This is a genomic window from Mesorhizobium sp. M0244 (assembly GCF_040321795.1).
In the GTDB taxonomy this organism is placed as follows: Bacteria; Pseudomonadota; Alphaproteobacteria; order Rhizobiales; family Rhizobiaceae; genus Mesorhizobium.
The window spans coordinates 1-40,796 of the sequence record NZ_JAMYSE010000059.1 but is presented as its reverse complement, the minus strand read 5'-3'; the positions used below and the strand labels follow the sequence as shown (position 1 = coordinate 40,796).

The 40,796-nt window shown below is 62.8% G+C and carries 39 protein-coding genes and 2 pseudogenes; 22 read left to right on the top strand and 19 right to left on the bottom strand.

Features of this window, described 5'->3' with window-relative positions; genetic code table 11:
• The first annotated feature begins 265 nt into the window (after positions 1 to 265).
• Positions 266 to 1,312, top strand: a complete 1,047-nt coding sequence (holA, locus tag NKJ08_RS26985) for a DNA polymerase III subunit delta (RefSeq protein ID WP_352529936.1) — start codon at positions 266 to 268, stop codon at positions 1,310 to 1,312.
• A gap of 277 nt (positions 1,313 to 1,589) precedes the next feature.
• Here the strand turns inward: holA and NKJ08_RS26980 are convergent, their stop codons facing one another.
• The 5 genes from NKJ08_RS26980 to mnmE form a co-directional block, all read right to left on the bottom strand.
• On the bottom strand, positions 1,590 to 2,471 hold the full coding sequence (locus NKJ08_RS26980; protein WP_352529938.1) for a ParB/RepB/Spo0J family partition protein: 882 nt from the start codon (positions 2,469 to 2,471) through the stop codon (positions 1,590 to 1,592).
• Positions 2,472 to 2,521: 50 nt separating this feature from the next.
• Entirely contained in the window at positions 2,522 to 3,322 is an 801-nt protein-coding gene (locus tag NKJ08_RS26975) for a ParA family protein (protein WP_084642633.1), read from the bottom strand.
• 35 nt (positions 3,323 to 3,357) lie between these two features.
• Positions 3,358 to 3,999, bottom strand: coding sequence for a 16S rRNA (guanine(527)-N(7))-methyltransferase RsmG (rsmG, locus tag NKJ08_RS26970; protein WP_352784199.1), 642 nt, complete (start codon positions 3,997 to 3,999; stop codon positions 3,358 to 3,360).
• Complete coding sequence (mnmG, locus tag NKJ08_RS26965; protein WP_352784196.1) at positions 3,996 to 5,870, bottom strand: tRNA uridine-5-carboxymethylaminomethyl(34) synthesis enzyme MnmG; 1,875 nt, start codon at positions 5,868 to 5,870, stop codon at positions 3,996 to 3,998. Before mnmG ends, rsmG begins: the two co-directional genes overlap by 4 nt.
• A gap of 379 nt (positions 5,871 to 6,249) precedes the next feature.
• A complete protein-coding gene (gene mnmE / locus NKJ08_RS26960; RefSeq protein WP_352529944.1) occupies positions 6,250 to 7,578 on the bottom strand; it encodes a tRNA uridine-5-carboxymethylaminomethyl(34) synthesis GTPase MnmE in 1,329 nt (442 codons plus the stop codon).
• Positions 7,579 to 7,638: 60 nt separating this feature from the next.
• On the opposite strand from mnmE, the gene NKJ08_RS26955 reads away from it, so the two are divergent.
• Complete coding sequence (locus NKJ08_RS26955) at positions 7,639 to 9,657, top strand: thioredoxin domain-containing protein (protein ID WP_352784194.1); 2,019 nt, start codon at positions 7,639 to 7,641, stop codon at positions 9,655 to 9,657.
• A 261-nt stretch (positions 9,658 to 9,918) separates the two neighbouring features.
• Here NKJ08_RS26955 and rho read toward each other — a convergent pair whose 3' ends face one another.
• The 3 genes from rho to hemE form a co-directional block, all read right to left on the bottom strand.
• Positions 9,919 to 11,184 carry a transcription termination factor Rho gene (gene rho / locus NKJ08_RS26950; RefSeq protein WP_292407921.1) on the bottom strand — a complete coding sequence of 422 codons (1,266 nt, stop codon included), beginning with the start codon at positions 11,182 to 11,184 and terminating at the stop codon, positions 9,919 to 9,921.
• Between the two features lie 165 nt (positions 11,185 to 11,349).
• Positions 11,350 to 11,898 (bottom strand): protoporphyrinogen oxidase HemJ, encoded by a 549-nt coding sequence (gene hemJ / locus NKJ08_RS26945; protein WP_352530014.1) that lies wholly within the window; start codon positions 11,896 to 11,898, stop codon positions 11,350 to 11,352.
• A 2-nt stretch (positions 11,899 to 11,900) separates the two neighbouring features.
• Entirely contained in the window at positions 11,901 to 12,929 is a 1,029-nt protein-coding gene (hemE, locus tag NKJ08_RS26940) for a uroporphyrinogen decarboxylase (protein ID WP_352529948.1), read from the bottom strand.
• Positions 12,930 to 13,330: 401 nt separating this feature from the next.
• On the opposite strand from hemE, the gene NKJ08_RS26935 reads away from it, so the two are divergent.
• From NKJ08_RS26935 to dnaQ, 5 genes are all read left to right on the top strand, one after another.
• The gene (locus NKJ08_RS26935; protein WP_352529950.1) at positions 13,331 to 14,149 is read left to right on the top strand and encodes a pyruvate, water dikinase regulatory protein; all 819 of its coding nucleotides are present in this window, start codon (positions 13,331 to 13,333) and stop codon (positions 14,147 to 14,149) included.
• Positions 14,150 to 14,318: 169 nt separating this feature from the next.
• Positions 14,319 to 14,918, top strand: coding sequence for a Maf-like protein (locus NKJ08_RS26930; protein ID WP_352529952.1), 600 nt, complete (start codon positions 14,319 to 14,321; stop codon positions 14,916 to 14,918).
• Positions 14,911 to 15,753 carry a shikimate dehydrogenase gene (locus NKJ08_RS26925; RefSeq protein ID WP_352784192.1) on the top strand — a complete coding sequence of 281 codons (843 nt, stop codon included), beginning with the start codon at positions 14,911 to 14,913 and terminating at the stop codon, positions 15,751 to 15,753. Before NKJ08_RS26930 ends, NKJ08_RS26925 begins: the two co-directional genes overlap by 8 nt.
• Positions 15,750 to 16,352 carry a dephospho-CoA kinase gene (gene coaE, locus NKJ08_RS26920; protein WP_352529956.1) on the top strand — a complete coding sequence of 201 codons (603 nt, stop codon included), beginning with the start codon at positions 15,750 to 15,752 and terminating at the stop codon, positions 16,350 to 16,352. Before NKJ08_RS26925 ends, coaE begins: the two co-directional genes overlap by 4 nt.
• Positions 16,353 to 16,437: 85 nt before the next feature.
• On the top strand, positions 16,438 to 17,142 hold the full coding sequence (dnaQ, locus tag NKJ08_RS26915) for a DNA polymerase III subunit epsilon (protein ID WP_352529958.1): 705 nt from the start codon (positions 16,438 to 16,440) through the stop codon (positions 17,140 to 17,142).
• A gap of 87 nt (positions 17,143 to 17,229) precedes the next feature.
• On the opposite strand, the gene secB is transcribed toward dnaQ, so the two are convergent.
• Positions 17,230 to 17,733, bottom strand: coding sequence for a protein-export chaperone SecB (secB, locus tag NKJ08_RS26910; RefSeq protein WP_352529960.1), 504 nt, complete (start codon positions 17,731 to 17,733; stop codon positions 17,230 to 17,232).
• Positions 17,734 to 17,853: 120 nt separating this feature from the next.
• Positions 17,854 to 18,345 carry an FxsA family protein gene (locus NKJ08_RS26905; RefSeq protein ID WP_352529962.1) on the bottom strand — a complete coding sequence of 164 codons (492 nt, stop codon included), beginning with the start codon at positions 18,343 to 18,345 and terminating at the stop codon, positions 17,854 to 17,856.
• 198 nt (positions 18,346 to 18,543) lie between these two features.
• Between NKJ08_RS26905 and NKJ08_RS26900 the strand changes: the two genes are divergently transcribed.
• The 4 genes from NKJ08_RS26900 to NKJ08_RS26885 all read left to right on the top strand — a co-directional run bounded on the left by NKJ08_RS26900 (position 18,544) and on the right by NKJ08_RS26885 (position 21,396).
• Positions 18,544 to 19,251 (top strand): Tim44/TimA family putative adaptor protein, encoded by a 708-nt coding sequence (locus NKJ08_RS26900; RefSeq protein ID WP_352784189.1) that lies wholly within the window; start codon positions 18,544 to 18,546, stop codon positions 19,249 to 19,251.
• 98 nt (positions 19,252 to 19,349) lie between these two features.
• Complete coding sequence (mltA, locus tag NKJ08_RS26895) at positions 19,350 to 20,456, top strand: murein transglycosylase A (protein WP_352529966.1); 1,107 nt, start codon at positions 19,350 to 19,352, stop codon at positions 20,454 to 20,456.
• A complete protein-coding gene (locus NKJ08_RS26890) occupies positions 20,453 to 20,989 on the top strand; it encodes a Smr/MutS family protein (RefSeq protein ID WP_352529968.1) in 537 nt (178 codons plus the stop codon). Before mltA ends, NKJ08_RS26890 begins: the two co-directional genes overlap by 4 nt.
• Positions 20,990 to 21,027: 38 nt before the next feature.
• Entirely contained in the window at positions 21,028 to 21,396 is a 369-nt protein-coding gene (locus NKJ08_RS26885; protein ID WP_352529970.1) for a helix-turn-helix domain-containing protein, read from the top strand.
• A 9-nt stretch (positions 21,397 to 21,405) separates the two neighbouring features.
• Here NKJ08_RS26885 and NKJ08_RS26880 read toward each other — a convergent pair whose 3' ends face one another.
• The 3 genes from NKJ08_RS26880 to NKJ08_RS26870 all read right to left on the bottom strand — a co-directional run bounded on the left by NKJ08_RS26880 (position 21,406) and on the right by NKJ08_RS26870 (position 24,132).
• On the bottom strand, positions 21,406 to 22,023 hold the full coding sequence (locus NKJ08_RS26880) for a transglutaminase-like cysteine peptidase (protein ID WP_352529972.1): 618 nt from the start codon (positions 22,021 to 22,023) through the stop codon (positions 21,406 to 21,408).
• 215 nt (positions 22,024 to 22,238) lie between these two features.
• Positions 22,239 to 23,516, bottom strand: a complete 1,278-nt coding sequence (locus NKJ08_RS26875) for a polyhydroxyalkanoate depolymerase (RefSeq protein ID WP_352529974.1) — start codon at positions 23,514 to 23,516, stop codon at positions 22,239 to 22,241.
• Between the two features lie 256 nt (positions 23,517 to 23,772).
• Positions 23,773 to 24,132, bottom strand: a complete 360-nt coding sequence (locus tag NKJ08_RS26870; RefSeq protein ID WP_352529976.1) for a septal ring lytic transglycosylase RlpA family protein — start codon at positions 24,130 to 24,132, stop codon at positions 23,773 to 23,775.
• Between the two features lie 305 nt (positions 24,133 to 24,437).
• Between NKJ08_RS26870 and NKJ08_RS26865 the strand changes: the two genes are divergently transcribed.
• Positions 24,438 to 24,623, top strand: coding sequence for a hypothetical protein (locus NKJ08_RS26865; protein ID WP_352529978.1), 186 nt, complete (start codon positions 24,438 to 24,440; stop codon positions 24,621 to 24,623).
• 49 nt (positions 24,624 to 24,672) lie between these two features.
• Here the strand turns inward: NKJ08_RS26865 and NKJ08_RS26860 are convergent, their stop codons facing one another.
• Entirely contained in the window at positions 24,673 to 24,867 is a 195-nt protein-coding gene (locus NKJ08_RS26860) for a hypothetical protein (protein ID WP_352529980.1), read from the bottom strand.
• 34 nt (positions 24,868 to 24,901) lie between these two features.
• Positions 24,902 to 25,483 (bottom strand): annotated as a pseudogene (locus NKJ08_RS26855) (ABC transporter permease subunit); the annotation flags it as partial.
• Between the two features lie 495 nt (positions 25,484 to 25,978).
• Between NKJ08_RS26855 and NKJ08_RS26850 the strand changes: the two are divergent.
• The 5 genes from NKJ08_RS26850 (at position 25,979) to NKJ08_RS26830 (ending at position 31,065) form a co-directional block, all read left to right on the top strand.
• Positions 25,979 to 26,170: a hypothetical protein gene (locus NKJ08_RS26850; protein WP_352777337.1), complete on the top strand. Its 192-nt coding sequence runs from the start codon at positions 25,979 to 25,981 to the stop codon at positions 26,168 to 26,170.
• 147 nt (positions 26,171 to 26,317) lie between these two features.
• Positions 26,318 to 26,770 carry an RrF2 family transcriptional regulator gene (locus NKJ08_RS26845; RefSeq protein ID WP_352529988.1) on the top strand — a complete coding sequence of 151 codons (453 nt, stop codon included), beginning with the start codon at positions 26,318 to 26,320 and terminating at the stop codon, positions 26,768 to 26,770.
• Between the two features lie 61 nt (positions 26,771 to 26,831).
• On the top strand, positions 26,832 to 28,172 hold the full coding sequence (locus NKJ08_RS26840) for an FAD/NAD(P)-binding protein (protein WP_352529990.1): 1,341 nt from the start codon (positions 26,832 to 26,834) through the stop codon (positions 28,170 to 28,172).
• Positions 28,173 to 28,462: 290 nt separating this feature from the next.
• Positions 28,463 to 29,887, top strand: coding sequence for a pyridoxal-phosphate dependent enzyme (locus NKJ08_RS26835; protein ID WP_352529992.1), 1,425 nt, complete (start codon positions 28,463 to 28,465; stop codon positions 29,885 to 29,887).
• Entirely contained in the window at positions 29,884 to 31,065 is a 1,182-nt protein-coding gene (locus tag NKJ08_RS26830) for a cystathionine gamma-synthase (protein ID WP_352529994.1), read from the top strand. The genes NKJ08_RS26835 and NKJ08_RS26830 overlap by 4 nt, the downstream gene beginning before the upstream one ends.
• A gap of 84 nt (positions 31,066 to 31,149) precedes the next feature.
• Here the strand turns inward: NKJ08_RS26830 and NKJ08_RS26825 are convergent, their stop codons facing one another.
• Positions 31,150 to 32,172, bottom strand: coding sequence for a hypothetical protein (locus NKJ08_RS26825; RefSeq protein WP_352529996.1), 1,023 nt, complete (start codon positions 32,170 to 32,172; stop codon positions 31,150 to 31,152).
• Between the two features lie 91 nt (positions 32,173 to 32,263).
• The gene (locus NKJ08_RS26820; protein WP_352784181.1) at positions 32,264 to 32,800 is read right to left on the bottom strand and encodes a hypothetical protein; all 537 of its coding nucleotides are present in this window, start codon (positions 32,798 to 32,800) and stop codon (positions 32,264 to 32,266) included.
• Between the two features lie 191 nt (positions 32,801 to 32,991).
• Between NKJ08_RS26820 and NKJ08_RS26815 the strand changes: the two genes are divergently transcribed.
• The 4 genes from NKJ08_RS26815 to NKJ08_RS26800 all read left to right on the top strand — a co-directional run bounded on the left by NKJ08_RS26815 (position 32,992) and on the right by NKJ08_RS26800 (position 37,256).
• Positions 32,992 to 33,966 carry a GlxA family transcriptional regulator gene (locus NKJ08_RS26815; RefSeq protein WP_352530000.1) on the top strand — a complete coding sequence of 325 codons (975 nt, stop codon included), beginning with the start codon at positions 32,992 to 32,994 and terminating at the stop codon, positions 33,964 to 33,966.
• 293 nt (positions 33,967 to 34,259) lie between these two features.
• The gene (locus NKJ08_RS26810; protein ID WP_352530002.1) at positions 34,260 to 35,564 is read left to right on the top strand and encodes a M24 family metallopeptidase; all 1,305 of its coding nucleotides are present in this window, start codon (positions 34,260 to 34,262) and stop codon (positions 35,562 to 35,564) included.
• A 20-nt stretch (positions 35,565 to 35,584) separates the two neighbouring features.
• Positions 35,585 to 36,262, top strand: a complete 678-nt coding sequence (locus tag NKJ08_RS26805; RefSeq protein ID WP_352530004.1) for an isochorismatase family protein — start codon at positions 35,585 to 35,587, stop codon at positions 36,260 to 36,262.
• A gap of 16 nt (positions 36,263 to 36,278) precedes the next feature.
• A complete protein-coding gene (locus NKJ08_RS26800; RefSeq protein WP_352530006.1) occupies positions 36,279 to 37,256 on the top strand; it encodes an alpha/beta hydrolase in 978 nt (325 codons plus the stop codon).
• 5 nt (positions 37,257 to 37,261) lie between these two features.
• Here the strand turns inward: NKJ08_RS26800 and NKJ08_RS26795 are convergent.
• A pseudogene (locus NKJ08_RS26795) lies at positions 37,262 to 37,525 on the bottom strand (hypothetical protein); the annotation flags it as partial.
• 167 nt (positions 37,526 to 37,692) lie between these two features.
• Here NKJ08_RS26795 and NKJ08_RS26790 point away from each other — a divergent pair.
• Positions 37,693 to 39,333: an ABC transporter substrate-binding protein gene (locus tag NKJ08_RS26790; RefSeq protein WP_352530008.1), complete on the top strand. Its 1,641-nt coding sequence runs from the start codon at positions 37,693 to 37,695 to the stop codon at positions 39,331 to 39,333.
• Positions 39,334 to 39,573: 240 nt separating this feature from the next.
• Here NKJ08_RS26790 and NKJ08_RS26785 read toward each other — a convergent pair.
• Positions 39,574 to 40,796 (bottom strand): pyridoxal phosphate-dependent decarboxylase family protein (locus NKJ08_RS26785; protein ID WP_352784177.1); only part of this gene is annotated, 1,223 nt, incomplete at its 5' end.

The following is a 40,796-nucleotide window of genomic DNA, read 5'->3' as shown; positions in this document are numbered from 1 at the left end:
CCAGAACCCCCCCCTCGCTCCCCCCCCCCCCCGTTGGGGGCGCGGGGGCCCTCGACCCCGCTCCCTTGTGCCGGCACACCCGCCCCAATAGACCACCCCCCCCCCCGGCCTCGGCGCGCCCACCTCTCCCCGCTTCGCGAGGGCGAGGAAGCCAGGTCTTGCGAGCCCGGCCTTCCTTTGCGCCCCCCTCTGCCCCTCCGGCGTCTCGGAACAATCCCGCCAACCCTCCGTTCACCCCGAGGCCACATCATGCTAACCAGCACCCATGGCACAGAAGAAAGCATACGAGGTCGATTCATGGCTGGCGCGGCCGGATTCGCGCGTCTCGATCGTCCTGCTTTACGGCCCCGATCGCGGGCTGGTTGCCGAGCGCGCAAAGGCCTTCGCCGCCAAGACCGGCCTGCCGCTCGACGATCCGTTCTCGGTGGTCAGGCTGGACGGTTCGGAAGTCGATCGCGACGAGGGCCGCCTGCTCGACGAAGCGCGCACCGTGCCGATGTTTTCGGAGCGGCGCCTGCTATGGGTGCGCAATGCCGGCGCCCAGAAGGCGCTTGCCGACGATATCAAGGCGCTGACCGCCGAGCCCGCGCGGGACGCGATCATACTCATTGAAGCCGGCGACCTGAAGAAGGGCGTCGGCCTGCGCGCAGTTGTCGAAGCGGCGGACAATGCCATGGCATTGCCGTGCTATGCTGACGAAACCAGGGACATCGACACGGTCATCGACGACGAATTGCGCAAGGCCGGCATGTCGATGACGCTGGAGGCCCGGCAGGCGCTGCGCCGCAATCTCGGCGGCGACCGGCTGGCCTCGCGCGGCGAGATCGAAAAGCTGGTGCTTTATGCGCATGGCCAGACCGAAATCGGCCTCGACGACGTCAAGGCGACGTCTGGCGATGTCTCCGGCCTGTCCTTCGATGCGGCGGTCGACGCCCTGCTCGAAGGCAGGATCGCCGACTTCGACACCGCCTTCACCCGCCATTGCCAGTCCGGCGGCCAGCCTTTTCTGGTGCTGTCCTCGGCGATGCGGCAGTTGCAGACGATTCAGGCCATGCGCGGCCTGATGGACGCCGGCGGCCGCAATGCGGCGGCGGTCGTTGCCGCGGCGCGCCCGCCGGTCTTCTTCTCCAGACGAAAGCTGGTCGAGAAAGCACTCGAACGCTGGAGCAGCGAGGCCCTTGGCCGTGCTTTGACCCGATTGCAGACGGCTGTCCTGCAGACGCGCCGGCGACCGGATTTGTCGGTAGCGCTGGCGCGGCAGGCACTGCTCGGCATTGCCGTGGAGAGCAACAGGCTGGCGCAGCGCAACTGATCTCCCCCGTCACGGGGGAGATGTCGCCGAAGGCGACAGAGGGGGTCGCAGCGCGTGGAACGCCGACATCTTCTTCGCTTCCGCAAGGCGCCGGCGCTTGATGTGAGACGACCCCTTCTGGCCTGCCGGCCATCTCCCCCTCAAGGGGGGAGATTAACCGCTTCGACGATTTCGCCAATCACCGGCGCGGCCCTTCTCCTATTAAAAGACGGAACTGCCGATCTTAAGCCCAAACTTTATTTGCCGGCTAAAAGCCCTTGGCATTTTAGCAACCTACCTACTCTCGCTTCAGCCGCCGGCAAAGTTCATCGAGCTGCTCCAATGTCCGGTAGGCGACGCTAATCACGCCGCCGCGCTGGTTGTGCTCGATCGTCACGATCATACCGATCGTGTTGGTCATCAGCTTCTCCAGCGCCAGCGTGTCGGCATCCTTTTGCGGCGGTGCTGCGGGCTGTCGCTTAGCTGCCGGAGTGCCGACCGGCATCTGCGCCAGCGCTTCGGCCTGGCGCACCGAAAGCCCTTCGTCGACGATCCGCTTGGCGAGCCCCGCCGGGTCGTCGGCCGTCACCAGGGTGCGGGCGTGGCCGGCCGACAGGGCGCCATCGACCAGCATGTCGCGAATGACGTCGGGCAGCTTGAGCAGCCTCAGCGTATTGGCGACATGGCTGCGGCTCTTGCCGATCACCTGGCCGAGATCGGCCTGGGTGTAGCCGTGATCGTCGATCAGCTGCTGGTAGCCGAGTGCCTCTTCGACCGGGTTGAGGTCGGTGCGCTGGACGTTTTCGATGATCGCCAGCTCGAGCGCCGTGCGATCGTTGACGTCGCGCACGATGATCGGGATCTCGGTCAGGCCGGCGCGTTGCGCCGCACGCCAACGACGCTCGCCGGCGATGATCTCGTAGCGGCCCGGTTGGGTTTTCGACGGCCGCGCCACCACCGGCTGCACCACGCCGTGCTCACGGATCGACTGGGCGAGATCTGTCAGGTCGGCGTCGCCAAAATGCCGGCGCGGGTTTTTCGGATTTGGGCTGAGAAACTCGATTGGCACCTTGCCGTCGGCTGCCAGGCCCGGCTTTTCCGGTGCGGCCGGGCGATCGATTTCGCCGATTAATGCCGCCAGTCCCCGTCCCAGTCTTTTTCTCGAAGGATCTTCGTTCATCGTCCGTCCAGATCGTTTCGGTGTCGAATCGGCTTTATTGTTTACAACTGTTAGGCAGCACGCAACTTGCGCTCGCGGCGGATCACTTCCGACGCAAGCTGCAGATAGGCCTGGCTGCCCGAGCATTTGAGGTCGTAGAGAATCGCCGGCTTGCCATAGGACGGCGCCTCGGAAACGCGGACGTTGCGCGGGATAACGGTTTCATAGACCTTGTCGCCCATATGTGCCCGTACATCCTGCACCACCTGGTTGGCGAGATTGTTGCGCCCGTCGAACATGGTCAGCACGATGCCCTGGATCGTCAGGTCGGGGTTGATCGAGCGGCGCACCTGCTCCACCGTCTCCAGCAGCTGGCTCAGGCCCTCCAGCGCGAAGAATTCACACTGCAGCGGCACCAGCACCGAATCCGCCGCGGCCATCGAATTCAGCGTCAGCAGATTGAGCGAGGGCGGGCAATCGATCAGCACATAGCCGAAATTGGCCGAGCGCTCGGCCGAAGCCCGCAGCGCATTACGCAGCCGCAGCACCCGGTCCGGCGCCGATGCGATCTCCATCTCGATGCCGAGCAGGTCGAGCGTCGACGGCACGATCGACAGGCCGGGCACCGCCGTCGGAATTGCCGCCGCTTCGAGGTCGAGTTCGCCGGTCAGCACGTCATAGGACGAGACGGTGCGGTCCCGCCGGTCGATGCCAAGCCCGGTGCTGGCGTTGCCCTGCGGGTCGAGATCGACGATCAGCACCTGTTCGCCTATGGCGGCCAGCGCGGTGGCCAGATTGATGGCGGTCGTCGTCTTGCCAACGCCGCCCTTCTGGTTGGCGACGGTGATTATGCGGGGGCCGTTCTTCATCATGGGTTTATGCCAGAAATTCATTCGGGGGTCGCCGGTCACAAGCCAGGGTGCTGCCGCAAGTCAGACACTTCGAGAATGACGCCCTGCGCGTCGGTCACACTGGCATGTTCTACCAGATCGAACGACCATCGTTGAGCGCTTTCTGCCACTTCGGCGCGGTAATCCCGGCCTTTGTGAAACAGGCCGCGCGAACCCTTCGTCAGCCACGGCGCCGCCAAGTCGAGCAAGGCCGGCAGCGACGCCAACGCCCTGGCCGTGACGATTTGTGGTGCCGAAACAAGCCTGTAGCTGTCATCGATGCGGCGCGCGATGACCTTGGCAGGCAGGTTGAACTGTCCGACGACCGCTTGCAGGAACGATGCTTTTTTCCGGTTGCTTTCAACCAGATCGATGCTGGCTCGTTCGCGCTCAGCTAGCAGAAAGGCCAGCACAAGGCCGGGAAAACCGCCGCCGGAGCCCAGATCGACCCAGCGTTTCGCGTCTGGTTTGATTCGCGCCAGCTGCGCGCTGTCGAGGACGTGGCGGCGCCAGACATCGTCCTGCGTCGATTGCGCGGCCAGGTTGATCCGCCGATTCCATTTCTGGAAAACGGTCTCGAACTCGACCAGACGATCGAATGTTTCACGTGAAACCGGGCCCGCTGCCTCTAGCAGGCTCGCCCAGGACGCAGCGCTCACGCAACATCCCTTCGCGCGGCCGCCTCGGCGTTGCGCACATGTGCGACAATGATCGCCAGCGCCGCCGGCGTCATGCCTTCCATGCGTTGCGCATCGGCAATGGAGCGTGGCTGGCGTGCCAGCATCTTCTGCTTCAATTCATTGGACAGGCCGGGAACAGAGGCAAAGTCGAGCGATTCGGGTATAAGCCTGCTCTCCTCATGCCTGATCTGCGTGACGTCCGCCTGTTGGCGGTCGAGATAGACGGAATATTTCGCTTCCGTTTCAAGACGTTCGGCCGTTTTGGCGTCGATCGCGCCAAAAGCAGGTTCGATGCGCGCCAGCCAGGCGATGTCGACACCGGGATAGGCCAGCAACTCATAGGCCGAACGCCGCACCCCGTCTCGGTTGATCTCAAGGCCATGGCGCGCCGCCTCATTGGGAGTCATCGTGGTGCTGAGGGCGAGCTGTCGCGCTTTCTCAAGGTCTTGCACGGCATTGTTGAACCGCTGCATTCGCTCCGGCGAGGCGATCCCCAGTCTCATGGCCAGAGGCGTCAGCCGCTCGTCGGCATTATCCGCCCGCAACGACAGCCGGAACTCGGCGCGCGAGGTGAACATGCGGTAGGGTTCGGCAATGCCGCGGCTGGTCAGGTCGTCGACCATCACCCCAATATAGGCTTCGGTGCGGCTGAGCACGATTTCATCGCTCGCCGAGGCCTTGCGCGCGGCGTTGAGGCCGGCGAGCAGCCCTTGCGCGCCGGCCTCCTCGTAGCCGGTGGTGCCGTTGATCTGCCCGGCGAGGAAAAGACCGGCGATCCGCTTTGTCTCCAGCGTTGGCTTAAGCTCGCGTGGGTCGACATGGTCATATTCGATGGCGTAGCCCGGCTGCAGCATGGTTGCCCGCTCCAGCCCCGGAATGGTCTTCAGAATATCCAGCTGCACGTCCTCGGGCAGCGAGGTCGAGATGCCGTTCGGGTACACCGTGTCGTCGTCCAGCCCTTCCGGCTCCAGAAAAATCTGGTGGCCTTCGCGGTCGCCGAACTTGACGATCTTGTCTTCGATCGACGGGCAATAACGCGGCCCGACACCTGCGATTGACCCGGAATACATAGCCGAGCGGCCGAGATTGGCACGAATCAGCTCATGCGTGGCATTGGTCGTGCGCGTAATCCCGCAATGGATCTGCGGGTTTTCGATACGGTCGGTGAGCAGCGAGAACGGCACGGGATCCTCGTCCGCCGCCTGGCTCTCGAGCGACGCCCAGTCGATCGTCCGGCCGTCCAGCCGCGGCGGTGTGCCGGTCTTCAGCCGTCCGAGCTTGAAGCCGGCGCGGCTCATCGTCGCCGACAGGCCAATACTCGCCTGCTCATTCATGCGGCCGGCGACGATCTTCTTCTCGCCGATATGGATCAGCCCGCGCAGAAAGGTGCCGGTCGTCAGCACCGCGGCACCGCAGGCGAGCCTGCCTCCATCCGCCAGCAGCACCGCCGCGATGCGCCCGTCGTTGATTTCGAAGTCCAGCACCTCGCCTTCGATGACATCGAGGCCGGCCTGCTGGCGAATTGCCGCCTGCATCGCGAGCCGGTAGAGCTTTCTGTCAGCTTGCGTTCGAGGACCGCGCACGGCAGGCCCTTTGCGGCGGTTGAGCAAACGGAACTGGATACCGGCCGCATCGGCGACGCGGCCCATCAGTCCGTCCATGGCGTCGATTTCGCGAACCAGGTGGCCTTTGCCGAGGCCGCCGATCGCCGGATTGCAGGACATCACACCGATCGTGTCGAAGCGCAGCGTCACCAAAGCCGTGTTCGCACCGGCGCGCGCGGCAGCGCTGGCCGCCTCGCAACCAGCATGGCCGCCGCCCACCACAACCACATCGTAGTGATCGGTCATTTTAGTGTTCCAGACTCAAAAGTGGTCGACACATGTCCCCGAGAGCCGGTGCTGTCAAGGACGCACGACGAATCGTTTCACGTGAAACAATGCAATCGGTGCGGTGGCACCGTGATTTGGCGGGATGGCAACCAGAGTTCATCGCTCCCTCAGCTGAGCATCGCGAAGCCTTCGGGATTGGCCAAAGCATCCCCCGCTTCCTCATCCCAGGGCGGAGCAGGAGCGAAGCGACGTCGCGACGACCCTGGGATGACGAAGCCGTGACGGCCTGCTCCAATCGCAAAGTTCGATTGACGGGACCGGTCTCCTCCTGCCGTCAACGCTCAACGTTTCACGTGAATCATCCAAAGCCGGCCAGCCTTGCAATGTTTCACGTGAGTCATTTCCCGATACAGAACTGCGAGAAGATCACGTCGAGCATGTCCTCGACATCGACGGCGCCGACGATTCGTCCGAGCCGGTCCGCCGCCAGGCGCAGTTCCTCGGCCCGCAGCTCCTGCCCGCGCTCGTCCGCCGTCAGGGCCGCCAGCAGGAAGCGCTTCGTTTCGTTAAGAAGCTCGACATGCCGCAGGCGCGACGGCAGGACATCGCCGGCCTGGCCGATCTGCGCCGCGGCGCGACGCCCGATCTCGCCCAGCAATTCCGTCACGCCTGTGCCGTCCCGCGTTGAGATAGCGATGTCATATTGCCCGGCAGGCGAGAGTGACTTGTCTCCCAGCAAATCCACCTTGGTTCCGACCCTCAATATCGGAATATCAGCCGGCGGCGCGCCGATTGCGAAGGGGGTGACCATGTCCTCCAAGACCAGCAACAAGTCGGCGCTATGCGCCTTGGCCTTGGCCTTCTCAATGCCGATGGCCTCGATCTTGCCAGGCGCCTCGCGCAGACCGGCAGTATCGGTTACCCTGACCCGCACCCCTTCAAGGTCCAGCACCACTTCGAGCAGATCGCGCGTCGTTCCCGGCTCGTCGGTGACGATCGCCGCCTCACGCCGCGCCAAAGCGTTGAACAGGCTCGACTTGCCGGCATTCGGTGCGCCGAGGATGACGACTTCGAACCCGTCGCGGATGATTTCGGCGGCACGAAAGCCGGCGACATGGCGCTCGATTTCGTCGATCATGGCCTGAACATCCGACCACACCGTATCGGCGACCGAACCGGGCACGTCGTCCTCATCGGCAAAATCGATCTCGGCCTCGACCATCGCGCGGGCATGGATCAGCCGCCGCCGCCAGCCCAGATAGAGCTCACTCTGCACACCTTCGGCGTTGTGCACGGCAAAGCGCCGTTGCGCCTCGGTTTCGGCGTTGATGAGATCTGCCAGCGCCTCGGTTTCGACCAGGTCGAGCTTGCCGTTGAGAAAAGCGCGGCGGGTGAATTCGCCCGGCTCAGCATGCCGGACGCCATCGAAGCCGGCCATCGTCTCCAGCATCTTCCCGACGACGGCGCGTCCGCCATGCACATGGAACTCGGCAATGTCTTCGCCGGTGAAGCTGTCGGGACCGGCAAAGAACACGACGAGGCCGCTGTCCAGCACCGATCCGTCCGGCGCCCGGAACTTGCGATAGGTGGCGACGCGGTTCGGCACCATCGACCCGGCGATCGTTTCGATTGCGAATCGACTCTGCGGCCCCGAAATCCGGATCACTGCAATGCCGGCCGGCAGGCGCCCGCTCGACAGCGCTACGATGGAGTCTTTTGAAATCATTTGCCCGCTCTGCCGAAGCGCCCTAGCTATGCCTGTTCAATCCGCCCATCGAGTTGCGCCGTGACATTGCCTGCACAAAACCTGCTTGCCGAAGAGGCCAGTCCCTATTTGCAGCAGCACAGCGGCAATCCGGTGTACTGGCGGCCATGGTCGCCCGCCGCTCTGGCCGAAGCAAAGGCGCTGGAGCGTCCGATCCTGCTCTCTGTCGGCTACGCCGCTTGCCACTGGTGCCACGTCATGGCGCATGAGAGCTTCGAGAACGACGACGTCGCCGCCGTCATGAACCGTCTGTTCGTCAATATCAAGGTCGACCGCGAGGAGCGCCCTGACATCGACCAGATCTACATGGCGGCGCTATCCTCTATGGGTGAGCAGGGCGGCTGGCCGCTGACCATGTTCCTGACCCCGGATGGCAAGCCGTTCTGGGGTGGCACCTATTTTCCACGCGAAGCCCGTTACGGCCGCCCGGGCTTTGTCCAGGTGCTGGAGGCGGTCGACAAGGCGTGGCGAGAGAAAAGACAGGGCGTTAGGCAAAGCGCCGATGGCTTGACCGCGCATGTCGAGGCGCGGCTGGCGAGCATACATCGCAAGGCCGTGCTCGACCGCGACACGCTGACGAAGCTCGCCAACGGCATTGACGGCATGATCGACAGGGATTTGGGCGGCCTGCGCGGCGCGCCCAAATTCCCCAACGCGCCGTTCATGCAGAGCCTCTGGCTGTCCTGGCTGCGCGACGGCACCGCATCGCACCGCGACGCCGTCCTCCTCAGCCTCGAAAAGATGCTGGCCGGAGGCATCTACGACCACATAGGCGGCGGCCTCAGCCGCTACTCGACCGACGCCGAATGGCTGGTGCCGCATTTCGAAAAGATGCTCTACGACAATGCCCAGCTCGTCCGCCTGTGCAATTGGGCCTATGCGGCGACCGACAATGAATTGTTCCGGTTGCGAATCGAAGAGACCGTCACCTGGCTGTTGCGCGAAATGCGCGTCGAGAGCGGTGCATTCGCCGCCAGCCTCGATGCCGACAGCCAAGGCGAGGAGGGGCTCTTCTACACCTGGACCAGGGATGAGATAGAAGCCGCTCTCGGCGACGAATCCTCTTTGTTTTTCAACCACTTCCCGCTTTCCAGCCCGCATGGTTGGGAGGGCAAGCCGATCATCCACCAGACCGAAACCCAGCAGCCCCAAAGCGTGGCTCACCGCGAGCAGCTCGTTCCGCTGAGGGAAAAATTGCTGGCGGCAAGAGAACAGCGTATCCGGCCGGGACGTGACGGCAAGGCCTTGACCGATTGGAACGGCCTGATGATTGCAGCCCTTGCCGAGGCGGGACGGTCGCTTGGCCGTGCCGACTGGATCGAAGCGGCGGAAGCGGCCTTTGCCGCCATTGCGGGTGCCGGACGTGACAGCCGCCTGCCGCATTCGATGCTCGGCGCAAAGAAGCTGTTTCCGGCTCTGTCGAGCGACTATGCCGCCATGGCCAATGCGGCGGTCTCGTTATTCGAGGCGACCGGCCGTTCCAGCTATGCCGATCGGGCCAGTCAATTCCTCGAACAGCTCGACCTCTGGCATCAGGACAGCGACAAGACCGGCTATTATCTGACCGCATCGGACAGCACGGATGTGCCGATCCGCATCAGGGGCGATGTCGACGAAGCCATTCCCTCAGCCACCGGCCAGATCATCGAAGCCATGGTCCGATTGTCCTCGCTTTCCGGCGATCTCGATCTCTGGGAAAAAGCCTGGACAGTCGCCGAGCACGCAGCCGGGCGGGCGGAGCATCAGCCTTACGGCCAGGCGGGAATCGTCAATGCCTGTGCCCTGGCGCTCGAGCCGCTGAAACTGGTGATCGTGGACAACCTGCCCAAACCGCAGCTCGTTCCGGTAACGAATCGAAACCCGGATCCGCGCCGTGTCGACATAGTCGTACCGGTCGGCGCGGCGACAAACCTGCCAATGCTCCCAGGTGGCGTTCTGCCGCCAACCGGTAAGCCCGGCGCCTGGTTGTGCACGGGGCAGGTCTGCCTGCCGGTGATAACGGACGCTGAGGAGCTCGAACGGCGGTTGCGGCGCGGATAGGTAAGGGCGCCAGAGACGCGGGGCAATCGCCCCGGATGTTTGCGCTGCCCCTCACCTGCCTGCCGACATCCTCTCCCTGTAGGAGAGGGACACTCTCATCGACGATTTCGCCAATCTTCAGCGGATGCCAGGGTTGCGGCCAGCTTCTTTCTCCCCGTTTACGGGGAGAAACGCCCGGCAGGGCAATGAAGGGCGGAGCCGGCATCGACGATTGGTCATCTCCAATACGTTGGATGCCTATTCCTGGCTCCCCACCAGCCCTTACGTATTCATCGAATCGAAGAAGTCGGCATTCGTCTTGGTCTGCTTCAGCTTGTCGATCAGGAACTCGATGGCGTCGGTCGTTCCCATCGGCGCCAGGATGCGGCGCAGCACGAAGATCTTCTGCAGGTCCTGGCGCGCGACCAGCAGGTCCTCCTTGCGGGTGCCGGATTTGAGGATGTCCATGGCCGGGTAAATGCGCTTGTCCGCCACCTTGCGGTCGAGCACGATTTCCGAATTGCCGGTGCCCTTGAACTCTTCGAAGATGACCTCGTCCATGCGGCTGCCGGTGTCGATCAGCGCCGTCGCGATGATGGTCAGCGAGCCGCCTTCCTCGATATTGCGGGCAGCACCGAAGAAGCGCTTCGGCCGTTGCAGCGCGTTGGCGTCGACACCACCGGTCAGCACCTTGCCGGATGACGGCACCACGGTGTTGTAGGCGCGGCCGAGGCGGGTGATCGAGTCCAGCAGGATGACGACGTCACGGCCGTGCTCGACCAGGCGCTTGGCCTTTTCGATGACCATTTCGGCGACTTGAACGTGCCGCACCGCCGGCTCGTCGAAGGTCGAGGAGACGACCTCGCCCTTCACCGAGCGCTGCATGTCGGTGACCTCCTCCGGCCGCTCGTCGATCAAAAGCACGATCAGATAGCATTCCGGATGGTTGGTGGTGATCGAGTGGGCGATGTTCTGCAGCAGCACCGTTTTGCCGGTGCGCGGCTGCGCCACGATCAGGGCACGCTGGCCCTTGCCGAGCGGCGCCACCAGGTCGATGACGCGCGCCGAAATGTCCTTCGAAGTCGGAACCTCCATTTCCATCTTCAGCCGCGACGTCGGATAAAGCGGCGTCAGATTGTCGAAATGGATCTTGTGGCGGATTTTTTCCGGGTCGTCGAAATTGATCGTGTTGACCTTGAGCAGCGCAAAATAACGCTCGCCTTCTTTCGGGCTGCGGATCGGGCCTTCGACGGTATCGCCGGTCTTCAGCGAGAACCGCCGGATCTGCGACGGCGAAATATAGATATCATCCGGACCCGGCAGATAATTGGCATTGGCAGAGCGCAGGAAACCAAAACCGTCCTGCAGCACCTCGACGACGCCGTCACCGATGATCTCGATATCCTGGGTCGCCAACCTCTTCAGGATCGCGAACATAAGCTCCTGCTTGCGCATGACGCTGGCATTCTCGACTTCGAGCGATTCCGCATAAGCAATCAGCTCTGGCGGTTTCTTGTTCTTGAACTCTGTGAGTTTCATTTCTTGCATCATTAGACGGACTCTGAGTAAGCTTTGGGAAAAATATCGGCGGGATGCGACAAATGCCGGGCGCGGCCGAAGCGATGAATGGGCGGCGCATGACGGGAAGGAAGACCCGTCTTTTATCGTCGGTCGACTGAAAGAGCAAGCCGCCTTTTGCGGATCGTCGAGGCGTCAGAATGGCTTCACGATAACCAGGACAACGATGACGATCATCAGCAATGTGGGGATTTCGTTGACCATCCGCCAGTGCCTTGCCGGTTTTTCATTGCGGTCCTCGGCAAATTTGCGGACCGCGCCGGCAAGATAGCCATGCACAGCGGAAAGACAGAGCACCGCCGCGATCTTGGCATGCAGCCAACCGCCCTGAAAACCAAAGCCTTTCCAGGCAAGCCACAGGCCGAATGCCCAGGTGATCACCATTGCCGGATTGATGATGCCGCGCAGCAGGCGACGCTCCATCACCTTGAAAGTCTCCGACTGAACCGAGCCTTTTTCTGCATCGGCATGATAGACCAGCAAGCGCGGCAGATAGAGCATGCCCGCCATCCAGGAGATGACGGCAATCACATGGATCGCCTTCGCCCAGGGATAGAAATCATCGGGCCCGAAGAGAAACAGCAGCCCAGCCAGCACGACGAAAATGACGACCGCAATTGCCGCGCGGCGCATCGCCGCCTTGCCGCTATTGGCGCCGCTGTTCGTATCGTCCGCGCCCATCATCGTCACGATGCGCTCCGCACCAGTTTCACCATCTGCTCGACATGCGCGAGCGGCGTCTCCGGCGTGATGCCGTGGCCAAGGTTGAAGATCAGCGGTCCGCCCCCTAACGCCCCCAGGATCGCCCCCACGCCGTCGGCAAGCGCCTTGCCGCCGGCTACCAGCCGCAGCGGATCGAGATTGCCCTGCACGGCGCCATCACGCTGCAATTCCCGCGCCACGGCCAGCGGCACGGTCCAGTCGAGGCCCAGCCCCGTCACGCCGGTCTTCTGGCGATAGCTCCGGTAGTGATCTCCTGCACCCTTGGGAAAGCCGATGATCGGGACGTCGGGATGAACGGCTCGGACCTGCCTGACGATCTCGGCCACCGGCTGGACGCAGAATAATTCGAAAGACGCTTCGTCGAGCACGCCGGACCACGAGTCAAAGATCTGCACCACGTCGGCGCCGGCCTCGATCTGCCGGATCAGATAGGCAGCCGAATGATCGGCGAGCACCGTCAGCAGCCGAAGAAAGGCCGCCGGCTCGCGATAGGCGAAAAGCCGCGCCGGCGCCTGGTCGGGCGTGCCATGGCCGGCGATCATGTAGGTCGCCACCGTCCATGGCGCTCCGCAGAAGCCGATCAGCGTCGTTTCCCCAGGCAGTCTGGCGCGCAATCGCCGCACCGTCTCGTAGACCGGTTCGAGATTCACGTGAAACGTTTCGCCGTCGAGAGCCTCGATCTCCGCCGCCGAGATCGGCGTCAGCAGCGGCCCGCGTCCTTCCTCGAAGCGTACGTCGCGGCCGAGCGCATGCGGCACGACAAGGATATCGGAAAACAGGATCGATGCATCGAAGCCGAAGCGTTCGATCGGCTGCAGCGTCACTTCCACCGCAAGGTCGGGATCGTAGCAAAGATCGAGGAACGATCCGGCCCGTTTCCTCGTCTCCCGATATTCCGGCAGATAGCGGCCAGCCTGGCGCATCATCCAGAGCGGCGGCGGAAATGCTGCCTTGCCTCTCAACACGTCCAGCACGATGCGGTTTTGGGGCATTGAGCGCTCGCCTTTCCAGGCTTCCCTATAATTAAATATATTATTTTTAGGAATCTTATGATTCTAAGAGTCTGTTGGTTGTGGTGGTTGTCTCCTGTCCCGCTTTGCCTGCGAAAAGACCAGCCAGCATATTGTCGCGCGCTTCTCCAACGGGATTGCAGAACTTTGTGGAAAGCCGCGAATTTCCGACTGAAGTCAACGCGTTGCCGCCAGGCCAAAGAAATTGCCCCTGTGGATGAAGCGAAGGCAAAAGGCTCCGTCCCCGGACTTGTCCCCAATCGCCCGGAGAAGCCGACAGCGCATCGAATTGTGGACAACCCGGCATCTGATACAGTCGCTTGGCGGTGGCCGAGTTTTCCGCCCGGCTTATCCACATCGGCCCACAGCCTGGAATGTATCCTGTGAACAAACCGCAGAGCTTCTTTCACCTTCACCTGATTTCCGACGCCACCGGCGAAACGCTGCTGGCCGCCGGCCGCGCGGCTTCCGCGCAATACAAGGATGCGCGCGCCATCGAGCATATCTACCCGCTGATCCGTACTGAAAAGCAGGTGGCAAAAGTGTTCGAGGACATCGAGGAGGAGCCGGGCATCATCCTTTACACCGTCGTCGACCAGAGGCTTGCCCGTGGCATCGACGAACGCTGCGCGGCGATGGGCCTGCCTTGCGTCTCGGTGCTGGAACCGGTGCTGACTGTGTTCCAGTCCTATCTCGGCACGCCGGCCGGTCGCCGCGTCGGCGCCCAGCATGTGCTGGACGCCGAATATTTTCGCCGCATCGATGCGCTCAACTTCACCATGGAGCATGATGACGGCCAGCTGCCGGCCAATATGGATGATGCCGACATCGTGCTCGTCGGCATTTCGCGCACCTCGAAGACGCCGACCAGCATCTATCTCGCCAATCGCGGCATCAAGACCGCCAACATCCCGATCGTGCTCGGCGTGCCGGTGCCGGAAAGCCTGGTCGACGCCAGGAGGCCGCTGATCGTCGGCCTGGTTGCCACTGCCGAGCGCATTTCCCAAGTCCGGCAAAACCGCGTTCTCGGCACCAGCGCCTACGAACCGACCGACTATGTCGACCGTGCCGCGATCGCCGAAGAGCTCGCCTATGCCCGCCAGATCTGCACGCGGCATGGCTGGCCGATGATCGACGTCAGCCGCCGGTCGATCGAGGAGACCGCGGCGGCTATCGTTGCCCTGCGCGGCAAGACGCGCTAGGGCGTGTGATATTCAGGTGATGCCGGCCTGCAAACGGCGGCTTCCTGCGCTTCCGGTGCTCACGTACCAAAAGTACGCTCCGCTCCGGTTCTCGGAAGCCACCATTTTCGGCTCGGCCTGACCTGAATCTCGACTCACCCTTGTGAGGGTCAGGAATCAGGCGACAAAAATGGCTGAAAAAATCATCCTTGCCTCGGGCAGTCCATTCCGCAAGGCGCTGCTTGTCAACGCCGGCATCGCGGTCGAAGCGGTTCCGGCGGCTGTCGACGAACGTGCGCTGGAGGCGCCGCTGCAAAACAGTGGCGTGTCGCCGGAGGACGTTGCCCTGGTGCTTGCCGAGGCCAAGGCCACCGAGGTCAGCGAGCGCAAGCCCGGCGCCCTGGTGCTCGGCTGCGACCAGACGCTGTCGCTCGGCGACGAGCTGTTCCACAAGCCGGCCGACATGGAGGGCGCGCGCCGCCATCTGCTCACGCTGTCGGGCAAGACCCATCACCTCAACAGCGCTGTCGTGCTCGCCCGCGACGGCGCGGTTCTGTGGCGGCATGTCGGCATCGCCAGCCTGACCATGCGCAAGCTCGATCCGGCCTTCATCGGCCGCCATCTGGCGCGCGTCGGCGCCAAGGCGCTGTCCAGCGTCGGCGCCTACCAGATCGAAGGCGAGGGCATCCAGCTGTTCGAAAAAATCGAAGGCGACTATTTCACCATTGTCGGCCTGCCGCTTTTGCCGGTGCTGGCCACGCTGCGCGAGCTCGGGGCGATCGATGGCTGAGGCCTCGAAAAAGGCGTTTGTCACCGGCCACCCGATTGCGCATTCCAGGTCACCGAAAATCCACGGCTACTGGCTGGTGAAATACGGCATCGACGGCAGCTATCAGGCCATTGACGTCGCGCCGGAGGCCTTTGCCGAATTCCTGCAAACGCTGCAGGCCGGTGGCTTTCGCGGCGGCAATGTCACCATCCCGCACAAGGAGGCCGCCTTTGCATTGGCAGCGCGCCGCGACGACGACGCCGAACAAATCGGCGCCGTCAACACGCTGTGGTTGGAGGATGGCGAATTGTGGGGTGGCAACACCGACGCCCATGGCTTTGCCGCCAATCTGGACGAGTATGCACCGGGCTGGGCGGCCAACGGCCCGGCCGTGGTGCTCGGCGCCGGCGGCGCCGCTCGCGCCGTCGTCCATGCGCTCAAGCAGCGCGGCGTCAGCGATATCCGCATCGCCAACCGGACGCTTGCGAGGGCGCAGGAGTTGCGCCGGCGCTTCGGCGCCGGCGTCTCCGCCCACAACATCGCGGCGACCGGCGAATTGCTCAAGGATGCCGGCCTGCTGGTCAACACCACCGCACTCGGCATGCATGGCAATGAAGGCCTGCCCGCCGATCCGGGCAAACTGCCCGACCGCGCCATCGTCACCGACATTGTCTATGTGCCGCTGGAGACGCCGCTGCTTGCCGCAGCCAAAGCGCGCGGATTGAAGACCGTCGACGGGCTCGGCATGCTGCTGCATCAGGCGGTGCCCGGCTTCGAGCGCTGGTTCGGCACCAGGCCAGAAGTCACCGCCGAGCTGCGGCAAATGATCATTGCCGATATCGGCGCAATAAAATGATCGTGCTTGGTCTCACCGGATCGATCGGCATGGGCAAGTCGACCACGGCCAAGATGTTTGCCGAGGCCGTCGTGCCGGTCCATGATTCCGACGAAGCGGTGCATCGCCTTTATGCCGGCAAGGCCGCGCCCCTGGTCGAGGCGGCCTTTCCCGGAACCACCAGATCCGGTGCGGTCGATCGCACAAAGCTGGCGGAGCGGGTGCTCGGCGACGCCGCCGCGCTGAAACGGCTGGAAGCGATCATCCATCCGCTGGTCCGGGCCGACGCCGATGCCTTTCTGGCTCGAAACCGTGCCGCCGGCGCGCCGCTTGTCGTGCTCGATATCCCGCTGCTGTTCGAAACCGGCGGCCGGGATCGCGTCGACAAGGTCGTGGTCGTCACCGCACGACCTGAGATCCAGCGCGCCCGCGTGCTGGCGCGGCCAGGCATGAGCGAGGAGAAACTGGCGTCGATCCTGGCCAGGCAGGTTCCCGACGCCGAAAAGCGCCGGCGCGCCGATTTCGTCATCGACACCGGCCAAGGGTTCGATGCGGCGCGCGCGGCGGTCAAGGCGATTATTGCCGAACTAGTCGGGGATAAGGCAGCTAGGCCTGGTTAAGAGGCTTGCAGCCGAAATTACCTGTTGCCATTTTGTTCCGGGTGTGATTCGGCTAGAATGACGCTGGAACCAACGGACTGATTCGATGCGCGAGATCATCTTCGATACGGAAACCACCGGCCTCGACACGCGCGAGGACCGCGTCATCGAGCTTGGCGGCGTCGAGCTGGTCAACCGCTTTCCGACCGGCCGCACCTTCCACAAGTACATCAACCCGCAAGGCCGCCCGATCCATCACGAGGCGCAGGCCGTGCACGGCATCAGCGCCGCCGATCTCATCGACAAGCCGACTTTCATGGAGATCGCCGAGGATTTTCTGGCCTTCATCGACGGCGCCAAGCTGGTCGCCCATAATGCCGGCTTCGACATCGGCTTCCTCAATCTCGAATTCGGCCGGCTTGGCCATCCGGTCATCGATCCCGGACGGATCATCGACACGCTGGCGCTGGCGCGCCGCAAGCATCCGATGGGTCCCAATTCGCTCGACGCGCTCTGCCGCCGCTACGGCATCGACAACGGCCGTCGCACCAAGCACGGCGCGTTGCTCGATTCGGAATTGCTGGCCGAGGTCTATATCGAGCTCATCGGCGGCAAGCAGGCTAGCCTCATCCTCGACAGCATCATGACGCCGGCGGGTGGAAGGCAGAATGTTGACGATATCGACATTTCGATCGGCGTCAGACCGATCGCCTTGCCGCCGCGCCTGACCGATGCCGAGCGCGCAGCACACGCGGGCCTCGTCGGCAGCCTCGGCGAAAAGGCACTTTGGTTGAGGGTTGCTGGAAATTGAGAGCGCAACGCGGCACCGAATGCCGCCGGCGCCTCAAACAAAAACCCGGCGCGAGGCCGGGTTTTTCAGAACTTCACAATAGCAGGTTCAGCTCGCCTTGACCTTGCCGGCGGCGGCCTGGTCCTCGGCCAGCTTCTGCTGGAACATCTGCGCGAAATCGATCGGGTCGAGCATCAGCGGCGGGAAGCCGCCATTGCGCGTCGCCTCGGCAATGATCTGCCTGGCGAACGGGAACAACAGCCGCGGGCATTCGATGAACAGGATCGGCAGCATGTGCTCCTGCGGGAAGCCGCTGATGGCGAAGACGCCGCCATAGACCAGCTCGACGTTGAACAGCACTTCCTGGTCGAACGACGCCTTCGCGTTCAGCGTCAAATTGACGTCGAACTGCTTGTCCGAAAGCGGGTTGGCGTTGACGTTGACGTTGATGGCGATGCCGGGAGCCTTGTCGCGGCCGCGCAGCGAGTTCGGTGCGCCGGGGCTTTCGAAGGACAGGTCCTTCACATATTGCGCGAGCACGTTGAGCGAAGGCTGCGCCGCATTTCCATTACCATTGGCCGCGCCGGTCGGCGCGTCGTCTTTGCTGGCCATAAGCTGTGATCCTTTTGCCTGGGCAGCGTTGCTGACCGGATTGAAATTCGGGCGTTCGCTATCATGGCCGGCACGACAAGACAAGTTTGCAAAGGACGGGCTTTGCCGGTTGCCTTGCGGCTACTCGTCCTTGAGGCGGCGCCAGGGAGAGTCCGGTCCGCGCGCATGGTCGTCGCCGCGCGAATAGTCGCCGTCGTCGAGATCGATGGTCTTGCCGCGTTGCTTTGCCCGCAAACCGCCGCCGAAATCGGTGGCCAGCACGATGCGGCCTTTCAGCATCCGCCAGGCAAGATCGCGTACCGGCGGCAGGAACAGCAGAATGCCGAAAATATCCGAGATGAAGCCGGGGATGATCAAAAGGATCGCGGCCAGCACGATCATGGCGCCATGCGCAAGCTGGCGGCTCGGATCACGGCCGGCATCCATTTCGGCACGGACCCTGGCCATGACGCCAAAACCCTGGTGCCGCAGCAGCAGGGCACCGGCCACGCTCGAGGCCAACACCAGACCGACCGTCGCCAGCGCGCCGACCTGGCGGCCGACAATGACGAAACCGGCTATCTCCAGCAGCGGAAGCGCGAGAATGAACAGGGGAAGCAGCGAAATACGCAAATCTTGACCGATCGTTTCGATGTTTTGCCGGCCGGCGAGCAATCGCCGCTGGCACCAGAGCTGTTAGATAGGTATGGCTGCCTTTGATTTGAATGATTGCGGCATGCGTTCTATATGCTTTGGATACTGAACGCTATGTGATCGCGGCCCTTGCTTGGCCGCTGGTCCGGCCAAAGCAGGGATTGATTGGCGCAAGATATGGGCTTCTTCGACTTCGGCACAATTTTCTTTCTGATTGCGGCGGTGGTGATCTTCTTCCAACTGCGCAACGTGCTTGGCCGACGCACGGGCAACGAACGCCCGCCCTTCGATCCATATACGGCAGGGCGCAAAAACGACAAGGATGCCGCCCAGAAACCCGAGAACGTGGTCTCGCTGCCGCGCAAGCGCCTGGCGGGAGAGCCGGCGGCCGATGCCTATGTGGCGATCGATGCCTTTGCTAAGCCGGACACCGATCTCAACCGGGGCCTGCGGGCGATCAAGGACAATGATCCGACCTTCGACCCGAAGACCTTCGTCGACGGCGCCAAGATGGCCTACGAGATGATCGTCATGGCCTACGCCGATGGCGACCGCAAAACGCTGAAGAACCTTTTGTCGCGCGAGGTCTATGACGGCTTCGTCGCGGCCATCGGCGACCGCGAGGCAAAGGCCGAAAAGATCCAGTCCTCCTTCGTCGGCATCGACAAGGCCGACATCGTTTCGGCCGAGATGAAGGGCAGCGAGGCGCACATCACGCTGCGCATCGTCAGCGAACTGATTTCGGCGACCCGCGATAAGGCCGGCGCCGTCATCGACGGCGATCCCGAGACCGTCGCCGAAGTCAAGGACGTCTGGACCTTCGCCCGCGACGCGCGCTCGCGCGATCCGAACTGGAAGCTCGTCGCCACCGAAGAAGAAGATTGAATGCATGTCGCCCAAAAGTGCACAGCGGTTTGGGACAACGACATGCATAAAAACAAAGACCTAAAGCGCGTCGCGCGTTAGGCGACGGCGAGGCTCCGGTGTCGCTATCTTCCTCTTTCAGCAGAAAATCCTTTGACCAGCTGCCCGGCTGGGACGAGGACGACCATCTCCCGGTGTTCGCCGCCTTTCGCCGCTCGGCCTTTCATGTCCTGACGAAACCCTACCGCTCCGGCGCGCTCGGCATCGATTTCAACGCCTTTGCTGAAGCCTATGCCGAAGCACGCACCGTTTCGCCGGCGAATCGATTCGAGGCCCGAAGCTTCTTCGAGCGCCACTTTGTGCCGGCCCATATAGAAGCAGAAAACGGCGGCTTCGGCCTCGTCACCGGCTTTTACGAGCCCGACGTCGAAGCCTCGCCGGTGCGCACGGACCGATTTTCGGTGCCGCTGCTGTCGCGCCCGGCCGACCTTGTCGATATCGACGGTGCCAATCGTCCTTCCGGCATGGACCCTTATCTCGCCTTCGCTCGCCAGGCGCCGAACGGCCCGGTCGAATATTTCGACCGCGGCGAAATCGAACGCGGCGCGCTTGCTGGAAAAGGCCTGGAGATCGCGTGGCTCGCCGACAAGGTCGACGCCTTCTTCATCCACGTACAGGGCGCGGCACGGCTCAACATGACCGATGGCAGGCTTCGCCGCATCACCTATGCCGCCAAATCCGGCCAGCACTTTACCGGGCCGGGCAAGATCCTGAGCGACATAGGCGAAATCCCGCTGGAGAAAGTGACGATGCAGTCGATCCGCGCCTGGTTCAAGGCGCATCCGGAGCGCATCGACGAGATCCTGTGGCGCAACCGCTCCTACATCTTCTTCCGCGAGATGGGCGTCGACGACCGGGAGCTCGGCCCGATCGCTGCCGCCAAGGTGCCGCTGACACCCGGCCGCTCGATCGCCGTCGACCGGCTGCTGCACACATTCGGCACGCCTTTCTATATCGATGCGCCGTCGCTGACCGCCTTCGACGAAAAACCGTTCCGGCGGCTGATGATCGCGCAGGACACCGGCTCGGCGATTACCGGGCCGGCCCGCGGCGATTTGTTTGCCGGGTCGGGCGACGCGGCCGGCGAGATCGCCGGCGTCATCCGCAACGCCGCCGATTTTTATGCGCTGATCCCCCGGTCGCTGGTTTCAGGAGCAGACCGATGACCCGGCACATCGACAGGCTGAGCGAGGACGACCGGATTCTATGGAACCTGGTGGCGCGCACGGCAAAACCGCTGAAGGGCAAAACCGCCGTCGAAATTCCACACGTCGGGCCGGAGATCGACGAGGCCAGGCACGCGCCGCCGCCGGCACAGGTCGCGGCCAATCCTGCCGCGGCCGCAAAACCGAAGGCGCAACATGTTTCCCACGCACTCGACGAACCGACGCTGGACAGACTGTCGAAGGGCCGGCTGCCGATCGAGGGCCGCGTCGACCTGCATGGCCTGACCCAGGACGAAGCCTATTCGCTGCTGTTCTCCTTTCTGCACCGGGCGCATGCCGGCGGGATCCGCTATGTCCTGGTGATCACCGGCAAGGGCTCTTCGTCGGGCGGCGATGGCGTCTTGCGGCGCGCCGTGCCGTCATGGCTGTCGACGCCCGCCTTCCGGCCCCTCGTCTCCAGCCACGACCATGCCGCCCGCAACCATGGCGGCTCGGGCGCGCTCTATATCCGCTTGCGGCGGGCGCGCTCATGAGGACACACCCATGAGGATGCACCTATGAGGATGCGCTTGTGACCCCGTTCGGCGAAAAACTTCGCGTGCTGAGAAGCGAGCGCGGCGTCAGCCAGAAGGACATGGCCAAGGCGATCGGCGTCAGTGCGGCCTATCTGTCGGCGCTGGAACACGGCCGCCGCGGCGCGCCGAGCTGGACGCTGATCCAGAAGATCATCGGCTATTTCAACATCATTTGGGACGAGGCCGAGGAACTGGCGCGGTTGGCCGAAACCTCGCATCCGCGCGTCAAGCTCGACACGTCGGGCCTTAGCCCGGCGGCGACCGAGCTTGCCAATCTCTTGGCCGACAACATCGAAAAGCTCGACGAAGCCGAGCTTCGCCGCATCATTGCGTCGATCCGCGCCGCGCTGGCACAGCCGAAATGAGTTGCTTTGTTACTGGACCGAGCCGACCAGAACCTGCTGGCCGCCGCGGATCGAGACCCAGCGGCCGGTATTGTCAATCGCCTGCCGCTTGAGGAAACGATAGCCGGTCTGGTCCCAGGAACGGACCTGGTCGGTCAGATTGTCGAGGATGTAGTCGCCCTTGTCGGTGCGCACCGTCAGCACCGCGTGGCCTTCACCGTCGGGCTTGCGCACGACAGTCATCAGCAGATCGGCAAACGACACGCCCAGCCGGTTCAGCTCACGGCGCTTTTCCAAGACATAGTCCTCGCAGTCGCCAACGCCCTTGTCGGGATAGGCCCACACCTCGTCCTTGCCATAGATGTCGAAGTCGCTCATCGGCTTGACGGCGGCGTTGACCCGAGCGGTGACGCTCATGAGCTTGCGCCACAGCGCGCCGGTCATGCTGGCGGGCGACAGGTCCTTCGGGCGGACCGAGCATTCGGACGGGTAGGTCTTGCAGAAATCATAATGGCCGATCGGCTGCGAGGTCGGGCCCCCTGTCACCATCGGGCTGGCTGCCGATGCCGAACTGGCCCAACCTGCTGCCATTGTCAGCCCAGCCAGCGCGCACAGGCGCAGCGTTCTCGCCATTGGTGAGGAAATCATTGTCCCCGCTTGTCCCTTGTTATTAACGAAACGTTAAGGGGTATTTACAGTCCGTGTCAATTATGAGGATGGATTGATTTTGCGGCATGGTTACCCGCGTGGCGCCAACGCGACTATTGTGCAACAGCTCGAATGGACTACACCGGTTCCAACCGGTAATTTTAGCGTTGGCCGACCTGATGCGAAGTCGCGGGCGCAGCATCATCGTCGATCGCCTATTTCTTGCCGGCCCGGACCAGTTTTGGCTTCACCGCAACGCGGTTCTGACGGCCATAGCTGGTAATGAAATCAACGATGCGCGGCACGATTTCGGAGCGGAAGCGCGAGCCGTTGAATACACCATAGTGGCCGACCGCCGGCTGCATGTAATGGGCGTGCCGGTCGGCCGGGATGTTGACACAGAGATCGTGCGCGGCCTTGGTCTGGCCGAGGCCGGAGATGTCGTCGTTCTCACCCTCGACGGTGAACAGGGCGACATTGCGGATCGCCGAAGGGTCGACCGCAACACCGCGATGCGTCATTTTGCCCTTGGGCAAGGCCTGGCGGACAAAGACGGTGTCGACCGTCTGCAAGTAGAATTCCGCGGTCAGATCCATCACCGCGAGATATTCGTCGTAGAATTCGCGGTGCTTCTCGGCATTGTCGCCGTCATGCTTCACCAGATGCATGAAGAAGTCCTTATGGGCGATGATGTGGCGGTCGAGGTTCATGCTCATGAAACCCGAAAGCTGCAGGAAGCCGGGATAGACCTCGCGGCCGAAGCCCGGCACCGGCCAGGGCGCGCGCATGATGACGTTGTCGCGGAACCAGTCGATGCCCTTTTCTTCGGCCAAGAGATTGACCGCCGTCGGGTTGCGGCGCGTGTCGATCGGGCCGCCCATCAGCGTCATCGTCGAGGGCACGAAAGGATCGCACTTGGCTTCCATCAGCGCCACCGCCGCCAACACCGGCACCGAAGGCTGGCACACCGCCATCACATGGGTGTCGGGGCCTAGCGCATGCAGCATGTCGACGATGTAGTCGATATAGTCGTCAAGGTCGAAGCTGCCGTCGGCGAGCGGCACCATGCGGGCGTCGACCCAGTCGGTGATATGCACGTCGGCATAGGGCAGCATCGCCTCGGCCGTGCCGCGCAGCAGCGTCGCATAGTGGCCCGACATCGGCGCCACGATCAACAGCTTCGGATCCGGCCGGCGCCCGGCAGGAACCGCCCGCTCGAAACGGACCAGGTTGCAGAACGGTCGCGACCAGACGGTGTGTTCGCTGACCTCGACGTTTTTCCAGTCGACCACGGTCTTGGTCAGGCCGAATTGCGGCTTGCCATAGCGGCGCGTCGTGCGCTCGAACAATTCGGCTGTTGCTGCAATCGAGCGGCCCCAGGACGTGTGTGAAATCGGATTGAGCGGATTGGAGTAGAACAGGCGCACCGTATCGGCATAGAGGCGGGCCGGCTGCAAAGCGGCATGGTTCAGTTCGTAAAGCTGGTAGAACATCGAGAACCCCGCTGCCGACTGCGATCGAAGGGCCGACGAGCAGCGCCGAGCCTTGTGTCTTGCGGGAGGTTAGCAACAATCTGCTGCGATGCAATACGTCAACTTGCGTGATTTATGCTCGTTCTTTCGTCCAAGACGTTGAGAATCCGCCTTCAATGGCAACAGCCGGCTCAATGTGCACCTGCGAAGGCGTAGCAGAGAGTACGGCTATCGGTACGATCATCGGAGGAGGTGTCCGGCCGTGGCGACCGGACCGTTAGACGCGTGCCATGCAGACAGCGGTATGGCCCGAGCTGATGAAGCCGAGCTGACTGGCGGCGCCCTTCGACAGATCGAGCATCCGGCCCCTGATAAACGGGCCGCGGTCGTTGATGCGCACGACGACACTGCGGCCATTGTTGCGGTTGGTCACCTTCAGCTTGGTGCCGAACGGCAGGCTGCGATGCGCTGCGGTCAGCGCCGACGGGTTCATGCGTTCGCCGGAAGCGGTTCTGGAATGCAGTGAGTACCAGGAGGCACGGCCGCACTGCGCGGCGGCGCTGGCAGTGGATGCGCCGACCATCAGGCCAGCCGCGATCGTGGCCGCGACAAGCGCGGTCTGATTGCTTTTGTTCATGTGTTGGGGACTGGCTCCGTTGACAGACCCGCAGCGGTTAGGGGCGAATGAGGCAGCAAATGCGGCAATGATCTGTCGGCTCCATGGCAATGTTACACGTTTGGAGTCGGCGCGAAACAATTTGTCATAGAGTTTCCGCAGCGCAGCACAGCTTCCTTGATGATCTTTGCATCGATCTGCGGATGTCTTGCGCAAGATCGGAGGTTAGCATCTAAGTAGAAGCTGGCGTGACCGAGCCACTTCTTCTCGCTATTCCATTCCGGCCGGAGCGCGGCTGATGATCGACTTGGAAAGGAGTTTTAGCAATGAGATTGATCAAAAATCTGCTAGCCTTGATTGTGCTCGCCATCGGCGTGCTGTGGTCATTGCAAGGCATCGGCCTTGTCGGCGGCAGCTTCATGACCGGCCAGTCGCAATGGCTCTATACCGGGGTCGTGATGGTGCTGGTCGGCCTGGCGGGATTGGCCTGGGCGAACCGTTCGCGGATTTGAGAGGACGTCGATCCTCGGGAGCCGCTGCGGCACAGACATGCCGAGCCGGTTACCGCGACCAGTATTGCCAGCCCCAGTAGAAACTTTCGTCACGCGGCGGCAGGCGGTTGCGCTCGGCATCCAGCTGGACCGGCGTCGGCGATTTGCGTTCGTCTTCAGGCGGCTGTTTGTCCCCGGTCCTGACCAGGCGAAGCCAATGGCCGAAATGCGCGAACAGCACAGCGGTGGAATGGGTCATCGTCATATGTCTCTCCTGGTGTGTCTCTCCTGGCCCCCAGTCATTCCCGTCCCGCCCACGGCACGAGCCCGCGCTCGATCCTGCGGATGACGAATTCGAGCCCGAAGGCGATCACCGCGATCACCAGTATGCCCATCACCACCACGTCGGTGACCAGGAACTGGGCCGCCGACTGGATCATGAAGCCGAGCCCGCGCGTTGCCGCCACCAGCTCGGCGGCGACCAGCGTCGACCAGCCGGCGCCGAGTGCAATGCGCAGACCGGTCAGGATCGAGGGCAGCGCGCTGGGCAGGATCACATGCCGGACAAGCTGCATGCTCGTCGCGCCGAGCGAGCGTGCCGCATTGATGCGCTCCTGCGAGACGCCGCGGACGCCCGATGCCGTCGACAGTGCGACCGGCGCCAGCATGGCAATGGCAATCACCAGGATCTTGGAAGGCTCGCCGATGCCGAACCAGATGATGACCAGCGGCAGGTAGGCAAGCGGCGGGATCGGCCGCAGGAATTCGAGCAGCGGATCGAAGATGCCGCGCCCGACGGTGCTGATGCCGATCGCCAGCCCGATGGGAACGCCGACGACAAGGGCGGCGATCAGCGCCGCGAATACTCGGCCTAGGCTGGCGGGTGGACATGAAAGGCTCCTTGAAAACAGAAAAACCGGATCGCCCTTCATAGTCAGCTAAGTCTATAATCCTTGTAGAGTAAAATCCTTCCAACCATTGCCGGCTTGTTAGAAAAAAGCCGTCGGTAACGCGGCGCGAAGGCGGATGTGGCGGCTGGGGATTGCTCTGCTGCCATGACGGCCGGCAGTCGGTAGCGGACGGGAACGGTGCCGAAGCTCCGGTGCTTCGCACCTGTTCGAACCACGGGGACGGAGGCCTCGGCAATGTCGAACGTTTGCGATTTGCCCCGAAAGGAGCGATCGACGTTCGCCACACTGGCGCTTCGCGTCTTTCGGGCGACCGGCGAATGCGCCGTCAGCCGCAAACAAGAATTTTCCGTTTTGGCGCGTTCACCGGCAAATCCATGCTGCGAACGGCCGAGTAATTGAAAACGAATTTCCTGTGTTAAGGGATAAGTCTAGTATTCTTATCGACATTGAAGGATGGAGAGGACGATGAGCGACGACACCCTCCTTATTGCCGCGCGCAGCATGCATTGGCCTTCAAATTCACGGGTAGAAGCCGCTGCCGGTATTCTCGCCGATCGGGACATTCCTGTCGCCGGGCGGTTTGCCGGTGTGCCATTGGCGGAGGCTTCTGTGCTCCCAAGGGCGCAAGCCCCGGCCAAAATGGCCATTGCGGCTTGAAAACGAAGCAAAATCAACGTTTCCCGGCTTGTATATCATGTCACTAGAATTTATCTGTAGTGACAGCTTGGACGCGGCGGGGAGGCACGCCAGGCGTTTCGCAACCGGTGGCCTTGCGCCATCGCATGACAGAGAAACGTTCGGGTTATGCTCACGAAAAAAGGTAAGTACGGTCTCAAGGCGCTCGTCCATCTGGCGCGCCTACCGGTTGGACAGCTCGCCTTCGTCAACGACATCGCCCGCGGAAACAACATTCCGAAAAAGTTCCTCGATGCCATCCTTGGCGAATTGCGCAATGCCGGTTTCGTCCAGAGCCGCAAGGGCAAGGAGGGCGGCTATCGCCTGGCGCGCCCGGCGGACGAGATCAAGGTCGGCCACGTCGTGCGCGTGCTCGACGGGCCGCTTGCACCGATCCCCTGCGCCAGCCGCACCCAGTATCAGCGCTGTGAAGATTGCAACGAGGCGACATGCCAAGTCCGACATCTGATGCTCGAGGTCCGGCAGGCGATCGCCGAGGTGCTGGACCAGCGCAGCCTCGCCGAGATGCGCGATATCGCCGGCGACGAAGATCTTTCGGTTGCGTTGAAAATCCAGGCCTGAATCAACAAAGCCTGACCCGACAATTCCGGAACCAACGGCCCCCGAGACAATTGGTGCGCGCATGACCGGCCGCGCAAATTCAATTATCATTGTTGGCGGCGGCGCCAGCGGCGTCGTGCTTGCCGCGCATCTCCTGAAATCGCCCAATCCCGATCTCCGCGTCAGCCTGATTGAAAAACGCCCGCATTTCGGACAGGGCATCGCCTATTCAACGCTGCTGTCGGCGCATGTGCTGAATGTCAGCGCGGCCGGCATGAGCGCCTATGCCGACGATCCCGGCAACTTCTCGCGCTGGCTGCTTGCACGCGGCCTGGCAACGCCCGAGCAGGCGCCGGTCTACGCGCCGCGCAGCGTCTACGCCCGCTATCTCAAGGAGCTGCTCGACGAACTCGAGGCGCGTGAGCAGCAGACAGGCCGGCTGCGCCTGATCCGCGAGGAGAGCCTGTCGATCTCGCCAACCGCGTCCGGCGTCGAGGTGGCGCTGGCCAACGGCACCAGCGTCGTCGCCCATCTTGCCGTGCTTGCCACCGGCCATGACGAGGAGCCGGGGGCCGGGCAGGGTCACGCGATCAGGATGGGGTCGGAGGCCGACACCGCGCTCGACCCCGACAGCCGTGTCATGGTGCTGGGCACCGGCTTGAGCATGGTCGACGCCTTCCTGTCGCTCGAACAGCGCGGTCATCGCGGCGAGATCGTCGCGGTTTCCAGGCGCGGCCTGCTGCCGTCGCCGCATCGCAAGGGCAACCCGATCAGGCTCGACGTGGCCGATATCCCGCTCGGCACCCAGCTTTCCTATTTCGTCGGCTGGTTCCGCGACCTGATCCGGGAGAACCAGAAGGCCGGCGTCGACTGGCGCGACGTTGTCGACGGTCTCAGGCCGTTCAACCAGAAGATTTGGCAGAACTGGCCGTCCTCGGCCAAGCGCCGCTTTGTCGAGCACACCAAGGCCTGGTGGGACATCCATCGCCATCGCATGGCGCCGGAAGTCTACGCCCGCGTTACCGAGGCGGTGCAAGCGGGCCGCATCCGGCTTGTCGCCGGGCGCGTCGTCGACATCGCCGCCGGCGACGGCTTCACCTTGCAGGTCCAGTCCCGCCACACGCAGCGCCTCGAAAGGTTCGACGTTGCCCGCATCTATGATTGCACCGGCATCGCCCGGGACATCTCGGCAACCTCGAACAGCTTGGTGCGGTCGCTGGTCGACCGCGGGCTGGCCCGGCCGGATCCGCTGCGGCTCGGGCTCGACGTAAGCGCGAATTGCGAGGTCATCGCCAGCGACGGCACGGTATCGGCCAAGATCCTCGCCGTCGGGCCGCTGACGCGCGGCACCTTCTTCGAGATCGACGCCATCCCGGACATTCGCGTGCAGTGCGCGCGGCTGAGCAAGCAGCTGCTGGGCTAACGGGTCGATATTCAGGTGATGCCGGCCTGCAAACGGCGGTTTTCTGCGCTTCCGGTGCTCACGGACCCGAATGTCCGCTCCGCTCCGGTTCTCGAAACCCACCATTTTCGGCTCGGCCTGACCTGAATCTCAACCCCTTACTGCGCGCCTGGCAAATAACTGGAATCCCATTCCTCGTCTGGCCGTCGGATTGGCACGATCTATCTTCTTTCCAACTGCAAACGGCTGGAAAAGACGGTAGGTTGCCGTCTTCCAGGGCGGTTGCTCATCCTGGCAACGGAGCATCTGACATGAGCAAGCACAAGATCGTGGCACAGGACGATGCATCGTCTCGCCTGCGCCCGCCCTATGCCTCGGTTCTCGACCTGATCGGGCAGACGCCGATCGTCGAGCTGACCAAATTCGACATCGGCAAGTGCCGGCTGTTCATTAAGCTCGAAAGCCAAAATCCCGGCGGCTCGATCAAGGACCGCATCGCGCTGTCGATGATTGCCGCCGCCGAAAGACAGGGCAGACTGAAGCGCGGTGGCACCATCGTCGAGGCGACTGCCGGCAATACTGGTCTCGGTCTCGCCCAGGTCGGCATCCCCAAGGGCTATCGCATCATCCTCGTCGTCCCCGACAAGATGTCGCGCGAAAAAATCCAGCATTTGCGGGCGCTCGGCGCGGAGGTGCGGATGACGCGTTCCGATGTCGGCAAAGGCCATGCCGAATATTATCAGGACATGGCCGAGAAGATCGCCGCCGAGCTGCCCGGCGCCTTCTATGCCAACCAGTTTGCCAACCCGGCCAATCCGCACGCCCACGAGACCACGACTGGGCCGGAAATCTTCCAGCAACTCGAAGGCGATGTCGATGCGGTTGTCGTCGGAGTTGGCTCCGGCGGCACACTGACCGGGCTCGGCCGCTATTTCGCAAAGGTCTCGCCGAAGACCGAGATGATCCTCGCCGATCCGGTCGGCTCGGTGCTGGCGCCCTTGATCAAGACCGGCAAGATGGTAGAGGCCGGAAGCTGGACCGTCGAAGGCATCGGCGAGGATTTCGTCCCGCCCAATGCCGATCTGTCGCTGGTCAGGAAGGCCTATTCCATCCCCGACAAGCAGAGCATGCTGGCGGTCCGCGACCTGCTTTCCAAGGAAGGCATCCTTGCCGGCTCGTCGTCGGGCACGCTGCTTTCGGCGGCGCTGCGCTATTGCCGCGAGCAGACCGTGCCGAAGCGCGTCGTCACCTTTGTCTGCGACAGCGGCAACAAGTATCTGTCGAAAGTGTTCGACGACTTCTGGCTGGCCGAGCAGGGCCTTGCCGAGCAGGAGCAGCATGGCGATCTGCGCGATCTGGTGATGCGCTCGCACCGCACCGGCGACACTGTGTTTGTCGGCCCGGACGAAAGCCTGCTCAACGCCTATGGCCGCATGCGCCGTTCGGATGTCTCGCAACTGCCGGTGCTGGACGAGGGCAAGCTCGTCGGCATCATCGACGAAAGCGATATCCTGGCCAAGGTCGAAGGCCCCTATGACAGCCGCTGGGACCGCTTCAAGGCCCCGGTTAGTACGGCCATGACCTCTACCCTGCACACGCTGCAGGCCAGCCAGACGCTGGACGCGCTGCTGCCGGTGTTCGACCGCAACGAGGTCGCCATCGTCTTCGACGGCGACGAGTTCATTGGCCTGATAACCCGCATCGACCTGATCAACCATCTGAGGCGCGCCCGATGACCGTCAAAGCCACCATAACGGGCAAAAACCGCCTCGCCTTCTCGACGCGCACCATCCACGGCGGCCAGAGCCACGACCCGACGACCGGCGCGGTGATGGTGCCGATCTATGCCACCTCGACCTATGGCCAGCAGAGCCCCGGCGTGCACAAGGGCTTTGAATATGCCCGCAGCCAGAACCCGACCCGCTTTGCCTTCGAGCGCGCGGTGGCCGACCTCGAAAGCGGCACCGCTGCCTTCGCCTTCGCTTCCGGCCTGGCGGCGATCGCCACGATTTTCGAACTGCTCGACTCGGGCGCCCATATCGTCGCCACCGACGACATTTATGGCGGCACGTTCCGGCTGCTCGAACGGGTGCGCAAGCGCTCGGCCAACCTCCAGGTCGACTTCGTCGACTTCACCGATCTTGCCGCGGTCGAGGCGGCGATCCGACCGGAAACCAAGATGCTCTGGGTCGAGACGCCGACCAACCCGCTGCTGCGCGTCGTCGATCTCGAAGCGGTCGCGGCACTGGCCAAGCGCAAGGGCGTGATGTCGGTTGCCGACAACACCTTCTGCAGCCCCTATCTGCAGCGGCCGCTGGAACTCGGCATCGACATATCAGTGCATTCGACGACGAAATACCTCAACGGCCATTCCGACATGGTTGGCGGCGTCGCGGTGGTCGGCGACAACAAGGATCTGGCTGACCGGCTGAAATTCCTGCAAAACGCCATCGGCGCCATTTCAGGGCCATTCGACAGTTTTCTCGCGCTGCGAGGCCTGAAGACGCTGGCGCTCAGGATGGAGCGCCATTCCTCGAACGGCCAGAAGATCGCGCACTGGCTGGAAAGCCGCCCCGACATCCGTCGCGTCATCTATCCCGGCCTTCCCAGCCACCCGCAGCATGGCATCGCCAGGCGACAGATGCACGCCTTCGGCGGCATGATCACGGTCGAGCTCGACCGCGACCTCGCCGGCACAAAACGCTTCCTCGAACACACGCAACTGTTCACGCTGGCCGAAAGCCTCGGCGGCGTCGAAAGCCTGATCGAGCATCCGGCGCTGATGACACACGGCTCGATCCCGGCACAAAAGCGCGCCCAGATCGGGATTTCGGATTCGCTGGTGCGGTTGTCGGCTGGGATCGAGGATGGTGACGATTTGATTGCGGATCTGGATCAGGCGTTGGCGAGTTGAGCGGAGTGTGCCAGAGCTTGGCTTCACTCGCGATGATGAGGCGGAGGCGCCAGGGCGGGTTCGCATCGGTTTCAGAGCCTCGGGCTAGCCTAGGCGGTTCCATTGGCCCCCAACATTTATTAGGTACCCGACGCGAACCTTTTGGATGGCTCTCTCATTTTCCGGAACTATGCCAACTCCGATCGGAAGATTTCCAAACGGAGCGTGGTTTTTGCCTGCAAGATGCAGGAGCATCGTTTCCGTGACATCCGTCAAGCTGGCGACCCATGCCGACATAAAGGCGGTCAGATCGGTCTCATCTATCGGAGTCTTGGAGTGTACCACCCTGATCGACGGCCGCGTAACTGTCCCATTTAAATTGAGGCAAAAATCCTGTGCTATAACCCGCTGATCATCTTTGCGGTGTTCGACACAATGGCGGGCGTTGCGAACTTGATGCGCAAACTTCGCCAACTCCCGAGCAAAGACTGTTGTGACGTCATTCTCGCCAAATTCCTTCATTAGGACTGAAGTCAAACTATCCGGCCATTTTCCCGCAGCTTTCATTTGCGGACCGTAAAAAACCTCCGCGAGGCGATAAATCGCTTGGAGAGCGTGCTCCGCTTTTTGAATGAAAGTGTTCGCTCGAGTTTCGACCTCCGTCACCGCGGGCAATCGTGTGGAATCCTTGGAGGAGTTCACCTCTGCGATTTGCCTCGCCTCATCAGTTTCGAGCTGGGACAGGATTTTCTGTGCCGCTAAGAGCTGGGTCATGATGTCGGCGGAGGTCGAAATGCCGAAGTCTCTTGTCTTGGGGTCCGGAAAATGGGCTTTTGGAAAAAGTCGGCTAGCCGAGAGTAGGGTCCGGGCCACGATATCGGACTCGGAACCGGCATCAGCAAACAATTGCTGGGTGTTGGGAAGGTCAATGTTCGTGCGATCGGGATCAAGTTGATCCGCCAGTTTGATCGAATGTATGGAATGTTCCTTGACAAGAAACATCGAATCCGTGGTCACGACCATATCAATGAGTTTTCCGCCGTCGTGACCAATGGTCATCGAAAAGGCTGACTCACGCTTCCGGTCGATTGGGCGTTTCAAGACTTTGTCTATTGGAGGTTTGCTCATAGTCTCGAATGTCGTGCGTGTCTGGTCGCCTGAAAAGTGCCGATGCTACGAAATCGCAATTAGAAGCGTGCGCCTCATTCCCCCGCTCATCTTACTGCGAAAATATACCAGCCTTCTGAGCCTGCATTACGGCCTCATAGCGCCTTGAAATCTCATTCAGTGGCAAAACTTGGCTATCGTCGAAACAATCCTCCCATGCCGCAGCCCATTGATAAAATGTCGACTTGGCGCGATCCCCCTCCTCATTCCGAATATGAGTGCGTAAACGCGCATCCTCACCAGCACCGTTGTAGGTCAGAAACAAAGCGTCCATGAAACTGGAATACGCTTCAAAAAATTTGTCATCAAGAAGATAGCGGTAGATATATACTAGGTGATCCAAGTCTCTTTTTGTATCAATTATCTCAAGGGGAGAGAGTTTTTTCCAATCCCCAATCCAGCGATAATAGCAAAATAACCTATTTATTTGAGGTGAAATCCTATCATAGATTTCTATCCTTTTCTCCACTAGCTTTCGGCTAGCCCATTGCTTTTGTTCGATTTCCTTGAGCGTCCGGCTAATTCTCCAACCTAGAATAGCAACCACGATCGGCGTAAGCGCCGATATAACAAGTTTCGCAATTTCCATCTGCTTCCCCCGCTTCCCTCGGGGAACAAACTACATTGTGCACAAATGCTCAAGCTCCACCTCCAATAGTCCCGCCGCCGACGCTTTTGGCGTGAACGATCGCCGATTGATGGAAGGCTGGCGGTTCCGGTTGACCCCGACCGCATTCGGCAGAATTGTACGCTCCATCCAGTTGCCGACGAGCATTACCCATGACCACCCCCACGCGCGACCCACCAAAACCCAGCGAGCCCCTCACCTTCGCGGTGCTGGTCTTCCCCGGCTTTCCGATGATGGCGTTCAGTTCGGTCATCGAGCCTTTGCGTGCGGCCAATGTGCTGGCCAAGCGGGACTGCTATCGCTGGATTATCGTCGGTCCAGCCAAAGGCCCCGTCGAAGCCTCGAACGGCGTCGTCATCCAGCCCGGCTTTTCCGCCCATGACGCGCCGAAGGTCGATCGCATCGTCGTCTGCTCAGGCGGCGATGCCGATCATCTCGTCGCGTACGATGCCGTGAGCTGGATCCGCAAGAGCCTGCGCGGTGGCGCCCATATCGGCGCGGTGGCGGATGCGGCCTTCTTTCTGGCGCGGGCCGGCCTGCTCGACGGCCATGCCTGCACCTTGCACTGGACCAGCCAGGCCGCCTTCACCGAGGCGTTTCCGGACATTGAGCTGCGGCGCGATCTCTATGTCATCGACCGCAAGCGCTTCACCTCGGCCGGAGGCATCGGCAGCCTCGACATGATGCTGGAGATCGTCACCAACGACTATGGCGCCGAACTCGCGGCCGGCGTCGCCGAATGGTTCGTGCACAGCCCGCTGCGCTCCAGCGTCGACCGCAAGCTGATGCCGCTGCGCTTACGCACCGGCGTCCAGAACGAGCTTGTGCTGTCGGCCATCGCCATCATGGAGGATGCGGTGGAGGAGCGGCTCGGCATGGCGGAGTTGGCAAATAAGCTCGGCGTCTCCTCCGACAAGCTCGAACGCAATTTCCGCTCCGAACTCAGCATCTCGCCCAATGGCTACTACCGCCGCCTCAGGCTGAAGCGCGCCGCCGACCTTCTGGCGCATTCGACGCTGATGGTGCGCGACGTGGCGCTCGCCTGCGGCTTCGCCTCGATGTCGAGCTTTGCCCGGGCGTTCCGGGAAGAGCATGGCCATGCGCCGAAGGTGATGCGGAGGCAGTAGTTCCTTGCGAGACGTTGGCGGGACAGCGCCCCTCTCTGCCCTGCCGGGCATCTCCCCCACAAGGGGGGAGATTGGCCGTCGCCTCCGCTTTCGCCAATTGCCAACGTCGCAAGAGTAGCGCCATCATCGAAGCTGCCGATCTCCCCCTCGTGGGGGAGATGTCCGGCAGGACGGAGAGGGGCAAGAAGGATCGCCGGCGCGTCGGGGCTGCGGCATCCGGCACAACATATGCGGCATCTCGCACAGCCTCTACGCGGCGCATAGCCCATCCTCGCCGCTTCCAGGAGGCACCCATGAGCATTGTCGTTTTTGACCCCGACAGCACCGAGGACGTCGATTTCAAGGACCGCATGCGCCATCCGGCGGCGGCCGATCCGGCCGGCGGCATGTGGCTGTCCGATACCGAGCCGTCCTTCATCGACGCCGACGCGCTGCGCAAGGGGCGCCTTGCCAAGCTGCGTGCCTGGATGCGCGAGGCCGGCTATGGCGGCGTCGTGCTGTTCGACCCCTACAACCAGCGTTACGCCACCGGTTCGCGCAACATGTTCGGCTATTTCCTGCGCAACTCGACGCGCTATTTCTTCATACCGACCGAAGGGCCGATCGTGCTGTTCGAATATCCGCAGAGCTACCATGTCTCGATGGTGCTCGACACGATCGACGAGGCGCGTCCGTCCAAGCTGGTATGGTCCTCGGTGTCGGGCCGCGACGACGAAACCGCGGGTCCCTTCGCCGACGAGATCGCCGATTTGCTCAAGGCGCATGGCGGCGGCTCGATGAAGCTCGGCCTCGACCGCTGCAGCCATCTGCAGGCGCTGGCGCTCGAAAAGCGCGGCTGCGACGTCCGCGATTGCCAGGGCGAGATTTTGGCGGTGCGCGCGGTCAAGACGCCCGAGGAAGTAAAATGCCTGCAGGTGTCGATGGCCGGCGCCGAGGCCGCCGTCTATGCCGTGCGCGAGGCGATCAAGCCCGGCGCTTCCGAAAACGACCTGTTCGCCATCATGTATGGCGAGGTGATCCGCCAAGGCGGCGAGTTCATCGAAACCCGTTTGCTGACCTCGGGCCAGCGCACCAATCCTTGGTTCAACGAAGCGAGCGGACGCAAGATCAGGCCGGGCGAACTCTTGGCGCTCGATACCGACACGATCGGCTGCTACGGCTATTATTCGGATTTCTCGCGCACCTTCCGCTGCGGCCCGGGCAGGCCGACCGATTACCAGAAGTCGCTCTACAAGATGGCGCACGACCAGGTTCAGCACAACATCTCGATCGTCAAGCCGGGCATGGCGTTTCGCGAGATTGCCGAAAAGGCCTGGAAAATTCCCGACCGCTTCGTCGACCAGCGCTATACCTCGGTCATGCACGGTGTCGGCATGCATGGCGAGACGCCGTTCATCGCGCACGCCATGGATTATGAAACCTATGGCCGCGACGGTTTTGTCGTGCCCGGCATGGTGGTCAGCGTCGAAAGCTATATCGGCGAGAAAGGCGGCCGCGAGGGCGTCAAGCTGGAGGACGAGATCCTGATCACCGAAACCGGCACCGAACTCCTGTCGCGCTTTCCTTATGAGGACGATTTCCTTGACAGGCAGGTTTGAGTGCTGACAGGCAGTTTCGAATGAAAAGCCCGATCTCGATCAAGCGCGGCACAGTGGCGGCGGTGTTCATCGATCTCCAGGAGGAGCACCGGCGGGACAACCGCTATCTGGTCGAAGGCTATGGCGACATCCTCGCCAATGTCCAGCGGCTGCAAGCAGCAGCCCGGGCCAATCACGTGCCCTTGTATCACTGGGCCTATATCGTCGATCTCGCCACTGCGCGGCCGTTCCATCCGGTCGAAGCGGACGGCAAGTCGGCCTTTTCCGACAAGGACGATCCGCTGACGGCTATCTGTCCGGAAGTGGCGCCTGCAGCCGGCGAGACGATGCTGGTCAAGACGCAGGCCAGCGCCTTTGGTGCAGGGCCCGCCGCCGAGCGGCTGAAGGCCCAGGGCATCGAATGGCTGGTCGTTGCCGGCGTCTGGACCGAGGCCTGCATCGATGCCACCGTCAAAGATGCAGTGGCGTCGGGCTTTCGTGTGCTGCTGGTCAAGGATGCCTGCGGCAGCGGCAGCACAGCGATGCACCAGACGGCCATCCTCAACCTTGCCAACCGGCTCTATGGCGGCGCCGTCACCACTACCGACGGCGCCTGCCGGCTGCTGGCAGGCGAGACAGTCGACGCCTGGCAGGTCGAGGGCTCGGTGCCGCTGCGCTTCAGCTATGAAAACGCTGCCCGGCTGTACGCCGAGCTCTGAGCGGGACCGCGCAGCGATGATCACTGAGGCCGACCAGCCCGAAACAGCAGAGCGCGGAAAATACCAGACGCTGCTTGAGCCTGAGCTGTGGGCCTATATCGACCGGGTCAACGAGTGGTATCCGCCCGAAATCGCTTTCATGCCGATCCACAGGCAGCGGGCGATCTATGACGCCATGTGCCGGGCGTTCCGCGAGCCCTATCCGGCCGGCGTCAAGGCGAACGACAAAACCGTCGCAGCAGCCGATCATGCGATCCCGGTCCGGCGCTACCAGTTGGCGGGCACGGAACCTCAGGCGATGGTCGTCTACTACCACGGCGGCGGTTTCGTGCTTGGCGGGCTCGACAGCCATGACGACATCTGCGCCGAGATCTGCGCCGGCACCAGTTTTGCGGTTCTGTCCGCCGACTACAGGCTGGCGCCCGAACATCTGCATCCGGCGGCCTTCGAGGATGCGCTGGCGGTGTTCGAATGGGCGGCGGCGCCGATCGGCCTGCCGATTGTGCTCTGCGGCGAAAGCGCCGGCGGCAACCTTGCCGCCGCGGTGGCGCAGGCAACACGCAGTAATCCCCGCCGCGCGATCGGCCAGGTGCTGATCTATCCCGAGCTGGGCGGAGACGAGAGCGCCGGCTCCTATGTCGAGCACGCCGGAGCGCCGCTGCTGACGTTGCGGGACATCGAATTCTATCGCCATATCCGGTCAGGGAAGGGACAGTCTCTGGACGACCCGACCTTTTCGCCGCTCAGCGATACCGACTTCTCCGGCCTGCCGCCGACGGTCATCGTCACCGCGCAATGCGATCCGCTGTCATCGGACGGCGAAGCCTATCGCGACCGCATCCTCGCCGCCGGCGGCAAGGCATGGTGGCGCGAGGAGCCGCGCCTCGTGCACAGTTTCCTGCGCGCTCGCAAGACCGTGCCGCGCGCCGGCCAAGCCTTCGAGCGCATCATCGCGGCTATAGCCGCGCTGGGTGGGGGTAAGTGGCCGGAGTGACGGTGTTCCGCTTTGTGTGGGTCCGGCCACGGGGACCAAGGTTGATTCAAACGCCGGCGATCTTCGCGCCCCTCTCTGTCCTGCCGGACATCTCCCCCACGAGGGGGGAGATTGGCAGCTTCGGCGCTGCACTCCTGCTGCAACGTTGAAGATTGGCGAAAGCCGTGATGACGTCCGATCTCCCCCCATGTGGGGGAGATGTCCGGCAGGACAGAGAGGGGCGCTGTCCCGCTAGCTTCTCGAAGGCTTCTGCACGGTGCAGTAAGCATAAGATCTCCCATCCTCCGATCTGCGGAACAGCGCACAACAACTGCGGAAATCCGAACACTTCCCCGCTCAGGCCAGCATTATCATCACCTCACGTAAGGCGCCCCTGCGAAACGCATCCACCCCCGCGGCGCGGTCGGTCGGAGGCGCCCAACAAAGAGGGACGACGATGAAGTTCATGCTGACCGATCGGAAATTGCATCCGCAGGCCGCGCCCGTCGCAGACGGCTTCAAGAAGGGCCAGATGAACCGGCGCGAATATTTTGCCACCATGGCCGCGTTTGGTGTCAGCGCTGCCGGCGCGCTGGCGCTTGGCGGGCTTGCTCCGTCACCGGCCAGGGCCGAGGAGCCAAAGCGCGGCGGCGTCTTGCGCGTCGCCATGAACGTCAAGGGCTGGAAGGATCCGCGCACGTTCGACGGCGTCGAGATGTCCAACGTCGCCCGCCAGTGCAATGAATATCTGGTGCGCTGGAACCGCGACTTCACCTTCGAGCCGTGGCTGCTGGAAAGCTGGGAAACCAGCGACGATGCCCGCGTGCTGACGCTGCATGTCCGCAAGGGCATCACCTGGTCGAATGGCGACACCTTCAACGCCGACGATGTCATCCACAATCTGACGCGCTGGTGCGATGCTTCGGTCGCCGGCAATTCGGTCGCCGCGCGCATGGGCGCGCTGGTCAACGCCGACACCAAGAAGGCCGTCGACGGCGGCATCGAGCGCGTCGACGACTTCACCGTGCGGCTCAACCTGCCCAAGCCCGACATTTCGCTGATTGCCGGCATGGCCGACTATCCGGCGCTGATCATGCACCGCAGCTATGAAGGCGACGGCGATCCGCTGAAGGCATTGGCGATCACCACCGGGCCTTGCGAACTCGTCGCATGGGACGCCGAGGTCGGCGCCGAAGTCCGCCGCAAGGAGAAGCCATGGTGGAAGGGCGAGTTCTATCTCGACGGCATCAAATGGGTCGACTACGGCTCCGATCCCAATGCGATGCTGTCGGCGTTCGAATCGGGCGAGATCGACACCGACCACGAAACCGCCTCCGATACGGTTTCGCAGACCGACTCCATGGGCCTGGGCAATTCCGAAATCGCCACCGGCTCGACCATCGTCGCGCGTTTCAATATCGGCAATCCGCCCTATGACGACATCAAGGTGCGGCGCGCCGCCCAGCTCGCCGTCGACAACGCCGCCGTGCTGAAGATCGGCATGGACGATCGCGGCAAGCCGGCCGAAAACCATCATGTCGGGCCGATGCATCCCGAATATGCCGATATCGGCCCAGCCGTGCGCAACATCGATCAAGCCAAGGCCCTGCTCGCCGAGGCCGGCAAGGCCGATCACGAATACGAGCTCATTTCGGTCGACGTCGACTGGCAAAAGAGCACCGGCGACGCAATCGCAGCGCAGATGCGCGAGGCTGGGCTGAAGATCAAGCGCACCGTGCTGCCGGCCGCCACCTTCTGGAACGACTGGAGCAAATATCCTTTCTCCTGCACCGAATGGCTCGGCCGGCCGCTCGGCGTGCAGGTGCTGGCGCTCGCCTATAAATCAGGTGCCGCCTGGAACGAGAGCGCCTATGCCAATCCGGAATTCGACAGCCTGCTCGACAAGGCGCTGGCAATGCCCGATCCCGCTGCCCGCAAGGAGATCATGGCGAAGATCGAGCAGAATCTGCGCGATTCCGGCATCATCATCCAACCCTACTGGCGCTCGGTCTACCGCACCTACCGCAAGGGCGTGCATGGCTGCGAGCAGCACCAGTCGCTCGAGCAGCATTTCGAGAAGGTCTGGCTCGAGGCGTGATCGCGGGTCTTTCCTTCTCCCCTTGTGGGAGAAGGTGGATTGGCGCGTAGCGCCAAGACGGTTGAGGGGTGCTGGACGGAGTGCGGTGGTGCCAAGCTGGAACACCCCTCATCCGACCGAGCTTCGCTCGGCCACCTTCTCCCCTAAGGGGAGAAGGTGGGGCCGCGTGAAGCCTAACCCCGGAATGGCAAGAACATCGCCTGTCCCGCCAGAGCGTTGTCGATCTTCGCGCCACACGGATCAGCCGGCGGTGCCCGCCCTTGAAATCTCCTGCCCGAGGCGCACCGTTTCCCGGACCAGCAGGTCCAGATCGTCGCGCCGGGTACGATGATTGTTGATCGCCACCCTGAGGCAATGTTGGCCATGCACCGTCGTGTCGGAAATGGCGGCGATGCCTTCTTCCTGCAGTCTCAGCATGATCTCGGTGTTGAGCGCCTTCAGGCGCCCGCCGTCCAGCCCGTCCGCGCGATAGCGAAAACAAACGATGTTGACGTTCGCTGGCGCCGCCAGTTCAAGCGCCGGTTCGGCCTCGATCAGCGCGCCGAGATAATGTCCCTGCGCGATGTTCTGGTCGATCAGCCGGCCGAACTTCTCGATGCCGTGCTCTCTCAGCGCCATCCACACCTTCAGCGCCCGAAATCCGCGCGTCGTCTGCAAGCCGAAATCGTGCAGCCAATGGCCGGAGGCGAGGCCGCGCGGCGTCGATTCCAGATATTCCGGCGTCACCGCGAACGTGCTGCGATGCGCGGAGGCATCCCTGATCAGCGCGCAGCCGACCTCGAACGGCGCATGCAGCCATTTGTGCGGATCGAGCGCGATAGAGGCGGCTCGTTCGATGCCGGCGACACGATGCGAGTTCTCCGGTGCAATGGCGAGCAGGGCGCCGATGCAGCCGTCGACATGGAACCAGAGGTCCTCTTTTGCCGCCAAGTCTGCCAGCGCTTGCAGATCGTCGATCGCGCCGGTGTTCACCGTGCCGGCCGTACCGATCACGCAGGCGGGCTTGAAGCCGGCCTCGCGATCCTCGGCAATCGCCGCCCGCAACGCAGCGATGTCGATGCGCAGCCCGGCATCGCTCGGGATGCGGCGCAGTGCCCGGTTGCCGAGGCCGAGGGCCTCCATTGCCTTGCGATGGCAGGAGTGGAGCTGGTCGGAGCCGTAGAAGCGCAGCGGCTTGTCGATGCCGGCAACGCCGTGCTCGCGCACATCGATGCCTGCCTTGGCGTTGCGCGCCACGGTCAGGCCGATGATGTTGGCCATCGAGCCACCGCTGACCAGCGTGCCGCTGGCCGTGGCGGGGAATCCCATCATCTCCTTGCACCAGTCGACGACCTGATTGTCCACCAGCGCGGCGGCATGGGTGCCGCAGCCCTGGTTGGAGCCCAGGGAACCCCACACCAAAAACCCGCGCGCGCCCGGGAAAATTCTCGACCCCAAAAACCAGTAGAATAAAAACAAAATAC

Coding starts and splice junctions, on each gene's coding strand:
- NKJ08_RS26845 (WP_352529988.1), top strand. CDS start 26,318: ATGCTCACGAAAAAAGGTAAGTACGGTCTCAAGGCGCTCGTCCATCTG.
- NKJ08_RS26840 (WP_352529990.1), top strand. CDS start 26,832: ATGACCGGCCGCGCAAATTCAATTATCATTGTTGGCGGCGGCGCCAGC.
- NKJ08_RS26800 (WP_352530006.1), top strand. CDS start 36,279: ATGATCACTGAGGCCGACCAGCCCGAAACAGCAGAGCGCGGAAAATAC.
- NKJ08_RS26930 (WP_352529952.1), top strand. CDS start 14,319: ATGGCTGAAAAAATCATCCTTGCCTCGGGCAGTCCATTCCGCAAGGCG.
- NKJ08_RS26825 (WP_352529996.1), bottom strand. CDS start 32,172: ATGAGCAAACCTCCAATAGACAAAGTCTTGAAACGCCCAATCGACCGG.
- NKJ08_RS26880 (WP_352529972.1), bottom strand. CDS start 22,023: ATGATTTCCTCACCAATGGCGAGAACGCTGCGCCTGTGCGCGCTGGCT.
- NKJ08_RS26865 (WP_352529978.1), top strand. CDS start 24,438: ATGAGATTGATCAAAAATCTGCTAGCCTTGATTGTGCTCGCCATCGGC.
- hemJ (WP_352530014.1), bottom strand. CDS start 11,898: ATGATGGGCGCGGACGATACGAACAGCGGCGCCAATAGCGGCAAGGCG.
- coaE (WP_352529956.1), top strand. CDS start 15,750: ATGATCGTGCTTGGTCTCACCGGATCGATCGGCATGGGCAAGTCGACC.
- NKJ08_RS26815 (WP_352530000.1), top strand. CDS start 32,992: ATGACCACCCCCACGCGCGACCCACCAAAACCCAGCGAGCCCCTCACC.
- holA (WP_352529936.1), top strand. CDS start 266: ATGGCACAGAAGAAAGCATACGAGGTCGATTCATGGCTGGCGCGGCCG.
- NKJ08_RS26860 (WP_352529980.1), bottom strand. CDS start 24,867: ATGACGATGACCCATTCCACCGCTGTGCTGTTCGCGCATTTCGGCCAT.
- rho (WP_292407921.1), bottom strand. CDS start 11,184: ATGCAAGAAATGAAACTCACAGAGTTCAAGAACAAGAAACCGCCAGAG.
- NKJ08_RS26830 (WP_352529994.1), top strand. CDS start 29,884: ATGACCGTCAAAGCCACCATAACGGGCAAAAACCGCCTCGCCTTCTCG.
- NKJ08_RS26805 (WP_352530004.1), top strand. CDS start 35,585: ATGAAAAGCCCGATCTCGATCAAGCGCGGCACAGTGGCGGCGGTGTTC.
- NKJ08_RS26850 (WP_352777337.1), top strand. CDS start 25,979: ATGAGCGACGACACCCTCCTTATTGCCGCGCGCAGCATGCATTGGCCT.
- NKJ08_RS26890 (WP_352529968.1), top strand. CDS start 20,453: ATGACCCGGCACATCGACAGGCTGAGCGAGGACGACCGGATTCTATGG.
- NKJ08_RS26835 (WP_352529992.1), top strand. CDS start 28,463: ATGAGCAAGCACAAGATCGTGGCACAGGACGATGCATCGTCTCGCCTG.
- secB (WP_352529960.1), bottom strand. CDS start 17,733: ATGGCCAGCAAAGACGACGCGCCGACCGGCGCGGCCAATGGTAATGGA.
- NKJ08_RS26925 (WP_352784192.1), top strand. CDS start 14,911: ATGGCTGAGGCCTCGAAAAAGGCGTTTGTCACCGGCCACCCGATTGCG.
- NKJ08_RS26975 (WP_084642633.1), bottom strand. CDS start 3,322: ATGATGAAGAACGGCCCCCGCATAATCACCGTCGCCAACCAGAAGGGC.
- NKJ08_RS26980 (WP_352529938.1), bottom strand. CDS start 2,471: ATGAACGAAGATCCTTCGAGAAAAAGACTGGGACGGGGACTGGCGGCA.
- NKJ08_RS26900 (WP_352784189.1), top strand. CDS start 18,544: ATGGGCTTCTTCGACTTCGGCACAATTTTCTTTCTGATTGCGGCGGTG.
- NKJ08_RS26870 (WP_352529976.1), bottom strand. CDS start 24,132: ATGAACAAAAGCAATCAGACCGCGCTTGTCGCGGCCACGATCGCGGCT.
- NKJ08_RS26820 (WP_352784181.1), bottom strand. CDS start 32,800: ATGGAAATTGCGAAACTTGTTATATCGGCGCTTACGCCGATCGTGGTT.
- mnmG (WP_352784196.1), bottom strand. CDS start 5,870: ATGACCGATCACTACGATGTGGTTGTGGTGGGCGGCGGCCATGCTGGT.
- NKJ08_RS26810 (WP_352530002.1), top strand. CDS start 34,260: ATGAGCATTGTCGTTTTTGACCCCGACAGCACCGAGGACGTCGATTTC.
- mnmE (WP_352529944.1), bottom strand. CDS start 7,578: ATGATTTCAAAAGACTCCATCGTAGCGCTGTCGAGCGGGCGCCTGCCG.
- dnaQ (WP_352529958.1), top strand. CDS start 16,438: ATGCGCGAGATCATCTTCGATACGGAAACCACCGGCCTCGACACGCGC.
- hemE (WP_352529948.1), bottom strand. CDS start 12,929: ATGCCCCAAAACCGCATCGTGCTGGACGTGTTGAGAGGCAAGGCAGCA.
- NKJ08_RS26875 (WP_352529974.1), bottom strand. CDS start 23,516: ATGTTCTACCAGCTTTACGAACTGAACCATGCCGCTTTGCAGCCGGCC.
- NKJ08_RS26790 (WP_352530008.1), top strand. CDS start 37,693: ATGAAGTTCATGCTGACCGATCGGAAATTGCATCCGCAGGCCGCGCCC.